Below are 57,671 nucleotides of genomic sequence, written 5' to 3' on the forward strand. Positions count from 1 at the left end.
TTGTATGTGTCAACAAATTAGTTATGTTCATTGGATGGAAGATATCATGAGATGTTGACATTTTCACCCTTAATAGGACTACTATAACTGAATATGTAAACTTTTGTAACGACATTCAACATTTCTGAGTTAAAATCTATTGTTGCTATTAGCTGATTAGTGATAGCTGAATATTTAATCACTAAATTTAAATCCCCGACTTCTTAAAGAAATCGAGGATTTTAAACACAGAATATTTTAACAGGATGATTTATTGTATTTAACCCCAAGAAACGGTTAATGTTCCTGGTTTACTTAAATCACCTGTTAACACCACACCGCGATTATTAGCATGAAGATGACGCAGAATTTTATAAATTGCTTCAACTTGTTCAGCAGCACCAGCTTTATCAGCTATTTCGGTAATAGAAAGGGCTTTCTTTTCTGTTTGCAATACTTTGATTACTTTTTGTTGTAAATCGAGAATTGCAGCGGCAGCTTTTTTACCAGCTTCTACACCAGGTTGGTGATAAGCATTAATATTAACTAAGCTGGCATAAAATCCTACAGCCCGTTCATATAATGCAATTAACGCTCCCACTGTGCGAGCATTAACTTGAGGAATTGTCACTGTAATAGAATCGCGGTTATTCTCATACAATGCTTGACGAGTTCCTAATAAGAAACCTGATAAATAATCACCAGATGTGACACCAGGATCAATTTCAGGAGATGCACCTTGACGATCTTCTAAAACTTCAATTAAAGTTGCAAAGAAATTGGGTACACCTTCCCGCAATTGTTGTACATAGGCGTGTTGGTCTGTTGAACCTTTGTTACCATAAACGGCAATACCTTGATATACAGTTTTACCGTCTAAATCTTGTTCTTTACCCAAAGATTCCATTACCAATTGTTGTAAATAACGGCTAAATAATAACAAGCTGTCTTTGTAAGGTAAGACAACCATATCTTTTTCGCCTTTACCGTTACCGGAGAAATACCAAGATAATGCTAATAATGCTGCTGGGTTATTTTTAATATTAGCAACACGGGTGGCATCATCCATTTCTTTTGCACCATCTAACATGGCACGGATATCAATACCCTGTAATGCTGCGGGTAATAATCCTACGGAAGACATTTCTGAAGTACGCCCACCTACCCAGTCATACATGGGAACAGTTGTTAACCAACCCTCAGATTGAGCCACTTTATCTAAGTTACTATCTGTGCTGGTGATGGCAACTGCATATTTAGCAAAGTCTAAATTTTTGGCAGCGTAGGCTTTTTTCACCTCGATCATGCCGTTGCGGGGTTCGGGTGTACCACCAGATTTAGAAATGACTAATACCAGGGTAGTAGCCAGTTTATCGTCGATAGAGGAGAGAACCCGATCAATACCAGCAGGATCGGTATTGTCGATAAAGTGAATGTTGAGGGGAGGAAAATCGGGTGCAAGTGCTTCAGCGACAAACTGGGGACCTAAAGCCGAACCACCAATACCGATAGAAATAATGTCAGTAAAGCGGCTTTCTTTGGGGGGATGAACTGCCCCGGTTTGTACCTGATCTGCAAAAGCTTCGATTTGTTCTAAAGTTTGAACTATTTCTTGTTTTAGTTCTGGAGAGGGTGCTAAGTCTGGGTTACGCAACCAGTAGTGTCCTACCATGCGGTTTTCATCAGGATTGGCGATCGCTCCCTTCTCCAAAGCGGCCATATCCGCAAAAGCCTTATCAAATTTCGACTGCAACGACTCCACGAAAGCGTTATCAAACCGCATCCGGCTGATATCTAGATACAGTCCTAATCCCTCGTGGTAATATAACCATTCTTGGTATCGTTGCCAAAGTGCCTTAGCATCCATCATGAGGGAATTCTCACATATACTTGATCAAACTCCAGTTTAATCTATGGTTTTGGCGATCCCTGCTCTGTCTTATACAGTTTGTAATGAGGAGGCAGGAGGCAGGGGAAGAAAGCTCACAAGGGTAGGTATTTTACATTGTCGTCAGGGCAAGACTTGGTGGACAAGGTGGACAAGGTGACAAGGGAGGAAAACAGTACAAAGTCTGTACTTTTAGTCACAAAAATAGTCCGTCAAAAAACCATTGTCCGTATAAAATCTTCCTTGTCTACTTTCCCTCCTTGTCTTCCTAGTCCTGCCTCAACAGATAATATTAAAAACCTACCCCTGTGAGGGGGAAGAAAGGGAGGTTAACCCAGTCACCAATCACCAATTTACACATCTGGCATTGGCACAACACGCAAAAACTTGACTATTTCACCTGTAATTTCTATCGTGGTGACTGGGGATTGGGGACTGGGTAAAAATAACTAATGACTAATTATGATTGAATATCTCATTTTTCTGGCTATTTCTACCGCTACTTTTGCTTTGTTCGCATTAGGGCTTAATTTACAGTGGGGTTTTACAGGTTTGATTAATTTTGGTCATATTGCTTTTATGACCTTGGGTGCATATACTACAGTTTTATTAGGTTTAAAAGGTGTACCTATATTATTTTCGGCGATCGCTGGGGCAATTGTCTCCGCTTTGTTAGGTTTGGTTATTGGTTTTGCAACTCTACGCCTCCGGGAAGATTATCTGGGTATTGTTACTATTGGTACTGGGGAATTAATTCGTTTGGTGGTGAATAACCAAGATTTACCAGTAGGTGATGCTTGGATTTCTGGGGCGTTTGGTGTCCAAAGTTATGCGATTCCTCTATCAACCACGCCCAATTTATTTTTCCGATTTTTGATGATTGGTGTACTTTCTTTACTTGCAATTGTTACTTTATTTTCTTTGTGGCGTTGGGTAACAACTGCTCAACAATCTGTCACTGTTTCCATTAAAAAAGAATTTTCTTCCCGTTTGGTAGTGGGTATAATTTTAGGTTTATTGTCAGTCGCTATTTATGTTGCTGGTGTAGTGGGATTGTATAATTACAACCCTAAAGCGGGTTTAATGTTATTGGCTTTGTTAGTATTAGCTTTTGTTTTTTGGCGCTTAGAATTTTTAGTCAAATCTCCTTGGGGTCGAGTTCTCAAAGCTATCCGTGAAGATGAAGAAGTACCCAAAGCATTAGGTAAAAATGTCTTTTCTTATAAGTTACAATCTTTGATGTTAGGCGGTGCGATCGCTGGTATTGCTGGTGCTTTCTTCGCTTGGCAACTGAGCGCCATTTATCCTGATAATTTTCAACCTCAACTCACTTTTGACGCTTGGATTATGATAATTTTAGGCGGTTCTGGTAATAATATCGGTACAATTTTAGGGGCAGTAATTTATTTCGCTTATGATGCCCTCACACGGGAATTTTTACCAAAAATTGTTCCTTTAGATGTAGAACGTATCGGTGCTTTTAGAATTATGTTTATCGGTCTAATTCTCATGGTACTGATGATTTGGCGACCTCAAGGTATTCTAGGTAAAAAAGAGGAACTTACTCTTGGTAAATAATAGGTTATAGGTAACAGGTGAGAGGTGTTTGTCATGGCTTATAGTGATTTCAAATTACAGGAAGTTGTGAATAAATTCAGTTTAAAAATTATTGAAAAGGTAGATTTATTTGCTAACACACCAGAAAAAGAATGTAGTGTAATTTTAGATACAATACTCAAAACTAATGTTCCTTTAGCATTGGCAATTAACACAGAAAAAGCCCGCTCAGAAATGATTATAGCTCCTGTGCTAATTGAAATAAAAAATCAGTTTACAGAAGAAATTAGTTTATTTTCTGGTGTAGATTTTAATGTAGAACCAGAACAAGGTTTAAATGGAGTTTGTGATTTTATAATTAGCAAATCACCAGAACAACTATTTATTAATGCTCCTGTTGTCACTATCGTGGAAGCCAAAAACGAAAACATTAAACTAGGTTTAGGTCAATGTGTCGCAGAAATGATCGCTGCACAATTATTTAATCACAAGGAAGGTAATTATATAGATACAATTTATGGAGTTGTTACCACAGGTAATATGTGGAAATTTCTAAAATTACAAAATCAGGAAATTTACATTGATCTCAGTGAATATTATATTAAAGACATCAAAATTATCTTAGGTATTTTGATCCAAATAATTCATTGTAATCACTAACAAACAATCACTAATAAATCATCATGGTAAATAATATTGAATCTCCCCAACTTCCCCTATTAGCAGCTACCGGACTTTGTAAAAATTTTGGTGGTATTCAAGCGGTTAAAGATGCTAACATCGAAGTTACTCAAGGTAGTATTACTGGTTTAATTGGTCCTAATGGTGCGGGTAAAACGACTTTATTTAATTTACTGTCCAATTTCATCCACCCAGATAAAGGAAGAGTGATTTTTGATGGTGAACCGATTCACAATTTGCAACCATTTCAAATTGCCCAACAAGGTTTAATTCGCACCTTCCAAGTTCCCAAAACTCTATCACGTTTATCAGTTTTAGAAAATATGCTGTTAGCAGCACAAAAACAAATTGGTGAGAATTTTTGGCAAGTGCAATTTCAACCGCACATTGTCGCTAGAGAAGAAAAACAAAATAAAGAAAGGGCAATGTTTTTGTTAGAATCTGTAGGATTAGAAAAAAAAGCAAATGACTATGCTGGTGGTTTGTCAGGTGGACAGCGTAAACTATTAGAAATGGGACGCGCTTTGATGACAAATCCTAAGTTAATATTATTAGATGAACCAGCAGCAGGAGTGAATCCTAGATTAATAGATGATATTTGCGATCGCATCCTCAAATGGAACAGAGAAAACGGTTTAACTTTTTTAATTATTGAACATAATATGGATGTAATTATGTCTTTGTGTGACAAAGTTTGGGTATTAGCAGAAGGACAAAATTTAGCAGTCGGTACTCCTACGGAAATTCAAAAAAATGCCAAAGTTTTAGAAGCGTATTTAGGACAATAAAATCATCAGCATTCAGTTTTCAGCTTTCAACGCTAAAATACAAAGTGGAAATTTCCTCAATTAATGCTGCTAAATCTTTGTTTTTGCTGTTATAAACTGATAGCTGAATGCTTACATCTATTTTTGCCAAAAGCGAAAATTGAAACTGCCAGAAGCGCGACGATAACGACGGGTAGATATTCTTTTTCTGCCTCTGGTACTTTTCTCGTTGGGTTCTGGGATTTCTGCTTCTTCTAAAATTTCATCTGATAATTGAGTTTGAGTTGCTTCTTTACTTCTCCACCAAGCAATAATCCAACCACCACCTACAGCTGCTATTCCTCCAAATAAAATACTTATTGGTGCGGAATAACCAAGAAACACAAAGCTGAACATGAAAAATAACCAGTATTTCAGTGCTGCATCAATGCCATCATTAGAAGCTACATCTGGTATTTGGGGGTTATTTTCGTTGACGTTTGTAAACCACCCTAAAGCAACACCACCCATAATCCCCACAAATAAACTGAGAATTAATGAAGCTCCTGCAAAACTGGAAATAATAGCTAACAGAAAACCAAATACAAGTTGAGAAAAAAAGTTGGGCGAAGAAGACAATATTTCGCTGAGAATATTTTTGTTAGATGCCATATTTTCAGAAATTCAAAATTAGGTAATTGGTAATTGATAATTGGTAATAAAGAATAATCTTGGTTATCCTTGTCAATATAATAACCGTAAATTTAGAAACTTAATTAGAAACTTAACATGAAAAAATGAGGATATGCCTCAACATATCCCCATTATCTTGGGACTTGGATATTAAGAAATGTCTTGTAACTCAGCAGTACGCACAGAAAGCACCTGAAGTTGATTTCCTCTTTGTACTTTCACCTGCACCGCTTCACCTAAACGACTATCTTCTACAACTCTTTGCAATTGTTCAGCAGTGGTAATTGTTTGACTGTCAATTTGTAAAATCACATCACCGCGTCGCATACCCGCAGTAGCAGCAGGGGAATTAGGTACAACTCGGATCACTAAAACACCATTCACTTCTGGTATTTGAATTGCAGAGTTAGGATCAGTGTTATTTTGTCTTGCTAACTGGGGTGTTAATGTCACCATCTGTACCCCTAAATAGGGATGAGCAACTTTACCGTTTTTTTGTAATTGTGCAGCGATCGCCTTAGCTTTATCTATGGGAATAGCAAACCCGATTCCCATTGCATCTGCACGAATAGCGGTATTAATACCAATTACTTCTCCTTCAGCATTTAACAACGGACCTCCAGAGTTACCAGGGTTAATCGCTGCGTCAGTTTGAATGAAATCTAAACGTTTATCACTAATTCCCACCTGGGCGCTAGAACGTTTTAAAGTGCTGACAATACCCAAAGTGACAGTATTATCAAATCCTAACGGATTACCGACAGCGATCGCCCAATCTCCCACCTGTACACTGCTAGAAGATCCCAAAGGTGCGATCGGTAAATCGCTACCAGCATTAATCTTAACTACTGCCAAATCAGTAACTTCATCAATGCCTTTTACCGTACCTTCATAAGTACGGCCATCTTTCAAGCGTACAGTTACTTTATCAGCTTGATCTACAACATGGGCATTAGTCAAAATTATCCCACTTTTATCCAGAATAAAACCAGAACCTAAACCCCTTAACTGTTCAGTCGGTGACATTTGGGGGAACCCATCACCAAAAAACCTTCGTAAAAACGGATCTTCCAAAATGGGATCAACAGGACGAGTAATAGTTTTTTCGGTATCAATCCTTACCACAGCAGAACCCACACGATTTACCGCCGCAGTGACAAAGCTACTGTTACCAATAGCAGCAGATGGTTTTTGAGCAACCACTTGATCCGGTGCTGTTTCTGCGTGGGAAGGTAAAACTGACACACAAGAAACCGTTAACACCACTCCTAAAAAAATCGCTAAAACACGGGTACTGAGTTTACGTATAAACTGAGGTAGTTGAAAAATTTGCATAATCACAACCTAATCTAGAAGCCTAATGTTTGCTATCTATTTACAAATCTAGCTACAATTATTTTTATAGCTGGTTTACAAATCTGTGCTGATTGAAGTTTTTACCCAACTTGTGATCTAACAACTTCTGTCATCAAGTTAATGGAACATACACCAACCAAGCTATTATGGACATTTACCCTGACTCAGTACGGTTTTTCCGCCAATCTCAAATCACTCTAGGCTAGGATCTAATTAATACCAAACCCCACAGGACTCATGACAGCATCAAACCGATTAGCTGAAACATCCTTGCCTTCATCACAGCAAGCAGAACACACACACCACCACAACCACGAGCATACAAATCATAATTCAGAAACAGTCAACTCGGTTCATCCTCATGTTCATAGTGAAGAATCTTTACGGCGAATTGTTAACCGACTATCACGAATAGAAGGACACATTCGCGGTATTAAAACAATGGTGCAGCAAAATAACCCTTGTCCTGATGTATTATTACAAATTGCAGCTGTGAGAGGTGCATTAGATAAAGTAGCGCGGATTGTTTTAGATGAGCATTTAACGGAATGTATTGCTAGAGCTTCAGAAAATGGCAATATTGATGTAGAAATTGAACAACTCAAAGCAGCTTTAGATCGGTTTTTACCATAGAGTTGATTATCTATGGTTTGGTAATTGATAATTGATAATTGATAATTGATAATGGGACTTACGCACTGTACAAATTTACCATGATGTGCATGAACGAAAATCCGTCATTTCAGGCTTTTGGCGATTAACTTCCGATCAATAGCGAACTGCTTGCAGCAGCGCTTCGCTATCGCTCAAAAATCATCAAAAAATCACGTTAAAATGCATGAAACCCATACCTCATATTTGGTTGATCCTGGCGTAAGTCCTAGATAATTGCTTTTTTTCCCTCATTTTCCTGATCTCCCAAGGAGTATATTAGGGTAATTTTTTAAAGTTTCTTAGTTACAGATGCTTCTAAAACTGGTTTTTGTTGATTAGTTTTTTCATTGATGGTAGCTTTTTGATTTTGTCCTGCTAAATTTTCCCGTTGGTTAATTAAATAAATACTGATTAAAGTCAGCATAACTCCTAGCCATTGAATGGGGGTGAGAACTTCTGCAAGAAAAAGATGACCAAATATTAAAGCAAAAACTGGTGTGAGAAAGGTAAGAGAACTTAAACTCGTTAGATTTCCACTTGATGCAAAATAAAAGAATAAACCATAGGCGATCGCACTACCAAAGATAGTTGCATAACCCAAATTTAACCAATCGGATAACACCAGATTTTGCCACTGTTGGTTTTCTACAACCGCAGAAATTCCCCACAGAGGCAACCCCCCCAAAATTATATGCCATCCCGTGGCTGTGACCGGATCAGCATATCTACAAACAAAGCGAATTAATACCGTACCTACAGCCATTGATAAAGCTGCCAGTAACATTAACCATTCACCACTGTTAAATAATTGCTGCCAATTATCAGTAGTAATTTTTACCCCTGAATCGAGAAGGTGAAAAATCCATTCTTCTTGTAGGCCAATTAAACTAATACCAGTAACTCCCAATCCTAACCCTAACCATCCCCAAAGACCAATATGTTCTTGAAATAACCACAGGGACAATAAAGCTACTGCTAAAGGTTGGGAGTCAATCATTACAGAACCTAAACCCGCACTGGTTCTCACTAAACCTTCTGCTAAAAAACCTTGAAACAGGGTAGCATCAACTAAAGCAAAGATGATAATCCATAACCATGCTAACCATCCTTTGGGTTGGGGTCTACCCATGAAAGCAGCAGCGATGAGAATTAATACCCCCGCAGGTAGTAAACGTACTCCTGCCATAAATAATGGTGTGGTATGAGGTATGACTCCTTTCATTGCTACCATTGCTGTACCCCAGAGGAAAAAGGGAGCAATTAATAATAGGGAAGCTAGGGTAGATTTTGATCCTCTCAGTTGCAGTTGCATTAGTTGTATTGGATTTTTGTTAAATTAAGTGTAAATATTACTTTACCTAATTTTACAGAAACATTGGTTTTTCTGTTTATGTAACATTGTTACCGATCTTTTTTGCATTATTACTGTCACCTGTCTCCTCATCTTTTGATCTTCTCTAGCTCCTGACTACTCTGAACAATGGGAATAGTGAAATGAAACTGACTTCCCTGCTCCTTACCTTGGGACTCAGCCCAAATTTTCCCACTCCAACCGTTGACTATTTGCCTACAAATGGCTAAACCCAGTCCCGTACCTCCCGCAGTCCGTCTTAAAGCTCCCTCTTCTTGATAAAAACGATCAAATACTATTTCTAAGCGGTTGGGTTCAATTCCCCTACCAGTATCAGCTACAATCACTTCTACCTCATAATTACTATTTTGATGAGCTTTAATTGTTATTTGTCCTGATGTGGGTGTGAACTTACAAGCATTATCTATAATTTTTGCTAATACTTCCACAAGCCAATCACCATCAGCCCTAACTAAAGGTAAACTTTCGGCAATTTGTGTTTTGATGGTTGGTGGTTTTTCTGCCGTGGAGCGTGTACGTAGGCGACTAAGGGCTAAATCTACACATTCTTGTAAAGTCAAAGATTCGGGATGCCATTCCACACGCCCGCTTTCTAAGTTAGAAAGAGTGAGAAAATCCTGTACCAGTTTCCGCATTCTTTCTGAATCAGAAAGTGCTGTAGTTAGCATTACCTGTTGCAACTCTAAAGGCATATCCGGTTCACTGGCCAGACTTTCTAAACACACTTGAATGGTGGAGAGGGGGGTTCGCAGTTCATGACCGGTGATGGCAATTAAATTACTGCGGGTACGGTCAAGGGCTTCTAATTGTTTGTTTAGTTCTTCTAAATTGGCAAAAGCTTCAGCTTGAATCAATGCTGCACCTACTTGAGTAGCGATCGCCTTAACTAAATCCAATTCTCCAGCTTGCCATTCATGGGCAGGTAAATGACAAAAATGTAACTCTACCATTCCCAGTAGTCGTCCCTGGGAAAATACAGGTTCTATCAACCACGAATGAATAGTAAACCTTTTAACAATTAAAGAAAGTGCGGTAGAACTAGTAACGCGATAATCAGTAAGAGTATCAGTAATACATATACCTTCACCCAGTTGGGTAATTTCGTGAAATAAAGGATTTTGTGCCAAATTCCAGGTTTGTCCCCGTACTGAGACAACATCAGGACTTAAAAACTCATGTTCAATTATTGCTTGGTCATCAGTAGATTGAGCGCGGTAAATCAGACAACGATCAGCTTCTAGATGTTGACCCAACTCTTGAGCAGCTACTTGCAAAACTGCCTGTGGATCAAGCGATCGCCTAATTGCCATACTAATAGAATTGATCAACTTTTCTTTTCTAGCTTGAGCAGCAATAGAACGATAAGCTTTATGCAGCTTATATTGACTAGCTTGCAAATAAGTTACTAATCGCTGTACAAAAGGGTCAGTATCAATACTAAAAGCGGATTCATTAATTGATTTTGGTTGGGACTTGAGTGGTACTGAACCGATACCAAACCTCTGACGTGCCTGGTTAATTTTGCCCGCTAAATCGGGTCTATAAACTTCTATTCTTTGCAATATCAATTCTGCGGCCTTGAGACTAACTCCTCTGTCAGAAGTCCAAATTCCCTCAAATCTCCGCGCTGTGTCTATATCCAGACTAGAGGTCATTTCTGGTAACTGCTGATTTTTAGCAATTGACCTCACACTTTCTCGACATACTAAACAAGTAGCATAATTATCCGCGATTACAACTAAATGCCATTCTTTACTTAAAGCATCATCCGGTTCAAAAGCTACCTTTTCATAGTCATCCGAACTATTAGCAAACTCTGTTTCTGGTGCAGATAATACGTATATTTGGTCACTTCTCTCGGCAAGGCGTTGATAGCGATGAGCTTCTTGACGATAAAATCGCTCTCGCTGAAAACTAGCAATAATAAGCGGTTGATCCAAGGAAGTCGCCAAAACCTGATCTTCCATTGCATGGGAGAGCGCAGTTAGGGAAGCCTTGAAATACAACTGAGTCCGCAAGTAAGGTAGTGACTGTAGCAAATCACTCAGCACAGAAGTCGAAATGCTCATGAATATCTTTAAACGCCCAATCTAGACCTTTAGAAAGCACCTGTCCAGATATTAACCCAAAAACTACCTTGGTAAGTTTGATGACTGTTGACCATTGACAAAACTCAAAATTTTTTTAACTAAACATTAACTAAACATTAACTAAACATATTTATGAGTATTTTCTAGTTCTAGTATCTCTCATTGCTGATCAAAGAATAAAACCCTAGAAAATCCTCAGTTTTCAGCCTTGACTTCAGATGTAAAAGGTATAGATTTATTGGTGACTGGTGATTGGGTTGTTAATCTTCCCTTACCCCCTGCTCCCTTGCCCTGTGCTTCCCTGCCTCTTCCCCAGTCTCGCGTCCAGTATAGGGAAATTTGGCTCATGACACCGGATATGTTGATGACCCCAGAGAAAATCGTCCTCGATGGCAAAATTTTTATTCCTGCTGAACAAGTACCCATTCCAGAATGGCCTTGCGTTGTCAGTGAAAGACCACAACCCACTTTAACGGTTAAAGATGATGATTTATTTTTGGTGACAGATACAATGGGGAACATTTCCGGTTGTTCCCTAGAAGATGGGAATCCCAGTGTGGGTTTATTTTGCGCTGATACCCGATTTTTGAGTCGTTTAGAGTTACAAATTAATAAGCGATCGCCTGTTTTATTAAGCAGCACTGCTGATAAAGGTTTTGCTCTCTCTGTTTTATGCACTAACCCCAAAATTGACAATTACCTAAATGCTGATACTATTGGCATTCGTCGCGAAATTGTCCTTAATGGGGCATTATTTGAAGAAATAGAAGTCGCTAACTACAGCACTTCTAGCATTACTTTTGAAATTAGTCTTAGCTTTGATGCTGACTTTGCAGATTTATTTGAAGTTCGTGGTTTTTATCGAGGAAACCGGGGTAAATTATTACGATTATCAGAACTAAAAAACTGTTCAGAAAACCTCAGCCTTGCCTATCAAGGTTTAGATGGCGCGGTGATGGAATCCCGGATACAATTCCAACATCAACTACCAGATTATTTTCAAGGTTATACCGCAATTTGGCGTTTAGAATTAGCTTCTCACGAAACCAAAAAACTCGGTTATCGGTTGCAGAGTTTAACCAATAATCAACCGATTTCTAATGTGAATGCTGCCACAACTTTGGCACAAGCAAAAGCTTCTGAATTAATGGAGGAGCAAAACTGGGTACAACAAATTACGCGCATTCACTCAGATAAAAGTCTTTTTAATAGAGTGATTGAAAGAGCAGAACAAGATTTGTATTTACTGCGCCAATCTTTTGGCAAATATAAAACTGTTTCCGCCGGTGTTCCTTGGTTTTCCACTTTGTTTGGACGGGATTCTATTATTACCGCTTCCCAAACTTTGATGTTAAATCCCCAAATTGCTAAAGAAACTTTAATGATCTTGGCAGAATATCAAGGTAAAAAAGAAGATATTTGGCGAGAAGAAGAACCAGGAAAAATTTTACATGAGTTACGGTTTGGAGAACTAGCAAGGTGTCAAGAAATTCCCCATACACCTTATTACGGAACAGTAGATGCAACGCCTTTATGGTTGATCTTGTATGCTGATTACTATGCTTGGACTCATGATCAAGAAACCCTAGAAACATTGTGGAGAAATGCTTTATCCGCCATGGATTGGATTGATAGAAATATTCAAGAAACAGGCTATCTTAGCTACAATCGTAAATCAAAAGGTGGTTTAGTTAACCAAGGTTGGAAAGACTCTGGTGATTGTATTGTTAATAGAAAAGGTGAGTTAGCTAAAGGGGCAATTTCTTTATGTGAAGTGCAAGCTTATGTCTATGCTGCAAAAATCAAATTAGCAGAAATAGCGAAGATGAACAAGCGGCTAGATTTAGCTGAAACTTGGTTAGAAGAAGCTAAAAATCTCAGAGTTAGATTTAACAAAGATTTTTGGATAGAAGATCAAGATTTTTGTGCTTTAGCTTTAGATGGGGAAAGAAATCAAGTAGATAGTATTAGTTCTAATCCTGGACATTGTTTATCTTTGGGAATTTTTACCCCCGAAAAAGCCTACAGTGTAGCAGAAAGATTGCGAGCGCCAGATATGTTTAATGGTTGGGGAATTAGAACTTTAAGTAGTTTGTCACCTGCTTATAATCCAATGGGTTATCACATTGGTTCAGTGTGGCCACATGATAATTCTTTAATTGCGATGGGACTGCGTTCTTTGGGTTTAATTGATCAAGCTTTGGAATTATTTCAAGGTTTGTTTAATATGACTTTTCAGCAATCTTATCAACGTCCACCAGAATTATTTTGTGGTTATGAAATGAATGGAGATAATGCACCTGTGCAATATCCCGTTGCTTGTAGTCCCCAAGCTTGGGCTACAGGTAGTATATTTCAATTATTGCAAATGATAGTGAATTTAGTACCAGACGCACAGAATAATTGTTTACGAATTATTGACCCTGCTTTGCCAGAATCAATTAATCGTTTATCGTTGCATAATTTGCGTGTTGGTGCGACGATTCTTGACTTAGAATTTGAGCGGGTGGGGAGTACAACTTCCTGTAGAGTTGCGAATAAAAGGGGGAATTTAAGAGTTGTAATTGAAGCTTAGATTAGTGCACAGATCCCGGACTTCTTCAAGAAGTCCGGGATCTGGATATAATCATATTGTCCAAGTTGTGCATTGGTATTGGTGATACCAAATTTGAGCAATTAATGACTCTATTCTCAATAGACAATGGATTTTACCTGGGTAAAGCGCAAAGATTGTAAAGTTTTATTGCAGGATTCAAAACTTGTGGGGTAAAGCACATTGCTAAACCCCTACAGATTCCCAAATTATAAAAATAATTAGGGCTTGCTGAATAAACTCAAAACCTTGATAAATCAAGGGTTTCAGGTGGAAAATCAGGAAATCAGTGCAGGATTTTTTAGGGGTATACTCCTAAAAGCGTGCATTTTCCGGGTGAAATTTCAAAGAATTGGTTACTAACAGATCACCCAAACTCTTGCCTATTCCCTATTCCCTATTCCCTGCCTTAACGAAGAGACTTTTTCAGCAAACCCTAATTATTGAATTACAGCAGATTGCAGATAAGTGAGGTACAGAATCTAAATTGAAACCTATACACCAAGCCAGTTTTACTCCTGACCCCTGACTCCTGACTCCTGCTGTAATTAAGCATCTTCTGAACGTTCAATTTTTTGACCAGGAGAAGATTCATATAAAGCATCCAACTGTTGACGCGCATCATCCACATTAATAGAACGCATTACCAAAAGCGGTTCTTTAATTAAATTACCGGAATTATCTAATAATTCTGGATGAGGTACAGATTGTCTTTTTGCTCCATAATAACCAAAGCTACCTTTATTCCCCGCAGAGGATGTATTTGGATAAGGTCGCTCCCGATCAAAACTGAACATGACTAGGTTACGAATTAAATTACTGACAGCAATAAACGCTAAAACGGTAAAAGCTAAAACGTAGAGCAGGTGTAACATAAAATTATCCTCCAGGGGCAACAAATTTTACAAAATCTAAAGTTTTATATCGTAGTCCTCAACTTTTCTTTACTTGCAATTTACAGGGAAAACAAAAGTTAAGTTATTTATTTGTGTTGTGATATTTTGTAATCTTATTCAGATTAACGTAACATGGTATACATTATTTTTTTATGAAAATAATGTTAAGGTTTTTGTCCTAATGTTGAGATTTATGACCATAAAGATCACTCATGCTGTGATTGACGGTAACGCATACCAACTTTCCAACATTCGCCTAATAATTGATGCCAAGGCATTAATGTAGCCATATCCAGTCCCACTTTTTTACCAGTTACAGCAAATAGCATTTTAGAAGTGTTTAATTCTGCTTGTGCTTGCGTAACTCGGTTGAGTAAATCAGACTGTTCCTGTTCACTCATAAATGAGATTTTCTCATTTTCTAATAATTGACGTGATCGCGCAAACCAATATTCAAAATCCTCTAACAGCGGCTCCAAGACTGACTTTAGCAACTCAGCACTTGGTGAATTTGAGTCACCCATATATAAGAAGCATATTTCCTAATGTCTTATTAATATTAACGCTATTTACGAAACTTAACAATCGCCTCATAACTTACCTGCCAAAACAACCAAAATTTGTAATTTGTTATACAATACACAATTGTATAATTTTGGCAAGAGGTTTGTACAGTTCCTTACGACTATGTTTTGATCTGTCTAAAGGAATATCTATTGTGAACATTTTAGAGATAAGAATTACAAAAAACTGTTAGGGAGCAATGCAATTTTGTGGGATGACCCAACAAAATTGCATTACTCCCAGATCAAAATGAGTGACTGGCCTGTACAGATGATTGATCTTACCAATGATGGTAACTATGATGTGGTTTTGACTATTTCTGGTTCAGCTATTGCTTCTTTGACTCCAGATGGAAATGAAAATTTAGTAAATGAATAAGAGCAGAAACTTCCCCGAACCATGATTTTTTCCGTCCGAACCATGATTTTTTCTGCTAATTGTCAGGTTATCTATACTGATTTTACTGATAAATCACCACAAAATCTGACAGCGATCGCTCAACTCCACAGTGACCAATCTCTAGCTTTGCTAGTGGAAACTGCTGATATATATAGCTTTAGGCGCTGGTCGAAAATTAATCAGCGCCTGGAATGATGACCTCGCTGGTTAATTTATTATTCGTGGCTAGAAGTTTCTAGTCTTTGGCTTTTGAGATTCTGTAACTGTTGCAGCAGGGAATCTACTTCTGCTTGCAGGTCAATAAATTTTTCTTGTTGTTCGTCTTGGTAGTAAGCCTTGGTGAGCTTCTTTACCAATTCACTATGAGATTCGCAGCTGGCAACACTGGATGATAAAGTTGACATAGTTATGTTCTTTCCGAAACTAAACTCACACCATTAGAGATATTATAATAAAGCTATCTTAACCTTTCTTAAAATCAAGTATACTTTTAATTACATACTCTAATAGGTTTCCTGCTAAATCATAAGTGACTGCGATAATAGTGAGTGTGTTCCTCGGTGGTGATTGGTGACTGGTGATTGGTGACTAGGAAAAATCTTTCCTCCCCTGCTCCCTGCCTGATCTGTTGCTAGATATCGCCATTTGCATGGTAAAGTGATTGACACTATCAAAAAAAATCTATTTTTCTCATCTCCTAATCCCTAGTTAAGAAGTTTAGAATCCTGTGACTTTGAGCTTGTCTGTTGCTAAATCTCATCGCCAACCTTGGCCGGGGCTAATAGAAGCCTACCGTGAATACTTGCCTGTGAGCGAAAGTACCCCTGTGGTGACTTTGTTGGAGGGTAATACTCCTTTGATTCCTGTACCAGCGATCGCTGAACGTATTGGTAAGCAGGTGCAAGTATTTGTTAAATATGATGGTCTGAACCCTACTGGCAGTTTTAAAGACCGGGGTATGACTATGGCTATTACCAAGGCTAAGGAAGCTGGTGCTAAGGCGGTGATTTGTGCTAGTACAGGCAATACTTCCGCTGCTGCTGCTGCCTATGCTAAACGCGGAGGAATGCGCCCCTTTGTATTGATTCCTGATGGTTATGTGGCTTTGGGTAAGCTGGCTCAAGCTTTGTTATATGGGGCAGAAGTTTTAGCTATTAAAGGTAATTTTGACCGGGCTTTAGAAATTGTCCGGGAAATGGCGGATCATTATCCGATTACTTTGGTAAATTCTGTCAATCCTTACCGCTTGGAAGGTCAGAAAACAGGGGCTTTTGAAGTGGTGGATGCGTTGGGTAATGCTCCTGACTGGTTGTGTATTCCGGTGGGAAATGCGGGAAATATCACAGCATATTGGATGGGTTTTTGTCAATACCATCAAGCGGGAAAATGCGATCGCTTGCCAAAAATGATGGGTTTTCAAGCTGCTGGGGCTGCACCGTTGGTAAATGGTCAACCAGTGCTACATCCTGAAACTATAGCGACGGCGATTAGAATTGGTAATCCTGCGAGTTGGGATAAGGCGATCGCTGCCCAAACTGCCAGTATGGGTAGTTTTAACTCTGTCACAGATGAGGAAATTTTGGACGCTTATCGGTTGTTAGCGTCTTCTGAAGGTATTTTCTGTGAACCTGCCAGTGCTGCTTCTGTAGCTGGGTTATTAAAAGTGAAAGATCAAGTTCCTGCTGGTGCGACGATAGTTTGCATTTTAACTGGTAATGGTTTGAAAGATCCAGATACAGCCATTAAACACAGTCATGCTCAGTTTAAACAAGGTATTCCCGCAGATTTGCAAGCGGTAGCTGAGGCTATGGGTTTTTAAATAATGCTGGTGACTGGGGACTGGTGATTGGGAAAATACAAATAATTACCCCCCTGCTTCCCCTGCTTCCTCTGATTTTAATTACTATCTATGAAACGAGAATATCACTGACCTTAATCTTAATTTCTGGCAATACTTCACTTTTAATTAATTCATCACCTGTATAAATAAATTCTTCATACAATCCTTCTACTAAAGATAAAACCGTAATTTTGTTTTGTACAGGATCAACAATCCAATATTCAGAAATTCCCCTAGCTGCATACTCAGAACGCTTGAAGCGATAGTCTTTAACTTCATTTTCAGTACCAGGTGATACCACTTCTATAGCTATTAATGGTGGTGGCATTTCATGGGTAATAGTTCCTCTTTTTGTCGCTTCTAAAGCGGCGCGACATTCTTCACCCAAGATTAGTAAATCAGGGATTCTTACCTTAGCTCTACGTCCACTTACTTCAATCATAATTTCTTTATATTTTAATAAATGAAGAGGGACTATTTTAGACAATTCCAACAATAATCGCATTGATATATCAGAATTAAAAATTGATTCTGGTGGCATTAAAACTAATTCTCCATCTACTAATTCATAGCGATTTCCAGTGCCATCATCATAGGCATAGTAATCTTCAAAGGAAAAATAATTGATTGGTGCTTGAGGAGTTTGAACCATAAATATAATTCCATAATTCCATTCGCTTAGTACATATTAACCCAAGTTGATAACTAGGTACTTACGTTATCTCCCACCTCCCCTGCTTCCTCTGTCTCCCCTGTTGCCTTTGTGGCCGCTCTCAACTGTGTCAAACTATCAATAGCATCACCTAAAGCTGTAGTGAGATTTTTACGGGTTTGCTCGTGGTTTTCCTGTTCTGTTTTGAATGCTTGAATCAGGTGATCGCGTTCTTGAGTCACAGCGATCAATTTAGCTTTTAATTCCTCTATAGATGTGTCTTCAGTTAGTTCTGACTCAATAGCCGTTGTGGTAGTTTCTGTAATTGTATCAGTGTTAATACCTTGAAGTTTCCAAAGTTCAGCTTTTAAAGATGCAATTTCTTGTTGATACAACTTGGCATCGGTGCGACGTTGTTCTGATTCAGTGTTATAGATTTGTCGCCATTTTTGTGAACTTTCCCAAGCTTCATCACGTTTTTGTTGCAGTTGAGCCATCTGCTGTTTGAGGCTTTGAATTTCGGATAACCATTTTTGTGTTAAATCTTGAGTCATATCATGTCCGGTTGCACAATTATCATATCTGTTGAGGCTGGTAATTGGTAATTGGTAATTGGGAAAAGGCAATTTCTCATGAAACAGCTATATCGTAAGTGATTGGGCGGACATTATATCATAGTAGCTTTTATGTATAAATTTTGATATAAAATCTGTTCCCTGTTCCCTGCTATATATTGACAGTAAAACTGGACTCTCATCAAAATTTAAATATGTTCAGAGACAAATTTACAGACAACCTGGGAATTAGTCAAGCCCGCAAAGAACAAGTATTGCTACCTTGGGATTAGTGTTGAACAGTCCAGCAGTAATTATTGGGGCAATGTTAATTTCTCCATTGATGGGGAGTATTCTAGTTAACCAGGAAGTTACCGAAGCACAAGATATAATTCAGAAGCGATCGCAAGCTATTACAGAATACCTACAATTAAAATGGCAAGTCAGTGATGCTCGGATCAGCACCCAAATAGGAACAGAAGTTTCCCCACAAGATACGCGCCCTTTTTGGAAAGCTAAACTCATTTCTTTAGGATTAAAAATTGGTACTATCTGACTTTTAATGCTGGCTTCTTTTCTGGTATTTATTAGTGATTTACTTTTGGGTATGCTGGTGCGTGGTAATCCTTATTTGGGATTCTTATTACCTCTTTGGAAATTGTTACTTTGGCCTTTAGCTTTAATGATTGTTGCTGCTACATTTAGCTTAGTCTATCGTTATGGACCAAGTGTGTGGAAACGAGGTACACCATTAATGCCAGGAGCAGTTTTAGCAGCTATCTTTTGGGCGCTGGTTTCGGCATTATTTCGCCTTTATGTTACCAACTTTGGAAATTATAATAAAGTTTATGGTACGGTGGGAACTTTTATAGTATTAATGTTATGGTTATGGATGAGTGCCTTTGTTCTCCTTGTTGGCAACCAATTAAATGTAATTGTTGGTGACTCTATGACAGTGAAAACAGGAAACTAGGAAGGTAAATAACCCAATTACCAATTACCAATTACCAATTACCAATTACCAATTATATAAAATGTCTAACTCTCACAATAAAATTTACATTGAATCTGATGGTTATGCAACAACATTAAAACGTTTACAACAAATTAGTAAACTGTTAGATAATGCTATTACCATTCCGGGAACTCCAGTAGGTATTGGTTTAGATCCAATTTTGGGATTAATACCTGTTGGTGGTGATGTTTTGGGATTGATATTTTCTCTTTATATTATCATTGAATCGGCAAAGTTAGGTATATCAAAAGCAACTTTAGGCAGAATGATTGTAAATATTATCATTGATGCTTTAGTCGGTGCTATTCCGATGTTGGGAGATTTATTTGATTTTGCTTGGAGAGCAAATAATTACAACCTGATTTTATTGGAAGATTACTTAAAATCTCCTGGTGAAAAAAAGAAGGCCGATCAAGGTTTTATTATTGCTCTTTTTGCAGTGTTGGTTGTACTTGGTATTGTTTTAATTGCATTACCTGTTATTTTTATAGGAATGCTATGTAAAGCTTTAAATGGCGGGTAAATTAATCATTAACTAAGCTCTTATGCGTTTAATTTGTATAAGTGGAACAGGCATCTTGCCTGTTAAACAAGAGTTCAGAATATTAGGATTATACAATTTAGTTGTGTAACAGCTTAACTCAAAATATCCTATTCCCTATTCCCTATTCCCTAACTAATAATATGAAAAACTGGTGGCAATTTCATTTTCCTCAAGGTCAACAAAATATAATTATTACTGATGCGTATGGCTATCCTGTAAAAATTGCTTATGGCGAAAAAGGTACAGGTAAACCATTAATTTTATTACATGGTTTGGGCAGTTGGAGTTATAATTGGCGATATAGTATTGAACCATTATCTAAATATTTTCGGGTAATTTGTTTTGATGCTAAAGGTTATGGTTTTTCCGAAAAACCTATTTACCGTAGAGAAAAGAGTGGTCATCAAATAATTGAATTAGAACGGATTATTCAATCTTTATGTGATGAACCTCCCGTCATTGTCGCTGAGTCTTTAGGTGCGTTAGTTTCTTTAGCATTAGCGGCTAAAAATCCTCAATTAATTGGGAGTTTAGTGGTTATGAATGCGCCCATTTTTACCGAAACCTTACCTCATTGGGCAATGGGTTTATTAGCACAAACACCATTAGAAATTATCCACACAATTGATTTTTTACGTCTTGCTTTTGTGTTTGCACCTCTAGTTAGGGAAGTCATGGGTATGGAAAGACGAAAAGTGTTATTTAATCCTGCTATTCTCACGGAGGAAGATGTTTATTGGATCACTTATCCTTTTATTGAAATTCCAGGAACTTTAGTGAAAGTTGCGGAAGAATTACAAATAGCAGCTAGAGAAATTGAGAATTTACAAGCTAAAAAACCAAATATGTTAACTGAAATTCAAAATAGTCTCACTGCTATTGAATGTCCAACTTTAATTTTATGGGGTGATCAAGATAGTTGGTTTCCTGTGAGTCACGGTGAAAAATTACATCATTATATTCCTCATTCACAGTTAAAAATTATAGAAAATTGTTATCATGACGCATCCACAGGTGCTAATGATGTAGTGAATAGAGAAATTATGAAATTTTTGCAGGATACGAATTTCTGTTAAACTGTAATTTAAGCCATTGTCAATCATCAATTATCAATTAATAATTGATAAAAGAAGAGTGGGAGAAGGCATACCAATCGCCTTTTTTCTCCCACTCTACATTTGCTGCTGGGGCGTTCAGGAATATGTGTTAATAGACGCTATCCGTTATTTAGGGGGCTATGTATTTCAACGATAGTGTCTAGATGATGTGGGTATTCCTGTTGCAGCAAATGTTAAACCTGATTTCTTTTTGATTTCTTTGATTTTTTATTATTTTTTGCTGAACTAATAGCCCAACAAAATATTAGTAGACTGCTTTTTTTGTTCATAATTCAAACTTGTGAAACAGCCTTTTTAAGCAGAAGCTATTTTATGTAGTAACCCCAGATAACAACATTATTGAAGTCGTTTATCTTTTAATAATTTAACTGGGTTGTTTAGTGATTGGTTGCCAAGTTGGCACTTTTTGTTATTTGTTTTTAGCCATTAGTCATTAGTCATTGGTTTATTAACCATCACATCGCCCCATAACCCTATACCCTTTCTTAAATACGTTGTGGAAGTTTAAGTATGCGATAAATAACCCAACAACCAGATGCACAACTGAGGGCGATCGCCAACATTAACCATAAAGGTGTAGGATTATTGATATTAGAAGATAGTACGTTTTCTTTTTTACTGACTACTTCTATGGGTTTTTCTGGTTCTATTTTGGGAACGTAGCCAATATAAATTAGCTGGAAATAGCCAAATATTCCCACTCCCAGGGGAATAACTAACAACCCCACAAACCATAACCAAGGATACTTTAGGCACCGTTTCTTAATTAGAGATGTATTTTTTAATTCTTCTGAAGTGCTGTTTACAGTTGTGGTTAGTTCTGGTTTTGCATTGTGACTGTTCATGATTCATTTCCACTTGCATCCTCTAGTAGTTTATTATACTATAAGATACAAGCCCTATTTAACAGTAGGATAAAGGGAGTTGAAAGTAGTTTTTTTGGCAAAATAGCGGTTTTTTACCAAAAATTTCCAAAAAAAATTGGATATTATGCTACTTTTTCCCCATTATTTGCAAATTACTTTACTGAATCTTCTAATTTAGAATTGGTATGTCTTTCAATGGCAAGTTGAATTAATTGATCTACTAATTCTGTAAAAGAAATACCAGTATTTGCCCAAAGTTGCGGATACATACTTGTAGATGTAAACCCTGGTAAGGTGTTAATTTCGTTAATCAAAATTTCTCCAGTAGCTTCTACATAGAAAAAGTCTACTCGCGCTAAACCTGCACCATCAACTGCTGCAAAGGCTTGTAATGCCATTTCTTGAATTTGTTGAGTTACTGTTTCTGGTAAAGGTGCAGGTATTAATAAGTCTGCTTTACCCTCAGTATACTTGGTTTCATAATCGTAAAAATCGCTATCAAAGGTAATTTCACCAATAACGGAGGCTTTGGGGTTGTCGTTGCCTAAAACCGCACATTCTACTTCTCTGGCAACTACTCCGGCTTCAACTATGATGCGTCTATCATAAGTTGCAGCGTTATCTAAAGCTGTTTCTAATTCTTGACGCGATCGCACTTTGGCTATTCCTACGGATGAACCCAGGTTAGCAGGTTTGACAAAACAAGGATAGCCTAATGTTGCTTCTATTTCATCACACAATTTAGGAAATATACAAGGGTTTGACCAAATTTGCGCTCTTGTTATTGCTTTATACTTTACTTGTGGTAAACCTGCTTGGGCAAAAGCGGTTTTCATAGCAATTTTATCCATCCCGGCGGCTGAACCTAACACCCCAGAACCAACAAAGGGAACTTGCATTAATGTTAGTAAACCTTGAATTGTTCCATCTTCGCCATTGGGTCCGTGGAGTATGGGAAACCACAAATCAATTTCTGCTGTTTCTGCGGGAAATTGCCATAAATTAGGGTTTATAGCGGGATTTTCTGTGGCTAAACCAGATTTTAAAACTTGTTGTGCAGTTTCTCCCCCTTGCCAAACACCATTTTTTTGGATGTAAAAAGGCACAATTTCATATTTCTGACTATTTGCTTCTGCACTCAAAGCATTTGCGATCGCCCTTGCAGAAATTATTGATACTTCATGTTCTCCAGAACGTCCACCAAACAGCAACCCCACCCGCAGTTTAGACATCTTCCTTACCTCGACACTATCTAAAGGTGATAGCGTACCACAAGGAATGTTATTAGGAGTTAGGAGATCAAGGAGTCAGGAGAAAGATAAATATTTCCTGTTTCTTGTTTTCACAGTCACCAGTCCCCAGTCACCAGTCCCCAGTCCCCAGTCACCAGTCACCAGTCACCAGTCACCAGTCCCCAGTCCCCAGTCACCAGTCACCAGTCCCCTGTACTTCAATTTTTCTTTGCTAATGTCAAACCATCAGCTATGGGAACTAAACTCAAGGTAATTCTTGAGTCTTGATATAATTTTTGATTAAAGGCGCGAATTTTTTTAGTTTGATTATCTTGTATTTCTGGATCTGCTACTTTCCCAGACCATAAAACATTATCAATGGCAATTAGTCCACCGGGTCGAATTAATTGCAGCGATCGCTCATAATAATTTTCATAGTTTCCTTTATCAGCGTCAATAAAGGCAAAATCAAAACTTTCTGCTTCTCCTGCTGCTAACAAGTTATCCAAAGTTTCTAAAGCTGGGGCAATATGCAAGTCAACTTTATCTGCTATTCCTGCTTTTTCCCAATATCGTCTAGCTATGCTGGTATATTCTTCACTGACATCACAGGCAATAATTTTACCATCTGCTGGTAAAGCCAACGCCACTACTAAGGAACTATAACCTGTAAATACTCCTATATCTAATGTTTTTTTTGCTCCTATCAATTTAACCAACAATGCCATAAATTGTCCCTGTTCTGGGGAAATTTGCATTATGGACATTGGTAGCTGGGCGGTTTCTTGACGTAGTTGGGTTAAAATTTCTGGTTCACGTACAGAAACAGAAAGTAAATAATCATACAGGTTCTGTTCTAAGCCTATAGTTTGTTTTGCCATGACTGTGATGCTAAATTTATTGAACTAATATATCTGTATCTCAGTATTTTTTATTAGACATCTCCAGAAAAGAAATTATGGAACCTATTTATGGGGGCAGGGCGAAGCATTTGGGATATCTAGATGTCTGATTTTTCCGTTAAATTATCGTCCAAATGCTTCGCCCCTACAACTTATGACAAATTAATACATTCTATTGTGGAGATTTCTATTTAACTAGGACTTACGCACTGTACAAATTCACCATGATGTGCATGAACGAAAATCCGTCGTTTCAGGCTTTTGTCGATTAACTTCCGATCAATAGCGAACTGCTTGCAGCAGCGCTTCGCTATCGCTCAAAAATCATTAAAAAATCACGTTAAAAAGCCTGAAATCCGTACCTCATATTTGGTTGATCCTGGCGTAAGTCCTATTAACTTAACATATTTTTTCCTTATGACAATTATAAATGCGAATTTTACAGTTTTTGAATCAGGATAAGAGCATGATTATGTTGAGAGATGTTGCGAGAAAAGAGAAAGCTGGAATTTTTTAACTAATTTGCCACTAGAATGAATAAACATAAGTAAAAATGTTCTCCAGAAACATTATTAAGTAACCAGCTTGTATTCAAGGGGGTAAGATGAGTCGTCCAATCATTCTTGGTATTGTTGGTGATAGCGCAGCAGGAAAGACTACGCTAACTAGGGGTATTGCTCAGGTACTTGGACCGGAGAATGTTACACTCATCTGTACCGATGATTACCACCGTTATGATCGTCAACAACGGGCGGAAATTGGTATTACAGCCTTGCATCCTGACTGTAATTACTTAGATATTATGCAGCAGCATTTATCGCTGCTACGGACTGGTCAAACAATTCTAAAGCCTGTTTATAGCCACAAAACGGGTCAATTTGAGCCTCCACAGTACATTAAACCGAATAAGTTTGTCATTATTGAAGGTCTACTTGGTTACTCTACCCGTGCTGCTCGTGATGCTTATGATGTTAAGGTTTATCTTGCTCCTCCTGAATCACTACGGGCAAAATGGAAGGTTAAACGGGATACAGAAAAACGCGGTTATAGTGAAGAACAAGTATTAGCAGAGTTAGAAAAACGAGAACCTGACTCAGAAGCGTTTATTCGTCCCCAACGTCAATGGTCTGATATTGTGGTGAGTTTCTATCCTACCAATGAAAATGAGGATGAAAGCAATGGACATCTAAATGTACGTTTGGTACTGCGTCCAACTATTCCCCATCCTGATTTTAGTCAGATTATTCACCCAGATGATGATGATTCTGAATCAGCGGTGCGTTTGGGACTAGGTAGGGATATGGGTAAACCGGTGGATGTGTTGGAAGTTGATGGACACGCTACCTTGGAACAGGTGAATAAGATAGAGCATATCATGTGTAATGATCTGCCTTATTTAAAGAATATTTGCGATCGCGAAATCAATCCTGAACTTGGTAAAATCGCTGGTACAACAGGGGAAACATTGCAAAGTTACCCCCTAGCTTTGACACAGTTGATTATTACCTATCATATGCTCAAAGCAACGCAGATTCATCAGTAAATAGGACTGCTGATTGGTGACTGGTGGTTAGCAGACTAGGCAGACATGATAAGTATTAAACTTAATCATAAAATTCGTAACTACCACCTGCCAATTTACAAATATTGATATCATATTTTTCCACTACATCACCATCAGCAAATTTGGCTTGAAAGTCATAGATACAAGTTGTGCGCTCATCATTGAAATTAATTTCTATCGCCTTTCCAGAGCGTAAAACATCATCACCTAAAATATCGTTTTCCCAATTTTTAACCCCACTAGGAGAAGCGTAAAATTCTGTCATATTTGCCCTTGTTTTATTTTCTAACAGAATGGTAATGTCTTCAGCCAAAACTTTTGATGTATTTGCTAATACACTGGGAATAACCAAAGCGGTTACGGCAACACTGGTCAAAAAGGTTTTCAGTTGCATGGTGACAACTCTTTAATTTAAAAAAAAAGGATACTTTAAAAGTATGTGTTAAAAAATAGCTACTTGTCAAATAAGGATACCTTATATCCAGCAAGTCCTACTTACCAAAATTCCCGGCTATTTAGTCATAAACCACCCCAAAAACCCCAAAACCAACAACAAAGGCATCAACCAATCACCCCAACGCACATATAAAGTCTGACTTTGCCGAGGATAAATAGTTTCAGCGTGGGTTTCATAAATATTATACCCTGATTTCCACAAAGTTCTCCCATGAGGATCGACAAAAGCAGAATAACCGGTATTTGTTGCCCTCACAGCCCATCGATCAGTTTCAATTGCTCGCATGATATCCTGGGCATGATGTTGATCTGCCATTGCTGCCGTATAATGGGCATCATTAGAAGAACTCAAAATAAATTCCCCACCATTAACAGCCTGATATCTAAAGATTTCCGAAAAAGCAGACTCATAACAAATACCCACAATAACCCGCCCCAAAGGAGTATCAAAAACTTGATTTTTTGCCCCATGTACTTGATGTTCATCCAAAGGAGATAACCGTTGAACTAACGCCCCAATAACTTCTTCAAAAGGAACAAATTCCCCCAAAGGTACAAGCTTTGACTTATCATATCTACTAGTAACTTCCCCTTTACCATTTACCCCAAATAAACTATTAGTATAACTTCTCCCCCTTTGCCCAAAACCACCTATCCAAACTACAACCCCTTTATCCTTCACCGCATCTAACAAAGCAGTATTTTGAAAATTACGTTCATATAAAGGTAAAGCACCTTCAGGAGTTAATACCCCATCAACACCTTGATTTACTAATGTTAAATATCCATTAGTATAGTTTGTAATTGCTCGTCTAAATCCTTGAGGAAGCAACTTAATTTCATTAGGAATATTACCTTGAACAATACCTATTTTCAAACCTGAATTTTCACGATTATTCAAAGGTTGGGAATAAACAACAAAGCCTAAAACATGGGAGATAATTAACAGTAAAACAGCACAAACCAAATAACCATTAAAAAACCCCTTCCTTAAACTCCTTTTCTCCTCTGCGTCTCTGCGTCTCTGCGTGCAAAAATAAATCCAAGACTCCGCAACCAACCCATTAACCGCCACAATAACCGCCGTTACCGTATTCGGTCCAGAAAATTGCCCCAAATGCAAAATTACCAAATTATGCGGTGACTGAGTGTAAGATAAAGAACTCCACCACAAAGATCCAGAACTCCACAAACTTTCCAAACCACACCATAAAGCTGTACCAATTAACACCCTTAACCAAGGCTGTTGCTTATCTAGGTTAACCATCAAAAACGCCCACAGAGAGACTAACAAACCTCCCCACAGGCTAATAAATGACCAGCAAAAGATGGTAATAAATAAACTTGGCCACCAGGGTACACCTAACCATTTCATGGGGTGAATACCTGTGATCCATGATAGGGCTATTCCATGATAGGCGATCGCCCAAATAAAGGCAGGGGGCAGGGTGCGGGGGACAGGGGAATTTTTTTCTGTTGTATATTTAACAACTATCACCCAAAGGGGTGCAAGGGCAACCCAAGCCAAAAACCAAGCACAGACAGGGGCGACTGTCACCCCCATCAATGCCCCACTAGTTAAAGCTACCAGGTAAGGAAGCAAGTATTTTAACTTGTCCCTTGTTCTTTTACTCAGAATCTTCACCATCTCCAGCATCGGGGGGAACTACTGCTACTCCGGTAATGGCATCATCTTCATCGAGTTTCTGTACTCTTACTCCCGTTGCTGTCCGTGATTGTACAGAAATAGCGTTAACAGATTGGCGAATAATAATACCTCTGTTTGTCGCCATCATGATCTCTTCGTCAGGGTTGACTATTCGCAGGGTTGCTAGTTGATCCTTGGTTTTGCGGTTTTTGAATTTGGTAGCGGTGATACCTTGTCCAGCGCGGTTTTGTAGTCTAAATTGTCCTACGGGTACACGCTTTCCATAGCCTCCCATCGTGATGATTAATACCCATGGTCCTGTGCTGTTTGGTGTTTCGGTGGTTTCTTCGCTATTTTCTGCGGTTTCTTCAATTTCGATGGTTTCTTCTTCTAGTTCCGCTTCTGTTTCTGTGTTTAAGGTGTCGAGAATGGCCGCAGGAAGAATATCCATTCCTACCAGTTCATCACCGGGTTTGAGTTTCATTGATTTTACCCCACGAGTTGCCCTTCCTAAAGGACGCAGTTGATCATGGGTACAACGGAAGTGTATGGCCATACCATGACGTGAACCGATGATGATACTATCTTCTACTTTGGCACGTCTCACCCAACGCAAATGATCGCCTTCTTCTAAGGATATGGCTATTAACCCGTTAGCGCGAATGTTGCTAAATGCTTCTAATGCGGTTTTTTTGATGTTACCGCCTTTGGTGAGCATGACTAAATATTCTTCGCTGCTAAATTCGTCTACAGGTACAATGGAAGTGATTTTTTCTTCTTTGGGTATGGGTAACATCTGGACAATGGGTGTACCTCGACTGGTGCGTGAACCTTCTGGTATTTGATATGCTTTGAGGCTGTAAACTACGCCGCGATCGCTAAAAAATAAGACGCTATCATGATCACAGCAGGTTAAAAAATGCTCGATGGTATCATCTTCTTTGACTTTAGCACCGGCTTTTCCTCTGGTAGCCCGGTTTTGAGCTTCAAAGGTATTCACGGGCATCCGTTTGATGTAACCTTGTTGTGTCACCAAAATTAAAACTTTTTCGTTAGCGATCAAGTCTATATCATCTATTTCCCCTTCGGCGTGGGTAATAGCTGTGCGTCGCGGTGTGGCAAACTGGGTTTTAATTTGGGTAACTTCGGTTTCGATAATTTCCAGTACCCTTTCCCGTCTATCCAGAATATCCCGCAAGTCTGCAATTTGTACTTGCAATTCTTCATGTTCTAAGCGAATTTTATCCGCTTCTAAGGCTGTTAACCGCCGCAATTGCATTTGCAAAATGGCATCAGCTTGCACTTCGGAAAGTCCATAATTGCTAATTAATTCACCTTTGGCTGAGGGTGCGTCGGGGGCGTTTCTAATCAGGTTGATAATTGCATCTAAATGAGAGAGGGCAATTAATAAACCTTGTAATAGATGATCTCTTTCCTCTGCTTTTCTCAGTTGGTAACGAGTACGTCTGTTAATGGTTTCAATGCGAAAATCTAAAAAGACGCTGAGGAAGTTTTTCAGGGTGAGTATTTGTGGTTCCCCGTTCACCAAAGCCAACATATTCGCGCCAAAGTTGGACTGAAGTGGGGTTTGTTTATAAAGGTTATTTAAAACAACACGGGGATAGGCATCACGTTTTAATTCTATGACGATTCGCATCCCGTCGCGATCGCTCTCATCTCGGATATCTGCAATGCCATCAATTTTCTTATCATTCACCAACTCGGCAATTTTTTCAATTAATGCCGCTTTGTTGGTTTGGTAAGGTAACTCGGTAACAATTATTGCTTCTCTAGCTGGGCGGTTGCGTTGTTCAACGGTTTCAATAGTTGCCACACCCCGCATGGTAATTGAACCCCGTCCGCTGGTGTAAGCTTCTTTAATGGCTGATGTTCCTAGAATTTGCGCCCCTGTGGGGAAGTCAGGACCGTGAACATACTGCATTAATTGAGTATCGGTTATTTCTGGGTTGTGAATTAATGCCACTAACCCATCAATTAATTCTCCCAAATTATGCGGAGGAATGTTAGTAGCCATGCCTACCGCAATTCCCGAAGAACCATTAAGTAATAGTTGGGGAATACGGGAAGGTAATACTGTGGGTTCTTGTTGAGAACCATCAAAGTTATCAATAAAGTCTACAGTTTCAGCTTCAATATCTTGCAATAAGGAATGACTGGTTAATGCTTGTAGACGACATTCTGTATAACGCATCGCCGCCGGTGGGTCATTATCAATAGAACCAAAATTACCATGACCATTAATTAAAGGCGATCGCATGGAAAAGTCCTGCGCCATCCGTACCAAAGCATCATATACCGCCGTGTCACCGTGGGGGTGATATTTACCCAAAACTTCCCCCACCACACGGGCGCATTTTCTAAACGGGCGATCGTGCAACAGCCCTAACTCGTGCATAGCATAGAGGATGCGACGATGCACAGGTTTTAGACCATCCCTAGCATCTGGTAGCGCCCGACCGACAATTACGCTCATAGCGTATTCCAGATAAGATTGTGACATCTCTTGTCGTAAATCCGTCGGGATAATCCTCTCCTGTGAGGTTGTCATAACCTGCAAAACTCCAAAAAACGTAGATTTTAGCCTTTGTACTTGACAAAATACAAAATTATGTCAAATTAATCTTGAAAAATTGTCATATTTTCCTACAATTCTAACATATATTGACCCCGTTTGTGGTAAAGACAGTCAAACAAAAAGATCATATCAGAGAAAAGTAAGAATTTAGGAGTCAAGAGTCAGAATAATTATCAAATCATAAATTCACAAATTCAAGATTTTATTAAAAAAATGCAGCTAATAATTGAGGATTCAGAATTAAAAATTCAAGATTGAGGATTGAGGAATAAAATCAGTTTGATGTTTGATAGTCTACGCCACGGTGACAGGTGACAGTTTCAAGAATTGGATAGGAACGATTTTTTCTTTAATTAGGAATTACAGCTATTTTTAGGTAAATAAACCACATTTTGATTTAGGTTTCGCGTCAACAATATAGGGGCGAAGCATTCGGATGATAGTCTTAGGTAAAAACCGATAATTAATTGTCCGAATGCTTCGCCCTTACTGTCGTCTAAAGACATGAAAACTGCTGTAAGTGCAGGTTTTTTCACTTGCCACCTCATAAAAGCTGGCACTTTTTGCAAGCACTTCGGCTTACTTCGACTGCGCCCTTCGACACCGCCCTTCGACACCGCCCTTCGACACCGCCCTTCGACACCGCCCTTCGACACCGCCCTTCGACACCGCTCAGGACAGGCTCAGGACAGGCTCAGGACAGGCTCAGGACAGGCTCAGTACAAGTCGCTCAGTACAAGTCGCTCAGTACAAGTCAAAATAGCTAAAACCCTTTACCTGTAAATTTTTCGGATTTATATGGCTAACGCCACGCTACGCTATCAGCAAACCCTACTTACTTTAAAAGTTTCCAAGAATGAACAGGGAAGAAATTGAAGCTATGTTTGAATTAAGTGATTTAAAACAAACACGATTTGATCAAGAAGCGTTAGAAGAAGGTAGAGAAGAAGGCAGAGAAGAAGGAGAACTTAAAGCTAAATTAGAAACAATTCCTCGCTTGTTAACATTAGATTGAAGTACAGAAAAAATCATAACTGGTTACAGCAAGGAACAGTCAGGCTAGAATTACATTCAGTATTTTGCTATTCCCGCCCATGCTACCAGTCATCTATTCTGACGAATTTCTCGAACACCAAACCGGACGCTACCACCCAGAAAAACCAGAACGTTTAAGTGCTGTTGTCACGGCTCTAAAAACTGCTGACTTTGCCCAAAAAATCCACTGGTTAACCCCCACACCAGTTAAACAGGAGTTAATGTCTTGGATAGAAACCGCCCACACTGCAACATACATTGAAAAACTGAAACATATTGCAACTACTGGTGGTGGTTATTTAGATGGAGATACCCCAGTTTCCCCCCGCAGTTATGATGTAGCTTTATTAGCTGTAAGTGCTTGGTTAGATGGGGTGAATGAGGTTTTAAGTAGAGAAAATCCCGCCTTTGTGTTAGCACGTCCCCCTGGACACCATGCCGAAAGTGATACAGGAATGGGGTTTTGCTTATTTTCTAATGCAGCGATCGCCGCTTTATATGCCTTACAACAACCAGGTATCAACCGTGTCGCCATCTTAGACTGGGATGTACATCACGGAAATGGTACTCAAGCCATAGTAGAAAGTTACCCAGAAATTGTTTATTGTTCTTTACATCAATACCCAGCTTACCCTGGTACGGGAAGAGCTTCCGAACAAGGCTTTTACAAAAATGTTTTAAATTTACCTCTACCCCCTGGCAGTGATATCAGCGTCTATCAACCTTTGTGGCAATACAAAATACTACCGTTTTTAAACAACTTTCAACCAGATTTATTAATTGTTAGTGCTGGTTATGATGCTCTAGAAGCCGATCCTTTAGCAAGTATCTTTTTGCAACCCGAAGATTTTGGTTTATTTACTCAATATTGTTTAGGCGTAACTAGAAAAGTCTTATTTGGTTTAGAAGGAGGTTATGAATTACTATCATTATCAAAATCAGTAATTTCTACACTTCAGGCTTGTTTGTAAGTAGGTAAACAGAAAAAAGCGCACTATGTAACGAAAAGTAAAATATCCAAAAACCTATTCCCTATTCCCTGTTCCCTATTCCCTTGTCATATAGGTTTTTACTAAATCTGGGTTAATTTCCTCAAATCTTTAGCTAGAAAATTTTGTCATGGGGTTTTGAAATAGCTAAAGTTTTGTTAAGATGGTATTGCTAGGAATTAATCACCGAAATTGACTTATCAGGGTGTGAAGAAAGAAATTACACTAAATAACACTAGTAGCCGCTTAAAGTTCAGAAGGTGAACACATGACCACCTACATTTTTTTTGACGAAGCCCTCCGAATGCTGACCAGTGCCTATCTGATCTCAGCAGTCCTGTTAATTGCAGCTTCTGGTATAGGTTTAGCAGTTATTGAAACAATTGAAAAAACAGGAGAACACTAAATTCACACCTTTGGGTGTCTTTCACCAAAGCAAAAGTTTTAATTTTTAATTCGGGTTTAATTCGGGGTTGCTGAAAAAGTCCTTTCGTTAGAGCTAGGAGTCAGGAGTCAGAAGTGGTAGGGGCGAAGCATTAGAGCGACTAATTATCAATTTTTGTCCAAGCCTATTTTCCGAATGCTGATGCTTCCAGCACGCTTCGCGAACGCCCGTACAGGAGTCAGGAGGAGAGTTAAAAACTTTTTTTCATCTCTGGCTACCTACAAAATTGCAAGGTTTCGCAGTGAGCATCAGCCATACGGTTTTTCAGACTCAAGACGCTATAACCTTGCACCTACTGTCTTTCTTATGAGCCTCTAACCTTTGATTTATAAAGATTGAAAACGTACATCCTCCCGAATAGCATCAAAATCTGAGTCAGTTTTTACCCATTCTTTAACTGTCTCAGGACGCAAATTAATTGCTGTTTGCAGATTTGCAATTGCTTGATTAATATTACCTTGTAGAGCATAACTACAAGCTTTGTTGTACCAAGCTTCATGTTTATCAGGTTTAAATTACAGTGCTTTGTCGTAGGATGCGATCGCCTCTTCATACCTACCTAAATTATCTAGGGAAATACCCCGGTTGTTCCAAGCATTATGTTTATCAGGTTTAAATTCCAGTGCTTTGTCGTAGGATGCGATCGCCTCTTCATACCTACCTAAATTATCTAGGGAAATACCCCGGTTGTTCCAAGCATATTGATCATCAGGTTTAAATTCCAGTGCTTTGTCGTAGGATGCGATCGCCTCTTCATAACTTCCTAAATTATGTAGGGAAATACCCCGGTTGTTCCAAGCATTATGTTTATCAGGTTTAAATTCCAGTGCTTTGTCGTAGGATGCGATCGCCTCTTCATACCTACCTAAATTATCTAGGGAATTACCCCGGTTGTTCCAAGCTTCATGATCATCAGGTTTAAATTCCAGTGCTTTGTCGAAAGAAGAAATTGCAGCTTGATAATCTTGTTTAATATTTTGTAAATAACCTAATTCAAAAAACAATTTAGCTTTTTGTTCATTATCTATTTCATCATGTTCAATAATTTCGATAATTTCTAGAATTTTCTGATTGGTTTCTTCAGGAGTTAAATTGACATACTTTTCATAACTGCCTTCCTGAATAATGCGATTTGATTCTTGTTCTAGGGTTGTGGAGTCTAGGGGAAAATTAAATAAACCAGAACGCCAATCAAAAAAATCAGGGGCGCGGTGAATAAAATATTTAATTGCGAACTGTGGTAATAAGAATACAAAACAAATTTTAAATTGATCTCTAAATCTTTCTCGCTGCTGGTTAATGTTAATTAAAATTGGTGGTACACCTTCCCAGCTATAATGATGGGTTTTTCGACTACTCCAACCTGCTAAAGTTTTGGCTTCTTCATATTTATACAATGCAGATTCTAAACCTGTAATGAATAAAATATTGATATAGTTTTTATTAGGTAATTGATCAACTTCTATATATAAATTAGTAACATTTTTATTTAATTTGAGAATTTCTATACTTTTATCACTAATATCTTCTTTAACTTTACTAATTAATTGTTCACCACTAGCAGGAGAACAGCGGACAAATAATAAAGCAAAACCTTCTGTAAACCGCAGTGTCCGCAGAAAGGCTTGATATTCTTCGTCTTGTTCTATGGGTAAATCATTATCCCATTCACTTAGTTTTAGAGGCATAGTTTTAGAGGCATAGTTTTAGAGGCATAGTTTTAGATAAATAAGAATCATAAATATAGGTTGGGTTGAGTAAACCCAACATTTCCAAAACTGCTGTTATTCTGTTGGGTTTCACTTTGTTCTACCCAACCTACAATTTTTTATTCAGGATATAACAGGATATAATTGATTATAGGCATCTTGAAATTCTTTGATCCCTTTAATCAGAGGATGAATATCATACCAAAATTTAGTTTCTCCATCAGGTTCTTGATAACGATATTCTAAAATACAACGATTAAACAATAAACCCCGATATAGTTTATCATTAACTATCTCCTTTGTATGATGAACCTTTGCCAGTGCTTCCCATTCATTAAAGTAAATGGTATTTTTATAGGTATTTCTTAACTCGCTAATTGACCGTTGTAAAGCCTTTTTAGAAATCTGTAAAGTATTGGTGTATTTGAGAGCTTCCTTCATTAATAATAATAAATTTCGCACATGACCACCACTCATTAAACATAAATTTTCTAAAGATTCCCTGTTGTCAAATAAATGCTCAATAGATTTACTAGGGTCTATGGTAGTGAGTCGTTTTTGGAGAACTTCAATAACTTTATTAATTCCTGGTGGATAGGGTTCATTTTTAGGAGTTTGTACCATAATCATTGGTAATACTTGGGGAGTACCATATATATCTACTAATGAAGATGATCTGTCAGAATAAATTAAAGAAATTGGTACTGTATAAACTAAATGACAATCTAAAGCTTTCAGTTGTTCATTGCGATCTATAAAAATTTGATCATGGTTGCTGCGGTCTTGTCCTTGGATAACAGGAACAATTCTATCTAAATTATCAGCAATTAAAACTAATTTGTCATATCCTGAAGGTAGATTTTTTTTGACATCTTGAATAAATTCATTTAATGCCTGAGTTAAAGTAGTCGTATGGGGATTAATTAAATCGCGAATTTTGCGGCGTTCATTGGGTTCACTGCGGATTTTTGTAGTGATTTTGGCAAGTTGTGAAACCTGTGCTTCAATTGATAATTCATCTAGGAAAATTTCTGTTTGTAAGAAATCTTTTAAATCCTCAAATCGTCCTTTTAACCAATTTAATATAGCTGGTGAATTAGTTTGATCTTTAAATGCTGCTAAAATATTGCGAGTGCAAGCTAAAAGAATATCTGTATATTGAACATCCTCTGGATCAATATCTTTTTCATCTGCCGGAAAATAGACGACAAAAAACCCTTCTTCATCTAAAAATTGTTGTAGTCTTAATAATTCTGTAGATTTTCCTGCACCACGATGACCTGCATACAGTTGACAGGTATTTCTATCAGAATATAAAATTTCCTTTCCTAATGCTTCCAATATATCCCCATCTCCCCGCACTTCCTGACAGTCAACATAAGCAGGATCTCCCGCAGGTAAAGGTTGAAAGGGATCAAAAGCGTTATATAGCTGTTTAAGAAAGTTAAAATCTGATGTCATTTTAGTAGAAAATCTCAACAATTGGCGGTATTTTAACACGAAAATACTGAGATTCATATTTTGAATTACAGCTATTTTCAGGTAAATAAACCACATTTTGATTTAGGGTTTGCTGAATAAACCTAAAACCTTGATATATCAAAGGTTAGAGGCTGATAAACACAGAAATTAGTGCAAGGGTTTTGAAGGGTATACCGGAAAAAGTGTGCATTTTTGGGGATTTCAAGAGATGGCAAAGAAATTTTCAAATCTCCTCCTGACTCCTGTACGGGCGTTCGCGAAGCGTGCTGGAAGCATCAGCATTCGGAAAATAGGCTTGGACAAAAATTGATAATTAGTCGCCCTAATGCTTCGCCCCTACCACTTCTGACTCCTGACTCCTATGCCCTCACGGAAAGACTTTCTCAGCAACCCCTATTTAGGTTTCGCCTCAACAATGTAGGGAGTGTCAATTCTGTCCTCAAAGATTGTAGGATTTGGTAATTAACTTTTATTAATGATCAGTATGTCTGTTTCGGCTACTTTATCCCAATTGGTTGAAGTTCTATCAGCCCATCCTGTAAATTTATCTGCATCTGCATTAGCTGAAGTAAGCAAGGGTATCCAAACAGACACCAGGATTTTACAACCGGGTGAAGTGTTTTTAGCTTTACGTGGTGAAAAATTCGATGGACACAAGTTTGTACAAATGGCGATCGCCAAGGGTGCAATTGCCGCCATTGTAGAGTATACTGATGAAAACCCTGACATACCTGTATTACAAGTTCCCAACACCCTGAAGGCATATCAGCAAATTGCTAGATGGTGGCGGGATTCTTTTACTATTCCTGTCATTGGGGTAACAGGTTCAGTAGGTAAAACCACAACCAAGGAACTGATCGCCGCAGTTTTAGGAACTAGAGGACAAGTACACAAAACCTATGGAAATTTCAACAATGAAATAGGTGTTCCTAAAACGCTGTTAGAAATGGGTGCAGAACATGATTTTGCAGTCATAGAAATGGCCATGCGAGGAAGGGGACAAATTGCGGAATTAACACAAATAGCTAGTCCAAATATCGGTGTTATTACTAATGTGGGAACAGCACATATTGAGCTACTAGGTTCAGAACAAGCGATCGCAGAAGCCAAATGTGAGTTATTAGCAGAAATGTCTGATGCTAGTGTAGCAATTCTCAATTATGATAGTCCCCTATTAATGGAGATAGCAAAGAAATTTTGGCAGGGAAAAGTGATTAGTTATGGTTTTTCCGGTGGAGATATTCAAGGGAAATTAGTTGACAATGAAACTATAGAAGTAGCAGGAATGGATTTACCATTACCCTTACCAGGTCGTCATAATGCCACTAATTTTTTAGCAGCATTAGCAGTAGCTAAGGTATTAGAAATTGATTGGCAAACCCTAAAAAAAGGGGTAATTGTGAATATGCCAGGAGGGCGATCGCAAAGGTTTACATTACCTAATGATATTGTAATTTTAGATGAAACTTATAACGCCGCCCCAGAAGCGATGTTAGCAGCTTTGCAGTTATTAGCAGATACACCAGGAAAGCGGAAAATTGCCGTATTAGGAGCAATGAAGGAGTTAGGAGACAGATCCCCACAATTACATCAACAAGTTGGGGAAATGGTGCAGAAATTGAATTTAGATGGGTTATTGATTTTAGTTAATAGCCAAGATGCAGAAATTATTGCTGATAGTGCAAAAGGAATTCCTTGTGAATGTTTTGCTACTCATAGTGATTTAGTAACCAGATTAAATACTTATGTAAAGGAGGGCGATCGCTTATTATTTAAAGCTGCCCATTCCGTAGGATTAGATCAGGTTGTTAATCAGTTTCGATTGTCAATTGATAATTGATAATTTGCAATGAGTCAGGAGTCAGGAGTCAGGAGTCAGGAGTCAGAAGGAAGAATTAGAAGCATCTGACAATTACTTCTCCTGACCTGAAAGTGAGAAGATTGGGAAATAGGAAATTGTTTCTTTTTTTCTTTTTTTCTCATAGAAAGGAGAGATTGTAAACCTGGAAGTAAACAGTGAATTAAACAATTGTCGTAAGGATTCAGGATACAGAATACAGAATTAATAAGAGTTTTCGATTGATTCTTGATAATTAATGAAAAAACTTTCTCCTGTAAATTCTGGCTACAAACAAATATTGTTCCTCCTGACTCCTGACTCCTGACTCCTGACTCCTGACTCCTGACTCCTGACTCCTGACTCCTGACTCCTGCTGTAAAGTATAAATTATTAATTATGTATTATAAATCCTGAATTATCAATTATGGCTGTTGCGACACTCCATGTAAATCCCGTCATAGGTAACGATGCTAATACAGGTTCTCGGTTAAGTCCGTTAAAAAGTATCACCCGTGCCTTAAAAGCCACCAGAACCCCAGGAATTATTCAGTTAGCACCAGGAACGTATAGCACTTCTAACGGAGAGGTGTTTCCGCTGATTATTCCTGGGGAAATGCTCATAGTAGGTAACGAATCTAACAAAGGTCAGGGAATTATTATTTCTGGCAGTGGCCAGTATCAAAGTCCTACCTTTGGTTGGCAAGATATCACATTGCTGTTGTTAGGTAATGCCAGTTTGTTAGGGGTAACAGTGATCAATCCTGTTTCTAAGGGTACTGGGATTTGGATTGAATCAACAGCACCGACTTTAGCTAATAATACATTCAGTAAATGTGGACGGGAAGGGATATTTGCAACTGGTAAGGCTAAACCCGCCATTTTAGATAATGTATTTATTCAAAATGCTGCCAGTGGTTTAATGATGGCACGTTATAGCAAAGGGGAAGTGTTGCGGAATGTATTTGAAAATAACCCTGTAGGGATAGCTATTAGCGATTTTGCCGCCCCTCTAGTGGCCAATAACAAACTTGCCAATAACTCGATAGGTATAGCCCTTTCTCGTGATGCTAGTCCGGTATTACGACGAAATTTGATTTGCCAAAATACCCAAGGTGGTTTATTGGTAAATGGTAATGCTGTTCCTGAGTTGGGTAAACCCGAAGATCCGGCTGATAATATTTTTCGTGATCACAAAAATTTTGATATTCAAAATATATCATCTCAAAAAGTGATTTCTGTAGGCAATCAGTTAAATCCTGCCCAAGTTCAGGGAGTAGTAAAATTTCTCGCTGCTACAGCCGATACTCCTAGTCAAGTTATTAGTACCAGTTTTTCAGACTTAGATGGACATTGGGCAGCGGCGTTTGTAGAAGCTTTGGTGAATAAAGGTTTTATTAGTGGTTTCCCTGATGGCACATTTCGACCTGCTACACCTATTACCCGCGCTCAATATGCTGCCTTAATTACTAAGACTTTTCAACTACCTGCTAGTAATAACCTGAATAGATTTAAAGATGTCAGAACTGATTTTTGGGCAGCTTCAGCTATTGCTAGTGCGGCTGATGCCGGTTTTTTGAGTGGCTTTCCCGATGGTACTTTTAGACCAGGACAAAATTTAACCAAAGTACAGGCGATAGTATCAATTGTTAATGGTTTAAAATTTACAGGCAGTAATCCTAACGGGTTAAATGTGTATAGCGATCGCGCCCAAATTCCTAGTTATGCTACAAATGCAGTCACAGTTGCTACTCAAAAACTGCTAATAGTCAATTATCCCCAAATAGAACTATTAGAACCACTCAGAGAAATTACTCGTGCAGAGGTAGCAGCATTAATTTATCAAGCTTTAGTTTCCAGAGGTGAGGCACAAGTTATTTCTTCTCCCTACATTGTCAAACCAGATACAGAAATTCCCTCATTTTCTGATTTGGTAGGACATTGGGCAGAAGCATATATTCGGGCGTTGGTGAGTATGAATTTAACTCAAGGTTTTGCTGATGGTAGTTATCAACCAGATAAAGCCATGACTCGCGCCCAATATGCGGCTTTAATAGCCGCTGCTTTTAACCCTACACCCAAACGTCAAGGAATAGAATTTATAGATGTTCCCGCTGATTTTTGGGCAGCTAAAGCCATTCACATAGCTGCTAGAGGTGGTTTTGTCGGTGGGTTTAGCGATCGCACTTTTCGCCCAGATCAAAATGTGCAAAGAATACAGGTGTTAGTTTCCCTAGTCAACGGACTCGGACTACCACCAGCTAACAATGCTAATAACAATTTATTAACTGCCTACACTGATATAAAATCAGTACCTGAATATGCCAGAACCGCGATCGCAACCGCCAACCAACACAAAATTATTGTTAATTATCCAGATCCCAAACTTCTTGCACCTACCAGACAAGCCACACGGGCTGAAGTTGCAGCTATGATTTATCAGGCATTAGTGGCAATTAAACGGGTTAAAGGTATTTAGTTATTAGTAACAGGGAATAGGAACAGGATAAAATTCCTCAACTCTTGCTGTCTTGCTTGTTGCCTTGTTATAAAGAAAAGTTTTAACACTCACCAACTTAGTGTAATGCCTAGCTTAAAAATTTCTCAGACTGGATTGCAAATTACTAAACAAGCTCGTAAAGAAAAAGGTTGGACAATTGATAATCCGCTTTGGTTAGAACAAACCAGTCAAATTATTGAACCTAATTGTAACTGGGAAAATGCCGAAGTATTTGCAGCAGGGGTATCTTTAGCGACATGGAAACGCTTCCTTAAAGGTGATGCCATTGATGCCTCAGTATTTAAAGCATTTTGTCAGGTTTTGGGTTTAAATTGGCAAGACTTAGTGGAACGTCCTCTCAATTCTTCCATAGCTAATACAACCCAAATCCCCTATATTCCCTTATTCTTTGGCAGACGTTACGAACTAGCGACACTTAGCCAAGCAATAGAACAAAGAACACCCCTGATTGTCATCACAGGAATAGGAGGTATTGGGAAAACAGCTTTAGCTGTAAAATTAGCAGAAAATAGGCGATCGCATTTTCAAAAAACTCTGTGGTTTTCCTTTCACCACAACCCACCAGCAACAGATAAACCACCAGATTTAGCACCGCAAACCCTACTAATTTTTGATGGTTGGGATGCAATTTTAGGGGGTAACCGCGGGGGACAATATCGTGCAGGATATGAACTATATGCAGACTTTCTCCGCAGTGTTGTCCAAACGTCTCATGATAGTTGTGTGATGATCACTAGCCGCGAACAACCAGAGGGACTAAATCTTTTAAGTGCTGCGGGTGCGGTGATTTTTCCCCTGAGTGGACTTATGGAAGGTGCAATTGAACTTTTGCAGCATCATCAACTTACCTTTGATGCTCAACAGTGGATTACTCTAGTTAATCAATATGGTGGTAATCCCTTATTTCTGAATATGGCCGCCAATTTCATCCATGAATTATTTGCTGGAGATGTGGGAGAGTTTCTTGCTTCTGGAACATTAGTCTCTGGTGAATTTGCTCCCCTGGTAACACGATGGCTAGAACAAATTTCTCCTTTAGAAAAAATGATTATGGAGTTTTTAGCCACTAAATTACAAGGATTCACTCGTCAAGAAATACTCTTAAACCTCAAAAATAATGCTGCTAATGGCGATATTTTAGCAGCACTCTTATCTTTAAAACGACGAGCGTTGATAGAAACAATCAAAAATGAAGCAATGGAAAGATTTTATCTACAACCCGTGATTCTTAAATGCGTACAGCGATTATTTAATTGTTAATCAAACGACAACTCAATAATTGAGATTTTGGATAAGTTTTCTGTAGCTGAGATTGTCGTTTTAAATTTGGGCGACCGTAGGTGGATAACTGGCTAATTACTGATGGTTGCGGTGGAAGTGAGAATTTTTCTTGGCTCAAATCATCAAATAAAATTACTGTATGTAATTGGGAAGTTTGATATTTTTGAGCGTAGGTTTGTGCTACTTTCTGCCATTGTTCAGGAGGACAGTAACTTTTATCAATAAGTAAAATTGCACGTGGAGAAATTTGTGCGATCGCCACTCCCGCAATCAAAAATAATCCCCAACCCCATCCTAAAATTTTGAACAAAGAACGATTCATACATTTACAAATTATTCACAAGTTGGTGTAATTCTTCTCTGAAGAAATCAGATCCCCGACTTCTGTCCATTAGTCATAATTTATTGGACTTATCAAAAGAAGAAGTCGGGGATCGACCTTATTGATTAAACTACCTGAATCCTTACAAGTTGGTTTGCAACAGTTCGGTGAATAGTGTTTGTAGTTTTTGCGGATCGCTGGATTTCACAGTAGTTTCTCGCAACTTCGCAATTTCTTGTAATTCATTTTGATTAACTTCTCCATAACCGATGGGATAGAAACGCACACCACTATATTTGAGAACATTGGCGATTTCGTTAAACCGTAATCCTGTATTCACTTCACCATCACTCAGCAGTAGCAAATAAAATCTTCCATTAGGATCAGTTTTTTGACGTTCCATTAGTTCTGATAAACCGACTATCATCCCGTCATACATAGCGGTTCCTCCATCAGCGATGAGGGAATCAGCGGCCGCTAACAAACGTTTGTGTTGTTGTGTATTAAAAGGAGCAAGGGGAAGTATTTGTTGAGGGCGATCGCTAAATGCAACTAGTCCCACATAGTTACCAGGATTAATTGACTGTGCAGCAATTCGCAGACTGTTTTTGACAGCTTGTAGGCGATCGCCTTCCATTGAACCACTGGTATCAATAACCATCATCAAGTTAACTGTCCGTCCGCCGTCTTTACGCTGTTTCCAATAAGACTGCGCCGCTTTCAGAACTGCACCATTAGGAATGGGTGGTAAAACCCGACTTTTGAACTGTTCATCCGCATTAAAGCCTTGTGCTTTGGCTAACTGCTGCATTTCTGGAGATAAAGCAAATTCACTAAATCGCCGTAAACCTTCATTTTGGGACGCAGTATTCCAATTAAACCCCACCAAAGGATTATCATTAGCTACTCCAAAGGGGATAAACACCACATCTTCAAATCCTGGCAGTTTCTTCAAAGTTTGGTAACTTTGATATTGTAGAGGAAACGCTTGTAGTTTTTGGTTGTCGCGGATAAAAATATCTTTCAATTCAAGAGTTGTCAGCGTTGTAATTAACACCTGATTTTGAAATTTATCAAATACCGAATTTACCTGTGGTGATTGTAATTCAGAGGTAGTGAGAGGTTTACCATCTTGATCATGTCCTGCACTCCGCCAAAATAAAGTGTACAGTAAATTTAAAGATGTACTGCTACTGTAAGGATTGGGATAGCCAACAGTGATTTTACCCGATAAAATGGCATCTAGTAGTTTTTCAAAGGTGACATCACCGTTTTTTGCTAGTTCTTGATTAGCTTTCCCATCCACCACAAAACCAACAAAGTCAGATACTAATTTGGGAGTAATAATTGAAGTTGTGACTCCTTCAGATGCCAAAAGTTTTAACAATAGCTGATTAGAAGGAGAAAACCCAGCCGGACTTGCTTTTTTAGCCGCTAAAATTCTTGTGGCAGTACCAGAGGGAATATTGCGAATTCCTACCTGAAGAATTTGCCCAGAACTATTAGTAATTTTTTTGGCATTAAAGGCTTCTGCAACATCCACCAGCCAACGTTCATCTTGCTTTTGGGCATTGGATTTTTCCGCCGAACCAAAAATTTCAACATAAGCAATATTACTATCAGTTGATGGCTTGGCACCATAGAGAGGAAAATCTTCCAGATTTGGTAAAGGTTCTGCTAATTTTTTAATACTGTAACTTTGGGCAACTGCATCAGAAATTGTAGCTTTTTCGATGCTAATTTGAGGTAATAAAGATTCTTGTACAACCCGGTAAGCACTGTCAAAAGAATCTACTTCAGGGGTGGTAAAGAACAATATTGATGCGCTAATTACAGACATCCACAAAAACAAGACAAAGATGTGTTTTCGGAGTTTTCTAACAATTTTCATAGCTATTTTTAGATGATAGAATTTTAACACGCAAAGATGAGAATATGTTTAGTGGAGGGCGGTTTTATTTGCTGTAATTATCAATTGCAAAGTTTTGGGAAGATTGATATTAGGATGAGTATGATTGAGGTGGGAGAGTAGGATTTGATCCTGTAATTGTTGTAATTCGTCGTGTGTTTGTTGGAGGCGATCGCAACTAACTTGTAACTGTTCCTTTGCTAAGGGACGATAGGTGGAAGATTGCACTTGATTAACTGTTACTAAAGCGAAAACTACCTGCTGCGTCAGAGAGATTACGGTATACAAAGCCTCTAATAATTCGGGAATTAAACTAGGTTCTATTTGAGCAATTTGAGTAGCGAATTGTTGAGTTGCTTCTGCCCATTGATAAGCTTGTCGCCAAGTTGTTTGAGAACTTTTATCTATCTGGGTTTCAAGTTTTTTCAAATGCGCCAGAAAAGTCTCGCGTTCTAATAGATTGTGTGTTGATTTTGGCAAAGATTGGTTCACATTCCAACACCAAAACGCTATCATTCCTAATGCGATCGCACCACCAACACCAATCACTAACCGAGTCGTTCCCAATATCACCACAAAGCCAACGTATCCGATAATTGCCCCAGCTACAAGCCAGTAAGTTTGCTGGTAGCGCGTCACATTCAATAAATATCCAGAAATAATGCGATTCATCTTACCCCTGCATTTAAAAACTCTCATTCTCTCTGCGTCTTTGGGACTCTGCGTGAGATAAATCATCTCCCAAATACGGAACATATTCAGAATTATTTACCAATTTCAATTTGCTGTTTTTGACCATCCAACAAACAACTAATAATTGATTAGCCATTAATAAGCGCCAAGGATGACATAATTTCGCTACGGTACGTAAGCTTTTTGGTACTTTTGCGTAATTCCATTTAAAATATCTGTATTATTTGCTTAATTATTTGCTTAATTATTTGGTTATCGTCCTGAGTTTATGGCTTATTGCATCAATCCCGATTGTTCACGGCGCAAAAATCCTGATAATTGTGCGGTATGTCAAAACTGTCAAACGCCGCTGATACTACAAAATCGCTATTTAATTAAACATCCCCTGGAAGCTGAACAAGATAACTATACAAGGTATACAGAAGTATTTGAAATTCAAGATTTAGTTAACCCAGAAAAGCCGAAAGTTCTTAAATCTCTCAAAGAAGTCTCACCAGAACTAGAGCGACTCTTTGAGCAAGAAGCATCAATTCTGATCAGTTTACGACATCCTGGTTTACCTGTTGGTGAAGTGATATTTCCGCTTGTTTTAAATACAAATCGCCAATTACGCTGTTTTGTCATGGAGAAAATACCAGGACAAGATTTACAAATTTGGCTATCTAAAAATAAATATTTAACATCTTATAAAATAGCATTAAATTGGCTGAACCAAATAACGGAGATTTTGCAATTTGTTCATGAGCAGAAGTTATTCCATCGCGATATTAAACCTGCAAATATTATGCTTCGTCCTGATGGCAAATTAGTGTTAATTGATTTTGGGACTGCACGGAAATTAACCCAAACTATTGTTAACGGTAAGCGTCTTACAGTTATTCATTCCATTGGTTACACTGCTCCCGAACAACGTGACGGTCACGCTGTTTTACAATCAGATTTTTATGCCTTGGGTCGGACTTTGATTTATTTACTAACAGGTATTGACCCCGCAGGCGATAACTATGAAGATTTACTTAATTGGTCTAAATATATCAAAGATCCAAAAACTCCGAAAAAATTAATTACCCTAATTCAAACGATGACCGTTGCTGACTGTAAGCAACGCCCAAAAAACACGCAAGTTATTCTTGAGCAAATCGCGCAGATTGAAAAACATCCCCACCTGCAATGGCAAAAATTATTATTAACAACAACTTGTGGTGTTTTGCTGCTAATTGGTGGTAAACAAATATATCAAGAAATTGCCATCCCTCGCACTTGTGACCAAACACTAGACGATCATCTCAGTTGCGGCGAAGAAAGTCTGATTCCTAGTAGTTTTTGGGGAAATGGTCAGCCTCCACCAGCCAAACAATTAGCTATTGAAAAATATCGCCAGCAAAATTTTGCGAAGGCTGTGAATTTATTTGAAGCCGCTTTCAATCAAGAAGCAGATGCAGAAACTTTAATCTACCTCAATAATGCCAAAATTCAAATCCAATTCCCAGCCAATAAGATTTATACAATTGCCGTTGCAGTTTCCCTAGAACGTTCTACTGCTATGGGTCTACAAATACTCAGGGGTGCGGCTCAAGCTCAAACTGAGGCACTAGAAAAAGGTCAGCCTCTGCGAATTATCATTGCTGATGATAGTAATCGTCCAAATGCTCAAGGTACAATCGTCAATACTGCCCTCAAAGTTGCCGAGCGTTTGGTAAAGTATCGTGATTTACTAGCTGTTGTTGGTCACTATACCAGCGACACCACTAACCTAACCTTGCCTATTTATAGCCGAGAAAAATTAGTGTTAGTTTCTCCTACTGCAACCTCCCATAATCTCAAAGGGCCCTTTTTTTTCCGGACGGTCTCTGGTACTGCCGTTGCCGGACCAAGAATGGCAACTTATGTATTTTCCGAACTAAAACAACGCAAAGCAGCAGTTTTTTATAGTGAAGGTAGTGAGTATGCTGAATCTCTAGCCAATCAGTTCCGAGCATCAGCAAGGTCGTTATCTGGTCATGTGATTGACCACCAACCAGCTTTTAATCTCGCCAGCAATAAATTTAATGCCAAGACAGCATTAAATCAAGCGCAAAGCCAAGGAGCAACGGCAATTGTCCTGATTCCTGATGCTGGTGTGGGATTGCGTGATAGCATTCAAGAAGCCTTAGAGGTCATTCAATCAAACGTCAACCAATCTTGGATAATTGCAGGTAATAGTCTCTACAATCCTGATTTATTAACATCAGATCAGATTACATCTTCACCAGGAATTAAACGCACAGTTTGGGCAATACCTTGGCATCCCATGAACGAAATTAACTCCGCGTTTGCAGAGCAAGCTCAAACTTTGTGGAAAATCAATAATTTCCCCACCAACACAGAGATTACTTGGCGCAGTGTCAATAGCTATGATGCTGTGTTGGTATTAAGTAAAGCTTTAGAGCAAAACCCTACACGGAAGGGTATTCAGCAAGTGTTGTCTAGCTCCAACTTTTCCGTTGCAGGTGCGACTGGAGTGGTGCGTTTTGTTGGCAGCGAACCCAACAATGGGAAAATCACAATGGTGAAACTACAACCTAATTGTCATTCCAGTGGTTTTGTATTTATACCCACTGGAATTAAGCAAAGACACTCTTGCTCCCTTTAATTATTTTTCCCTATTCCCTATTCCCAGCATTTAATGGTAATTTTGTCCAGAGGTTAAGTTCTACTATATCATTTTGCATAATAGCGATTGACAAGTAGAATAAAAGACACTAACTAACAAATTTGCGGCTTGTGGAAAAAATTCATGTAGCTAAAAAGACGTTAGGCTAGATGCGATGGGTGAAATATTTATACCTATTGCCTGGAAATAACAACCCATGCTAACAACAACACCAAACACCAGCGGCGAATTAGCCACCAACTTATTAGTCCATTATAGTTTTGACCTGAATGGGTATGATGCCAGTGAGTTAATTAACCATTGGCGAAAAGACTACCCGCTTAATTGGCTACATTTAGCAGTTATTGAAGCTCTGTATCAAGGACGCTATAAAGCGATATCAGTACAACAAATATTAACTTTTTGGCAAAGGCGTGGGCAGGTGTCTCATCATTTCAACATGGAATTTGAACGGATGATTTGTAGCAAATTTCCAGAAAGTCTCACCAAAACATCTGCACCCATTTTACCAGCCATACCACAAGCAACGCCAATGCACCCAGCCAAGACAACTCAAAAATTACCTGCTCAGCCTAGTAATTATTACATGGAGAGTCACACTGCATCAGAATATGTAGCAGATCAAGAACAACAAGTTAGAGCGTTAACAACCCCCTCGTTTAAAGTTGCTATGGATACCAGCAAGAGACAGTTAGCCGCATCTGTGAGTCAAAAGCTCATGACTCAGGGAAGTTTATCAACACCTAAGGAACTACCCCAATTAATGCCAGCAAATGCCAATAATCCCCCAATTGGACAATTTACTCCTCAAAGGAGCGATCGCTCTGATTCCTTTACATCTAAACTCAAAGCTATGACTAGCGAACAGCCAGAATTTGCTATTTAGGGGACTGGTGATTGGTGACTGGTGATTGGTGATTGGTGACTGGGGAAGATTAATAACCCAATGCCCAATGCCCCATGCCCAATTAATTAAAATGCTGGATAATTCCTCTCAAACCCATGCTACTCAAGGTTTGAACCATTTGATTAGCACTATCTTGACTGCTAAAAACGCCCACTTGCATGACTCTGCGACCTTGTAAGACTCTAGAAAAAGCATCAGGAACTATTGAACGCACTAATTCCTGTTGTGAGTCACTGATAATTGGCACTAAAACCCGATAACGTACACCCGGACGAGTATTTGTATAGCTTCTGGGTGCTGTGGCTATTCTAGAATTACTAATAGTTTTTGGGTTATCGGGTTGTTGATTTCTCATAAGTTGAGGTGCAATAAACTCAATAACCCCTGGTTCAACCTGCACATAATTTAATTCCGATGTGTTTTGGGAATCATTTCTGGGCAAAGAACCCTGTCCATTAACATTGGTAGTTGGTAGCTGTGGTAATTGACTATTTGGGCGTGTATTTCCCCTACTCGATAAAATCACGCCAGATGGGTTAAATTTTTGGGGAATGTTGGCAGCAGCAAAAACTATTTCTGGTTCTGTAGCTATTTCCTCCACAGGTACAGAAGTAAGTGGAGAATTTCTGACGATTGGTGCTGTTGTGCCGCTAGTATCTACATTGCCGCTAATGCGATTTTTATTGAGGTTATTGCCAGCAGCATAAACTACTTGTTTAGCAGCTTTGGCGTTAATATCATAACGACGATTATTTCTAAATTCATTACCACCCGGTTCTCTGCTATTACCTAAATCTGGTGTAGCTTGGGCAATGACTACTAAACCATCTTCTTGACTGCCTTGAATGAGATTATTCCGCAAAACTGGGCTAGTATTGGCTTGAACTACAATCCCTGATCTATTGTCTAAAATCTGATTACCAACCACTACGGGAGCCGCATTTTGGGCAATGTTAATCCCAAAACCGGTACTTTGAAAGAGATTTTCCCTAATTTCAGGACGGGCATCACCAGAAATTGTAATTCCATTAGCACCATTACCCTGAAAATAATTTTTGCGAATGCTGGGAGTAGCATTACCAGTGATGGAAATTCCATCTTGGGTATTGCTGGTAAAGGTGTTTTCCTCAACTACCGTATTAGCAAATTCAATCCATAAACCATAACCACGGCTGTTAGAGTTGGTGACAGTAACACCGCTTAAACTGGCTTGATTTGCACCTACAATGGCTACGTTTTGACGGCCAAAGCTGCGACTGAGATAGTCACCACCACCAACAATATTTACTCCTTTGCCTTTTTTACCAATATTTCCCTGAATAGCTACACCTGGTTTGATGATTAAGGGAAATACTTCTCCTGTGTTGGCGCTGTATGTACCAGTAGCCAGCATAATCACAGTATTTGATTGTGCTAGTTGCAAAGCTTGAGTAATTGTCCCAAAAGGAGCGTTTCGACTACCATTCCCATTTTGGTCATTGCCGATACTGGGGTTGACAAACAGCAGGTTAACTTGAGAAATTGTACTCTCATCGTTAAATTTCTGTTCTGATCTGATGGTAATCTGAGCAATGGCGCTGCTAAAATTTGTGTCTAAAAGTGCTATACTTCCTATTCCTAAAGCAACGCTCACACTTAATATTGAGGTGGGCAGAACTGAAGGTTTAAGTAGGTAGGAGCAAATCCGCTTTTGTAAAGGGATATTTGGTAGACGCTTATGAAACTCTTGAAGGGGAGGCATAAACTTTATATAACTCCTGAAAAACACACAAATGATTTTTATCCGCTCAACCAGTCTTGTCCATAATATTCTTATTTTTCACCCAGTGCCTGTTTTTGATCCGGGTAAATTTAGTCAATTTTTCACAAAAAACCGCAAAGATGCAGATATTATTTAAGAGGCTGGATGTTTCTGTGAGACTACAAGCAAGGTTATTTTAATGGTCGAAGCCCACAGCCAAACACAACAAATACAACAAGTGGTTTATCGCATTTTAGACGCAAATTTGGATCGCGCCCGCGAAGGGTTGCGAATTATTGAGGAATGGTGTCGTTTTGGTTTAAATGATGCCCAGTTAGCTGAAGACTGTAAGCACCTCCGTCAAGAGGTCTCTAAGTGGCATACTGCACAAATCAGGGCAGCACGAGATACGCCAGGTGATATTGGTACTGATTTAACCCATCCCCAAGAAGAACAACGAAGTTCAATTACATCTTTGTTACAAGCTAATTTTTGCCGTATCCAAGAAGCTTTGCGGGTTTTGGAAGAATATGGCAAGCTTCATGATGCCGAAATGGGGAAAACTTTTAAGCAAATGCGCTATCAGGTTTACACCCTGGAAAGCACTTTGATGGGTTATCAACGTCATCAGTTACTTTGGCGATCGCGTCTGTATCTGGTAACATCCCCGGTAGATAATTTGTTGGAAACTGTGGAAGCCTGTCTCAAAGGCGGGTTAACTTTGCTACAGTATCGAGAAAAATCTGCTGATGATGTGATTCGTTTAGATAGAGCTAGAAAACTACGGCAGCTATGTCACGATTATGGCGCTTTGTTTATCATTAATGACCGTATAGATTTGGCTTTGGCTGTAGATGCAGATGGGGTACATTTGGGACAACAAGATCTACCTATTGCTGTAGCCCGTCAGTTGTTGGGTCCCCAGCGGTTGATCGGTCGCTCTACCACAAATCAAAAAGAAATGCAAGGGGCAATTGCTGAAGGTGCGGATTATATTGGTGTGGGTCCTGTATATGAAACACCGACTAAAGCAGGTAAAGCCGCAGCAGGTTTAGATTATGTGAGGTATGCGGCTAAAAATTGTCAAATTCCTTGGTTTGCTATTGGGGGTATAGATGCCAGTAATATTAATGATGTCATGGATGCGGGAGCGCAACGGGTAGCTGTGGTGCGATCGCTCATGCAAGCTGAACAACCTACTTTAGTCACACAATATTTTATTTCTCAGCTTTATAGGAAGTAGGGGACTGGGGACTGGGGACTGGTGACTGGGAAGATGAATAACGTAATTACCAATTACGAATTATGTCTAATCAAATTAGTTTACAAGTGAACGGGGAAACACGCAGTTGTTTATCCCCAACGCTTTTACCAGAATTACTTCAGCAGTTGGGTTTTAATCCCCGCTTGGTAGCGGTGGAGTATAATGGTGAAATTTTACACCGTCAGTTTTGGACAGAAACTCAAATTAAAGATGGCGATCGCCTAGAAGTTGTTACCATCGTCGGTGGAGGATAGAAGAGGTTACAGGTGACAGGTGACAGGTGACAGCAAAGAGGCAGGGGAGATGGGGAGATGGAGAGGAAAAGATTTTTCCCAGTCACCAGTCACCAGTCACCAGTCACCAGTCACCAATTACCAATTACCAATTACCAATTACCTAATTTAATAGACAAGAATAACGAGATTCAGGATTATATAACCAGCGGTGATAGGTTTTGCGTTTGGCTAATTCTTGTCCTTGACGACCGAGTTTTTCCCGCAGTTGTTGGTCTTGACATAATCTTTTGAAAGCTTGTAAAACTTCATAACCAGAATTGGGATCTACCAACAGGCCATTTTCTTCATGGTGGACTGCATCCAAAATACTCCCTAAGCGAGAGGCGATTACAGGTTTACCAAAGTATCCTGCTTCTAAATGGACTATTTCAAAATTATCAAAATTATCAAAATTATCTATGTTTCTGGCTTTGTCTTCCTGTAAATTTAGCATGGCGAAAATGTCACAGGCTGCATAATAACTGGCTAATTCCCGTTCTGGTACATTCCCAGCAAAATGCACTCTTTTATTCACCCGCAAACGCTGACATTGGGATTTTAGTTGTTGTTCACAAAGTCCTATTCCGCAAATTATGTAATGAACATCTACGCCAATAGTTAATAGTAAAGGAATGTTATCTATTACTTTGTCAAAGTTTTTATTTTTAATTAATTTACCGACAGAAAGAATGACAATTGCTGTTTCAGAAATGTTGTAAGTTTGACGTAAGCGGATACGTAAATCATCCAGATGACTGAGATTGCTAGGAGTACCAAACTTTTCTAGTCTTACTATTGGGTTAATGACATGAGTAGGAGTATCTAAGCGAAAAATATTTCTTAAAGTTTCTCTAATATAAGAATTGTTACAAACAATTCCTTCGGCTCTTTTGAGGGTAATTTTCAATAAAAATCGCCATAAAGGATGACGGGAAATATCAACCAAATCATTACCGTGGAGGTAGATAAAAAAGCGAATCGGTAAGATATAACTGAGTAATAACAAAGCTGGAAAATCGTAGCCGTGACACCATTCGATGTAACGGTAATGATAGCGAAAATATAATCTTATGGCTAGTAATAATGAGCAAACAAAGTTAAAAAAATTGAATAATGGCTTGATTATAATGCTCAAAAAATTACCACCAAATAAACTCAGCCAAAGACTCAAGTTAGTCCAACGATAAACAGGAAACTGTTGTGATGTATCAAATATTTTATCTCCACAGCAACCAGCAGCCAGTACAATTACTCTGTCTGGATCTTGTAAACAACGATTATAAATATATTCTCCAATGACAGCTTCTTGGGGATGAAAGATGCGGGAGATAACTAAAATATCTGGACAAGCAGTTTTCTCCCTAATTTGTGTTCCTAGTTGTGAAATATGTTCCATAATTCAGGTTGATAAATAAGCTGCAAATTTTTAAACTACAGTAGGGAACTTTTAACAGGGAACAGGGTTAAAAGCATCTAATTAATAATGTATTTAAACTTTAAGAAGTATGAAAATAGTCTCATCAATCTGTAAAGTAAACTTGATCGTGTTTAGAGATTGATTGGGAGCATTCCAAATGTGTAAATTTATTTTTATCTAGGGAAATAAAATGCTCCAAGACTTGATATGATTGAACTGCAAAGGAGACAAAGGTAAGAGATTGTGAGAGATTGTGAGAGATTGTGAGAGATTTTTTAGTGTTGCTGCGTTCATTTGGTCAAAACTGGGATGCTCCTGATTGATTTTGCAAATTGTAGCTACAAAACTTGGTTCAATATATTCATGCCATAATTTTTAATCAATATTGATTATCCCCATTTGCTCAAAAATTGGTATCAAACATTTGTTTCTTGTCTACCAATTTCTTACCAAAGGAGGATTTTTAACATGATTATTTTGACTTGATGAAATAAAGCTAGAGTTTCTCGTTGATATGCTCCAGTAATTGTATAGCGCCTGCTGGAAAAATTAAATCTAGCTGATACTTAGTAGATTAGCTTGAATTTTGCCAAAATTCATGCCAAAATGCCAAAAAGTCATGAATAAATGATACTTTGAATTATGCTTTTTCTATCAAAATGATGATTTAAATCCCATAATATTTTGTAATTCCTCATAGTTAATACTATTATTTATTGTGTTGGATAGATTACAAGTATGAAAACGAAAACTATCAATAAATAGGTTGTCATTTTCTTTGATTAATACTGGTGTAATTTTACCAAGCTTTCTCAAGGTAATAGCTGATTACTGATAGCTAATTACTGATAACTGATTACTTAAACCTCCTTACCAATATGTGCTGAACATAGGTTATTGATCCGGAAAAAATTTATTCACTATCAAAAATAATTTAACCGAGAGGTTGTTATACCTAAGTTAAAATTATTGCTGTTAAGTATGTCATGCTCCAGAGAAGGTAATAATTAATTGATTCCAAAGTTTTGCACTGGTACAGATATTTTGCGGTACGGTTATCAACCAAGGAATCTTCGCTGTCTTCCCTGCCAAGTAGTGTGCATTCACGGTAGATTAAAGATATGGCTGACAATCCCTGCGGCAGATTGTGGTGATTATGTTCTACCTTGTCTGAATCCTAGCAATAGGAGAAAAATCTTAAAAATATTGTTTTTTGGTAGCTTGCTTTATGCAAAAAAAATTACAACGAATCCTCAAACCCCTGTTAAAAATTTCTTTTGTCCTGGGTCTGGTTTTAGCTTTAGCATTGGGTAATGCTGATGGTGCTTTAGCTGCACGCAGTGGTGGACGTATTGGCGGCGGTTCGTTTAGAATGCCATCAAGCAGGACTTACACACCTCGTACATACTCACCTCCTGGGGGTGGGGGATATTATCCTGGTGGTGGTTTTGGTTTTCCTTTTCTGATACCTTTTTGGGGTATTGGTGGTGGTTTTGGTGGACTGTTCACAATTTTGATTTTCTTTGCGATCGCTAACTTTTTAGTCCAAACTTTCCGTCGTGTCACCAGTGGAGATACTGAAGAAGTAACTTATAGCAGTAACCCCAATGTTTCTATCACTCGGTTACAAGTTGGTTTATTAGCACAAGCTAGAGGTTTACAAAGCGAACTTAACCAAATAGCTGAAAAAGCTGATACCAACACTCCAGAAGGAAGAGCAGAAATTTTACAAGAAGCAAGTTTAGCTTTGCTGCGTCATCCTGAATATTGGGTTTATGCTGGTGGTGGTACACAACAAGCTAAGTTAAACGCGGCTGAATCTCAATTTAACCGTTTATCCTTGGCTGAACGTAGCAAATTTAGCGAAGAAACTCTTTCTAATGTCAACAATCAGTTAAAATCTGTTTTGGCTAAAGAATTACCCGGTAATGTGGATAGCCCTACCCGTTTAATTAGTGAAGGTCCAGGAGAGTATATTATTGTCACCTTATTAGCTGCAACCTTGGGTAAATGGGACATTCCCCAAATTAATAGCGCCGACGACTTACGTCAAGCTTTACGACAAGTTGGTAGTCTTCCCGGTGAGCAAGTTTTAGCTATTGAAGTGTTGTGGACTCCCCAAGCAGAAGGTGATACTTTGACTTCTGATGATTTGTTTGCTGAATATCCTGATTTAAAGCTGGTTTAGTCAACCTATACTCACAAAGTAAAATGTAGGGGTTTAGCAATGCTAAACCCCTATCTCATTATTGTTGACATTTAAACTTCAGCGGAAAACACCACCCGAAAACCCGACATTCTTAAACCACTTTCCGCTTCATTCCAACTGCGACTAGCACTGCGACAAAGTTCCGCGCTAAAATTCCAAGCACCACCGCGCAAAACCCGACGATGGATATCACCACCAATATCCCAGACACTACCATTTACAGGTGCGCCATGATAATTATTATGCCAAGGATCTGCACACCATTCCCAAACTAACCCGTGCATATCATACAACCCAAAGGCATTTGCTATATCCAAACTGCCTACATCTGTTATTTTGTTGTAGAAATTACTTTTGGGTTCAATTGCATAAATTTCACTACCGTTACAATTAATTAAATCAGAAGTTACTGTTTCCCCAAAATGAAAAGATGTGGTAGTTCCTGCACGACAAGCATACTCCCATTCTGCTTCACTCGGTAAACGATAATTTCTTCCTGTTTTCAGCGACAACCGCAAACAAAATTCTATTGCTTCATACCAAGAAACGTTTTCTATCGGTAAATTTGCACCTTTAAATTTTGCTGGGTTGGGATTTAAATCTTGAGTAACTGTGGGTAATGCTGCTACCGCTTTCCATTGTGCTTGAGTAATGGGATATTTCCCTATATAAAAAGGTTCTATTTTCACTCGATGTTGGGGATGTTCATCCGCATTACCTTCAAATTCTGGTGAACCCATTAAAAAACTACCACTAGGAATTGATACCATTTCTAAGGTGACGTTTCTATTCAATTCTTCTGCGAAAAATTGTGACTTTCCTCTGTCTCGGTAAAGTTCTCTCCCTCCTGTATCTACAGTAATAATCTCAAAATCAAATGTTTCTAAATCTGGAACAGGAACAATAATTTTTTGTTGTTTTGTAGGTGTTTCGATAATAGGGGCAAATTTTAACTCTATCGGTGTTGATGATTCGATGTTTAAATAATTTGGGAAATTATTTGGGAAATCATGTTTTAAATCATGTAACACTTCTATTGCTGACTGATATCTATCACTAGGAAAATGTTGTAGCAAATGATCTAAAATGTATGTTAATTCTTCACTAATAGTAATCCCTTTTTCTTGTAAACGTTGTTTCCATAACCATTTTGCATTCATCGGATCATACAGAGGATCTTTCAATCCATAGGTATGTTGCATGGGTAAATCTTGAGTTAATAATCTCACACAAGTTACACCCAAAGCATATAAGTCACTTCCATGACAAGCAAAACCTGCCATTTGTTCTGTGGGTGCATATCCTAATGTATAAATAGCTGTTGCTTGTCTAGCTATACTTGTTTGGGTGACTTGTTTTGCACCACCAAAGTCAATTAATACAGGTTTTTGGTCTGCATTTCTTCTAATAATATTCTCTGGTTTAATATCCCGATGGATAACGTTTTTTTTGTGAATAAAATCAATAACTGGTAATAAGTCTATTAGCAGTTGACGCACTTCTTTCTCAGTATACGTCTTTTCTTTGACTTCTTCTAGGAGTGTTTTCCCAATAATAAATTCCTGCACTAAATACAAACTTGAACCTTGTTCAAAGTAAGCTAATAAACGGGGAATTTGCGGATGGTTTTCTCCTAGTTCATACAACCGAAAAGCCTCTTCTTTGAAAAATTCTGCGGCTTTTGCTCGTTGTCCTGTTCCCTGCACTTGGGGGAAAAATTGCTTAATAACGCAAGGTGCGTCTAGTCTGTCTACATCTTCTGCTGCGTAAGTTTTGCTAAACCCACCTTCACCTAATAACCGCAAAACACGGTAACGGTTTCTGAGGATTTCACCAAATTTATCATGTCCACAAACGATGCAAAACTTACTGTAGTTGGGGTTGAAGGGGTTGGAACAATTGGGATTTTGGCAAATTTGCATGGCTGAGGGGAAGATAGCATTTTTTCCAAATTCAGCCCCAATATTTAATTAGTTATTAGTTATCACTTATTCATTTATCAGCAGTAATCAAAAAGGGTTATATATGGGCGCACAGATTTCAATTATAAGATAAAGATTAGAATAATTTTGATAATTTGTCAATGGTTTTTTAATTGTTTTTTGGTAGCTTTATATCATATTTTTGTCCTGTAAATAGTTATATAATGTCTGGTTGAACACTTATCATATCTGTGGAGGCTGGTAATTGGTAATTGTTAATTGGTAATTGGTAATGGAACACCTACATGGTAAGTGATTGGGCAGACATAATATTATTTACTATGCTAATTTACTATGCTGATTTTATATTTATAAACCAATAACCTGTGTAGAGAGGCTGTATACAACATCTGTGAATACCACATCTCTACCTTTACCTTTGCCATTTTCCCGTAGGTTGGGTTGAACGAAGTGAAACCCAACTTACAGCGATTTTCAGGTAAATGAACCACATTTTTTAATCTCACGCAAAGACGCAAAGGCGCAAAGGAAGAAAGGAAGATAACAAGAAGGATGTGGTACAAATACATGAAAACTGCTGTAAA

The 57,671-nt window shown here is 38.5% G+C and carries 48 protein-coding genes and 2 pseudogenes; 25 read left to right on the top strand and 25 right to left on the bottom strand.

Going from position 1 to position 57,671, the window contains the following annotated elements:
- Nucleotides 1–259: 259 nt before the first annotated feature.
- Complete coding sequence (locus H5968_RS08515) at nucleotides 260–1,846, bottom strand: glucose-6-phosphate isomerase (RefSeq protein ID WP_096571240.1); 1,587 nt, start codon at nucleotides 1,844–1,846, stop codon at nucleotides 260–262.
- Nucleotides 1,847–2,329: 483 nt separating this feature from the next.
- On the opposite strand from H5968_RS08515, the gene H5968_RS08520 reads away from it, so the two are divergent.
- The 3 genes from H5968_RS08520 to H5968_RS08530 are packed head-to-tail and all read left to right on the top strand — an operon-like array spanning nucleotide 2,330 to nucleotide 4,893.
- Entirely contained in the window at nucleotides 2,330–3,445 is a 1,116-nt protein-coding gene (locus H5968_RS08520; RefSeq protein WP_187039605.1) for a branched-chain amino acid ABC transporter permease, read from the top strand.
- A 33-nt stretch (nucleotides 3,446–3,478) separates the two neighbouring features.
- Nucleotides 3,479–4,084, top strand: coding sequence for a hypothetical protein (locus H5968_RS08525; RefSeq protein ID WP_096571236.1), 606 nt, complete (start codon nucleotides 3,479–3,481; stop codon nucleotides 4,082–4,084).
- A gap of 23 nt (nucleotides 4,085–4,107) precedes the next feature.
- Nucleotides 4,108–4,893, top strand: a complete 786-nt coding sequence (locus H5968_RS08530; protein ID WP_096571234.1) for an ABC transporter ATP-binding protein — start codon at nucleotides 4,108–4,110, stop codon at nucleotides 4,891–4,893.
- 117 nt (nucleotides 4,894–5,010) lie between these two features.
- Here the strand turns inward: H5968_RS08530 and H5968_RS08535 are convergent, their stop codons facing one another.
- Both H5968_RS08535 and H5968_RS08540 read right to left on the bottom strand, forming a co-directional pair.
- Entirely contained in the window at nucleotides 5,011–5,523 is a 513-nt protein-coding gene (locus H5968_RS08535) for a hypothetical protein (RefSeq protein WP_096571232.1), read from the bottom strand.
- Between the two features lie 171 nt (nucleotides 5,524–5,694).
- On the bottom strand, nucleotides 5,695–6,879 hold the full coding sequence (locus H5968_RS08540; protein ID WP_187039606.1) for an HhoA/HhoB/HtrA family serine endopeptidase: 1,185 nt from the start codon (nucleotides 6,877–6,879) through the stop codon (nucleotides 5,695–5,697).
- A 258-nt stretch (nucleotides 6,880–7,137) separates the two neighbouring features.
- Between H5968_RS08540 and H5968_RS08545 the strand changes: the two genes are divergently transcribed.
- Complete coding sequence (locus tag H5968_RS08545; protein ID WP_187039607.1) at nucleotides 7,138–7,533, top strand: metal-sensing transcriptional repressor; 396 nt, start codon at nucleotides 7,138–7,140, stop codon at nucleotides 7,531–7,533.
- A gap of 310 nt (nucleotides 7,534–7,843) precedes the next feature.
- Here H5968_RS08545 and H5968_RS08550 read toward each other — a convergent pair whose 3' ends face one another.
- Nucleotides 7,844–8,866, bottom strand: a complete 1,023-nt coding sequence (locus H5968_RS08550; RefSeq protein ID WP_187039608.1) for a DMT family transporter — start codon at nucleotides 8,864–8,866, stop codon at nucleotides 7,844–7,846.
- Between the two features lie 128 nt (nucleotides 8,867–8,994).
- Nucleotides 8,995–10,995: a DICT sensory domain-containing protein gene (locus H5968_RS08555; protein WP_187039609.1), complete on the bottom strand. Its 2,001-nt coding sequence runs from the start codon at nucleotides 10,993–10,995 to the stop codon at nucleotides 8,995–8,997.
- A gap of 367 nt (nucleotides 10,996–11,362) precedes the next feature.
- Between H5968_RS08555 and H5968_RS08560 the strand changes: the two genes are divergently transcribed.
- The gene (locus H5968_RS08560; RefSeq protein WP_187039647.1) at nucleotides 11,363–13,591 is read left to right on the top strand and encodes an amylo-alpha-1,6-glucosidase; all 2,229 of its coding nucleotides are present in this window, start codon (nucleotides 11,363–11,365) and stop codon (nucleotides 13,589–13,591) included.
- A gap of 566 nt (nucleotides 13,592–14,157) precedes the next feature.
- On the opposite strand, the gene H5968_RS08565 is transcribed toward H5968_RS08560, so the two are convergent.
- The gene (locus H5968_RS08565) at nucleotides 14,158–14,484 is read right to left on the bottom strand and encodes a DUF2973 domain-containing protein (protein ID WP_187039610.1); all 327 of its coding nucleotides are present in this window, start codon (nucleotides 14,482–14,484) and stop codon (nucleotides 14,158–14,160) included.
- A gap of 227 nt (nucleotides 14,485–14,711) precedes the next feature.
- Entirely contained in the window at nucleotides 14,712–15,029 is a 318-nt protein-coding gene (locus H5968_RS08570; RefSeq protein ID WP_096571220.1) for a DUF2605 domain-containing protein, read from the bottom strand.
- Nucleotides 15,030–15,318: 289 nt separating this feature from the next.
- Between H5968_RS08570 and H5968_RS25600 the strand changes: the two genes are divergently transcribed.
- Complete coding sequence (locus tag H5968_RS25600; RefSeq protein WP_255427083.1) at nucleotides 15,319–15,447, top strand: hypothetical protein; 129 nt, start codon at nucleotides 15,319–15,321, stop codon at nucleotides 15,445–15,447.
- 21 nt (nucleotides 15,448–15,468) lie between these two features.
- Nucleotides 15,469–15,663, top strand: coding sequence for a hypothetical protein (locus H5968_RS08575; RefSeq protein ID WP_187039611.1), 195 nt, complete (start codon nucleotides 15,469–15,471; stop codon nucleotides 15,661–15,663).
- Between the two features lie 20 nt (nucleotides 15,664–15,683).
- On the opposite strand, the gene H5968_RS08580 is transcribed toward H5968_RS08575, so the two are convergent.
- Nucleotides 15,684–15,872 carry a hypothetical protein gene (locus H5968_RS08580; RefSeq protein WP_096571218.1) on the bottom strand — a complete coding sequence of 63 codons (189 nt, stop codon included), beginning with the start codon at nucleotides 15,870–15,872 and terminating at the stop codon, nucleotides 15,684–15,686.
- Between the two features lie 323 nt (nucleotides 15,873–16,195).
- Here H5968_RS08580 and thrC point away from each other — a divergent pair, with 323 nt between their 5' ends.
- Entirely contained in the window at nucleotides 16,196–17,287 is a 1,092-nt protein-coding gene (gene thrC / locus H5968_RS08585; RefSeq protein ID WP_187039612.1) for a threonine synthase, read from the top strand.
- Between the two features lie 88 nt (nucleotides 17,288–17,375).
- On the opposite strand, the gene H5968_RS08590 is transcribed toward thrC, so the two are convergent.
- Entirely contained in the window at nucleotides 17,376–17,960 is a 585-nt protein-coding gene (locus H5968_RS08590) for a Uma2 family endonuclease (protein WP_187039613.1), read from the bottom strand.
- Nucleotides 17,961–18,013: 53 nt separating this feature from the next.
- The gene (locus H5968_RS08595) at nucleotides 18,014–18,514 is read right to left on the bottom strand and encodes a hypothetical protein (RefSeq protein WP_187039648.1); all 501 of its coding nucleotides are present in this window, start codon (nucleotides 18,512–18,514) and stop codon (nucleotides 18,014–18,016) included.
- A gap of 487 nt (nucleotides 18,515–19,001) precedes the next feature.
- Here H5968_RS08595 and H5968_RS08600 point away from each other — a divergent pair.
- The 3 genes and pseudogenes from H5968_RS08600 to H5968_RS08610 form a co-directional block, all read left to right on the top strand.
- Nucleotides 19,002–19,487, top strand: a pseudogene (locus tag H5968_RS08600) (YihY/virulence factor BrkB family protein); the annotation flags it as partial.
- A gap of 61 nt (nucleotides 19,488–19,548) precedes the next feature.
- Complete coding sequence (locus tag H5968_RS08605; RefSeq protein ID WP_187039614.1) at nucleotides 19,549–20,052, top strand: DUF4112 domain-containing protein; 504 nt, start codon at nucleotides 19,549–19,551, stop codon at nucleotides 20,050–20,052.
- Between the two features lie 161 nt (nucleotides 20,053–20,213).
- Nucleotides 20,214–21,149 carry an alpha/beta fold hydrolase gene (locus H5968_RS08610; RefSeq protein WP_187039615.1) on the top strand — a complete coding sequence of 312 codons (936 nt, stop codon included), beginning with the start codon at nucleotides 20,214–20,216 and terminating at the stop codon, nucleotides 21,147–21,149.
- A 527-nt stretch (nucleotides 21,150–21,676) separates the two neighbouring features.
- On the opposite strand, the gene H5968_RS08615 is transcribed toward H5968_RS08610, so the two are convergent.
- Both H5968_RS08615 and H5968_RS08620 read right to left on the bottom strand, forming a co-directional pair.
- On the bottom strand, nucleotides 21,677–22,036 hold the full coding sequence (locus H5968_RS08615; protein ID WP_187039616.1) for a hypothetical protein: 360 nt from the start codon (nucleotides 22,034–22,036) through the stop codon (nucleotides 21,677–21,679).
- Between the two features lie 173 nt (nucleotides 22,037–22,209).
- Nucleotides 22,210–23,289, bottom strand: a complete 1,080-nt coding sequence (locus tag H5968_RS08620; protein ID WP_187039617.1) for a D-alanine--D-alanine ligase family protein — start codon at nucleotides 23,287–23,289, stop codon at nucleotides 22,210–22,212.
- Between the two features lie 104 nt (nucleotides 23,290–23,393).
- Between H5968_RS08620 and H5968_RS25605 the strand changes: the two genes are divergently transcribed.
- On the top strand, nucleotides 23,394–23,525 hold the full coding sequence (locus H5968_RS25605; RefSeq protein ID WP_255427084.1) for a hypothetical protein: 132 nt from the start codon (nucleotides 23,394–23,396) through the stop codon (nucleotides 23,523–23,525).
- Here H5968_RS25605 and H5968_RS08625 read toward each other — a convergent pair.
- Nucleotides 23,508–24,170, bottom strand: coding sequence for a class I SAM-dependent methyltransferase (locus tag H5968_RS08625; protein ID WP_096571203.1), 663 nt, complete (start codon nucleotides 24,168–24,170; stop codon nucleotides 23,508–23,510). The two genes, H5968_RS25605 and H5968_RS08625, sit on opposite strands and share 18 nt — an antisense overlap.
- Nucleotides 24,171–24,795: 625 nt before the next feature.
- Here H5968_RS08625 and H5968_RS08630 point away from each other — a divergent pair.
- Nucleotides 24,796–25,734 (top strand): phosphoribulokinase, encoded by a 939-nt coding sequence (locus H5968_RS08630; RefSeq protein ID WP_187039618.1) that lies wholly within the window; start codon nucleotides 24,796–24,798, stop codon nucleotides 25,732–25,734.
- Nucleotides 25,735–25,795: 61 nt separating this feature from the next.
- Here the strand turns inward: H5968_RS08630 and H5968_RS08635 are convergent, their stop codons facing one another.
- The 3 genes from H5968_RS08635 to gyrA form a co-directional block, all read right to left on the bottom strand.
- Nucleotides 25,796–26,149, bottom strand: coding sequence for a hypothetical protein (locus H5968_RS08635; RefSeq protein WP_187039619.1), 354 nt, complete (start codon nucleotides 26,147–26,149; stop codon nucleotides 25,796–25,798).
- 117 nt (nucleotides 26,150–26,266) lie between these two features.
- Entirely contained in the window at nucleotides 26,267–27,859 is a 1,593-nt protein-coding gene (gene lnt, locus H5968_RS08640) for an apolipoprotein N-acyltransferase (protein WP_255427085.1), read from the bottom strand.
- Complete coding sequence (gyrA, locus tag H5968_RS08645; protein ID WP_187039620.1) at nucleotides 27,840–30,428, bottom strand: DNA topoisomerase (ATP-hydrolyzing) subunit A; 2,589 nt, start codon at nucleotides 30,426–30,428, stop codon at nucleotides 27,840–27,842. The genes lnt and gyrA overlap by 20 nt, the downstream gene beginning before the upstream one ends.
- Nucleotides 30,429–31,311: 883 nt before the next feature.
- On the opposite strand from gyrA, the gene H5968_RS08650 reads away from it, so the two are divergent.
- From H5968_RS08650 to H5968_RS08660, 3 genes are all read left to right on the top strand, one after another.
- The gene (locus H5968_RS08650; RefSeq protein ID WP_222620614.1) at nucleotides 31,312–31,470 is read left to right on the top strand and encodes a hypothetical protein; all 159 of its coding nucleotides are present in this window, start codon (nucleotides 31,312–31,314) and stop codon (nucleotides 31,468–31,470) included.
- 79 nt (nucleotides 31,471–31,549) lie between these two features.
- Complete coding sequence (locus H5968_RS08655) at nucleotides 31,550–32,461, top strand: histone deacetylase (RefSeq protein WP_187039621.1); 912 nt, start codon at nucleotides 31,550–31,552, stop codon at nucleotides 32,459–32,461.
- A gap of 286 nt (nucleotides 32,462–32,747) precedes the next feature.
- Entirely contained in the window at nucleotides 32,748–32,885 is a 138-nt protein-coding gene (locus H5968_RS08660; protein WP_187039622.1) for a hypothetical protein, read from the top strand.
- A 365-nt stretch (nucleotides 32,886–33,250) separates the two neighbouring features.
- Here H5968_RS08660 and H5968_RS25610 read toward each other — a convergent pair.
- The 3 genes and pseudogenes from H5968_RS25610 to H5968_RS08670 form a co-directional block, all read right to left on the bottom strand.
- Nucleotides 33,251–33,409, bottom strand: a pseudogene (locus H5968_RS25610) (tetratricopeptide repeat protein); the annotation flags it as partial.
- A gap of 30 nt (nucleotides 33,410–33,439) precedes the next feature.
- Nucleotides 33,440–34,612, bottom strand: coding sequence for a tetratricopeptide repeat protein (locus tag H5968_RS08665; protein ID WP_255427086.1), 1,173 nt, complete (start codon nucleotides 34,610–34,612; stop codon nucleotides 33,440–33,442).
- Between the two features lie 144 nt (nucleotides 34,613–34,756).
- Nucleotides 34,757–36,094: an ATP-binding protein gene (locus H5968_RS08670; protein WP_187039623.1), complete on the bottom strand. Its 1,338-nt coding sequence runs from the start codon at nucleotides 36,092–36,094 to the stop codon at nucleotides 34,757–34,759.
- A gap of 213 nt (nucleotides 36,095–36,307) precedes the next feature.
- Between H5968_RS08670 and H5968_RS08675 the strand changes: the two genes are divergently transcribed.
- From H5968_RS08675 to H5968_RS08690, 4 genes are all read left to right on the top strand, one after another.
- Nucleotides 36,308–36,577, top strand: a complete 270-nt coding sequence (locus H5968_RS08675) for a hypothetical protein (protein WP_187039624.1) — start codon at nucleotides 36,308–36,310, stop codon at nucleotides 36,575–36,577.
- A 22-nt stretch (nucleotides 36,578–36,599) separates the two neighbouring features.
- On the top strand, nucleotides 36,600–37,955 hold the full coding sequence (gene murF / locus H5968_RS08680; RefSeq protein WP_187039625.1) for a UDP-N-acetylmuramoyl-tripeptide--D-alanyl-D-alanine ligase: 1,356 nt from the start codon (nucleotides 36,600–36,602) through the stop codon (nucleotides 37,953–37,955).
- A 424-nt stretch (nucleotides 37,956–38,379) separates the two neighbouring features.
- Nucleotides 38,380–40,431 (top strand): S-layer homology domain-containing protein, encoded by a 2,052-nt coding sequence (locus tag H5968_RS08685; RefSeq protein ID WP_187039626.1) that lies wholly within the window; start codon nucleotides 38,380–38,382, stop codon nucleotides 40,429–40,431.
- A gap of 105 nt (nucleotides 40,432–40,536) precedes the next feature.
- Nucleotides 40,537–41,733, top strand: a complete 1,197-nt coding sequence (locus H5968_RS08690) for an ATP-binding protein (protein ID WP_187039627.1) — start codon at nucleotides 40,537–40,539, stop codon at nucleotides 41,731–41,733.
- Here H5968_RS08690 and H5968_RS08695 read toward each other — a convergent pair.
- The 3 genes from H5968_RS08695 to H5968_RS08705 all read right to left on the bottom strand — a co-directional run bounded on the left by H5968_RS08695 (nucleotide 41,723) and on the right by H5968_RS08705 (nucleotide 44,657).
- Nucleotides 41,723–42,076 (bottom strand): hypothetical protein, encoded by a 354-nt coding sequence (locus tag H5968_RS08695; RefSeq protein WP_187039628.1) that lies wholly within the window; start codon nucleotides 42,074–42,076, stop codon nucleotides 41,723–41,725. The genes H5968_RS08690 and H5968_RS08695 overlap by 11 nt on opposite strands.
- Nucleotides 42,077–42,218: 142 nt before the next feature.
- Nucleotides 42,219–43,967 (bottom strand): VWA domain-containing protein, encoded by a 1,749-nt coding sequence (locus H5968_RS08700; protein WP_222620615.1) that lies wholly within the window; start codon nucleotides 43,965–43,967, stop codon nucleotides 42,219–42,221.
- A gap of 48 nt (nucleotides 43,968–44,015) precedes the next feature.
- On the bottom strand, nucleotides 44,016–44,657 hold the full coding sequence (locus H5968_RS08705; protein WP_187039629.1) for a hypothetical protein: 642 nt from the start codon (nucleotides 44,655–44,657) through the stop codon (nucleotides 44,016–44,018).
- A 289-nt stretch (nucleotides 44,658–44,946) separates the two neighbouring features.
- Between H5968_RS08705 and H5968_RS08710 the strand changes: the two genes are divergently transcribed.
- Nucleotides 44,947–47,310: a bifunctional serine/threonine-protein kinase/ABC transporter substrate-binding protein gene (locus H5968_RS08710; protein ID WP_187039630.1), complete on the top strand. Its 2,364-nt coding sequence runs from the start codon at nucleotides 44,947–44,949 to the stop codon at nucleotides 47,308–47,310.
- 217 nt (nucleotides 47,311–47,527) lie between these two features.
- A complete protein-coding gene (locus H5968_RS08715; RefSeq protein WP_187039631.1) occupies nucleotides 47,528–48,217 on the top strand; it encodes a hypothetical protein in 690 nt (229 codons plus the stop codon).
- 82 nt (nucleotides 48,218–48,299) lie between these two features.
- Here the strand turns inward: H5968_RS08715 and H5968_RS08720 are convergent, their stop codons facing one another.
- Complete coding sequence (locus H5968_RS08720) at nucleotides 48,300–49,979, bottom strand: DUF1565 domain-containing protein (protein WP_187039632.1); 1,680 nt, start codon at nucleotides 49,977–49,979, stop codon at nucleotides 48,300–48,302.
- A 199-nt stretch (nucleotides 49,980–50,178) separates the two neighbouring features.
- On the opposite strand from H5968_RS08720, the gene H5968_RS08725 reads away from it, so the two are divergent.
- Both H5968_RS08725 and thiS read left to right on the top strand, forming a co-directional pair.
- Nucleotides 50,179–51,222 (top strand): thiamine phosphate synthase, encoded by a 1,044-nt coding sequence (locus tag H5968_RS08725; RefSeq protein WP_187039633.1) that lies wholly within the window; start codon nucleotides 50,179–50,181, stop codon nucleotides 51,220–51,222.
- Between the two features lie 62 nt (nucleotides 51,223–51,284).
- Nucleotides 51,285–51,497 (top strand): sulfur carrier protein ThiS, encoded by a 213-nt coding sequence (gene thiS, locus H5968_RS08730; RefSeq protein ID WP_096571076.1) that lies wholly within the window; start codon nucleotides 51,285–51,287, stop codon nucleotides 51,495–51,497.
- A 142-nt stretch (nucleotides 51,498–51,639) separates the two neighbouring features.
- On the opposite strand, the gene H5968_RS08735 is transcribed toward thiS, so the two are convergent.
- Nucleotides 51,640–52,914: a glycosyltransferase family 4 protein gene (locus H5968_RS08735; RefSeq protein WP_187039634.1), complete on the bottom strand. Its 1,275-nt coding sequence runs from the start codon at nucleotides 52,912–52,914 to the stop codon at nucleotides 51,640–51,642.
- A gap of 1,249 nt (nucleotides 52,915–54,163) precedes the next feature.
- Here H5968_RS08735 and H5968_RS08740 point away from each other — a divergent pair.
- A complete protein-coding gene (locus H5968_RS08740; protein ID WP_187039635.1) occupies nucleotides 54,164–55,123 on the top strand; it encodes a DUF1517 domain-containing protein in 960 nt (319 codons plus the stop codon).
- Nucleotides 55,124–55,194: 71 nt separating this feature from the next.
- On the opposite strand, the gene H5968_RS08745 is transcribed toward H5968_RS08740, so the two are convergent.
- Nucleotides 55,195–57,066: a bifunctional serine/threonine-protein kinase/formylglycine-generating enzyme family protein gene (locus tag H5968_RS08745; RefSeq protein WP_187039636.1), complete on the bottom strand. Its 1,872-nt coding sequence runs from the start codon at nucleotides 57,064–57,066 to the stop codon at nucleotides 55,195–55,197.
- Between the last annotated feature and the right edge of the window lie 605 nt (nucleotides 57,067–57,671).

It is taken from the genome of Sphaerospermopsis sp. LEGE 00249 (genome assembly GCF_014299995.1).
GTDB lineage: Bacteria > Cyanobacteriota > Cyanobacteriia > Cyanobacteriales > Nostocaceae > Sphaerospermopsis > Sphaerospermopsis kisseleviana.

What these genes read in the sequence shown, in the direction of transcription:
- H5968_RS08515 (WP_096571240.1), bottom strand. Translation starts at nt 1,846, where the DNA reads ATGGATGCTAAGGCACTTTGGCAACGATACCAAGAATGGTTATATTAC.
- H5968_RS08520 (WP_187039605.1), top strand. Translation starts at nt 2,330, where the DNA reads ATGATTGAATATCTCATTTTTCTGGCTATTTCTACCGCTACTTTTGCT.
- H5968_RS08525 (WP_096571236.1), top strand. Translation starts at nt 3,479, where the DNA reads ATGGCTTATAGTGATTTCAAATTACAGGAAGTTGTGAATAAATTCAGT.
- H5968_RS08530 (WP_096571234.1), top strand. Translation starts at nt 4,108, where the DNA reads ATGGTAAATAATATTGAATCTCCCCAACTTCCCCTATTAGCAGCTACC.
- H5968_RS08535 (WP_096571232.1), bottom strand. Translation starts at nt 5,523, where the DNA reads ATGGCATCTAACAAAAATATTCTCAGCGAAATATTGTCTTCTTCGCCC.
- H5968_RS08540 (WP_187039606.1), bottom strand. Translation starts at nt 6,879, where the DNA reads ATGCAAATTTTTCAACTACCTCAGTTTATACGTAAACTCAGTACCCGT.
- H5968_RS08545 (WP_187039607.1), top strand. Translation starts at nt 7,138, where the DNA reads ATGACAGCATCAAACCGATTAGCTGAAACATCCTTGCCTTCATCACAG.
- H5968_RS08550 (WP_187039608.1), bottom strand. Translation starts at nt 8,866, where the DNA reads ATGCAACTGCAACTGAGAGGATCAAAATCTACCCTAGCTTCCCTATTA.
- H5968_RS08555 (WP_187039609.1), bottom strand. Translation starts at nt 10,995, where the DNA reads ATGAGCATTTCGACTTCTGTGCTGAGTGATTTGCTACAGTCACTACCT.
- H5968_RS08560 (WP_187039647.1), top strand. Translation starts at nt 11,363, where the DNA reads ATGACACCGGATATGTTGATGACCCCAGAGAAAATCGTCCTCGATGGC.
- H5968_RS08565 (WP_187039610.1), bottom strand. Translation starts at nt 14,484, where the DNA reads ATGTTACACCTGCTCTACGTTTTAGCTTTTACCGTTTTAGCGTTTATT.
- H5968_RS08570 (WP_096571220.1), bottom strand. Translation starts at nt 15,029, where the DNA reads ATGGGTGACTCAAATTCACCAAGTGCTGAGTTGCTAAAGTCAGTCTTG.
- H5968_RS25600 (WP_255427083.1), top strand. Translation starts at nt 15,319, where the DNA reads ATGAGTGACTGGCCTGTACAGATGATTGATCTTACCAATGATGGTAAC.
- H5968_RS08575 (WP_187039611.1), top strand. Translation starts at nt 15,469, where the DNA reads ATGATTTTTTCCGTCCGAACCATGATTTTTTCTGCTAATTGTCAGGTT.
- H5968_RS08580 (WP_096571218.1), bottom strand. Translation starts at nt 15,872, where the DNA reads ATGTCAACTTTATCATCCAGTGTTGCCAGCTGCGAATCTCATAGTGAA.
- H5968_RS08590 (WP_187039613.1), bottom strand. Translation starts at nt 17,960, where the DNA reads ATGGTTCAAACTCCTCAAGCACCAATCAATTATTTTTCCTTTGAAGAT.
- H5968_RS08595 (WP_187039648.1), bottom strand. Translation starts at nt 18,514, where the DNA reads ATGACTCAAGATTTAACACAAAAATGGTTATCCGAAATTCAAAGCCTC.
- H5968_RS08605 (WP_187039614.1), top strand. Translation starts at nt 19,549, where the DNA reads ATGTCTAACTCTCACAATAAAATTTACATTGAATCTGATGGTTATGCA.
- H5968_RS08610 (WP_187039615.1), top strand. Translation starts at nt 20,214, where the DNA reads ATGAAAAACTGGTGGCAATTTCATTTTCCTCAAGGTCAACAAAATATA.
- H5968_RS08615 (WP_187039616.1), bottom strand. Translation starts at nt 22,036, where the DNA reads ATGAACAGTCACAATGCAAAACCAGAACTAACCACAACTGTAAACAGC.
- H5968_RS08620 (WP_187039617.1), bottom strand. Translation starts at nt 23,289, where the DNA reads ATGTCTAAACTGCGGGTGGGGTTGCTGTTTGGTGGACGTTCTGGAGAA.
- H5968_RS08625 (WP_096571203.1), bottom strand. Translation starts at nt 24,170, where the DNA reads ATGGCAAAACAAACTATAGGCTTAGAACAGAACCTGTATGATTATTTA.
- H5968_RS08630 (WP_187039618.1), top strand. Translation starts at nt 24,796, where the DNA reads ATGAGTCGTCCAATCATTCTTGGTATTGTTGGTGATAGCGCAGCAGGA.
- H5968_RS08635 (WP_187039619.1), bottom strand. Translation starts at nt 26,149, where the DNA reads ATGCAACTGAAAACCTTTTTGACCAGTGTTGCCGTAACCGCTTTGGTT.
- lnt (WP_255427085.1), bottom strand. Translation starts at nt 27,859, where the DNA reads ATGGTGAAGATTCTGAGTAAAAGAACAAGGGACAAGTTAAAATACTTG.
- gyrA (WP_187039620.1), bottom strand. Translation starts at nt 30,428, where the DNA reads ATGACAACCTCACAGGAGAGGATTATCCCGACGGATTTACGACAAGAG.
- H5968_RS08650 (WP_222620614.1), top strand. Translation starts at nt 31,312, where the DNA reads ATGAACAGGGAAGAAATTGAAGCTATGTTTGAATTAAGTGATTTAAAA.
- H5968_RS08655 (WP_187039621.1), top strand. Translation starts at nt 31,550, where the DNA reads ATGCTACCAGTCATCTATTCTGACGAATTTCTCGAACACCAAACCGGA.
- H5968_RS08660 (WP_187039622.1), top strand. Translation starts at nt 32,748, where the DNA reads ATGACCACCTACATTTTTTTTGACGAAGCCCTCCGAATGCTGACCAGT.
- H5968_RS08665 (WP_255427086.1), bottom strand. Translation starts at nt 34,612, where the DNA reads ATGCCTCTAAAACTAAGTGAATGGGATAATGATTTACCCATAGAACAA.
- H5968_RS08670 (WP_187039623.1), bottom strand. Translation starts at nt 36,094, where the DNA reads ATGACATCAGATTTTAACTTTCTTAAACAGCTATATAACGCTTTTGAT.
- murF (WP_187039625.1), top strand. Translation starts at nt 36,600, where the DNA reads ATGTCTGTTTCGGCTACTTTATCCCAATTGGTTGAAGTTCTATCAGCC.
- H5968_RS08685 (WP_187039626.1), top strand. Translation starts at nt 38,380, where the DNA reads ATGGCTGTTGCGACACTCCATGTAAATCCCGTCATAGGTAACGATGCT.
- H5968_RS08690 (WP_187039627.1), top strand. Translation starts at nt 40,537, where the DNA reads ATGCCTAGCTTAAAAATTTCTCAGACTGGATTGCAAATTACTAAACAA.
- H5968_RS08695 (WP_187039628.1), bottom strand. Translation starts at nt 42,076, where the DNA reads ATGAATCGTTCTTTGTTCAAAATTTTAGGATGGGGTTGGGGATTATTT.
- H5968_RS08700 (WP_222620615.1), bottom strand. Translation starts at nt 43,967, where the DNA reads ATGAAAATTGTTAGAAAACTCCGAAAACACATCTTTGTCTTGTTTTTG.
- H5968_RS08705 (WP_187039629.1), bottom strand. Translation starts at nt 44,657, where the DNA reads ATGAATCGCATTATTTCTGGATATTTATTGAATGTGACGCGCTACCAG.
- H5968_RS08710 (WP_187039630.1), top strand. Translation starts at nt 44,947, where the DNA reads ATGGCTTATTGCATCAATCCCGATTGTTCACGGCGCAAAAATCCTGAT.
- H5968_RS08715 (WP_187039631.1), top strand. Translation starts at nt 47,528, where the DNA reads ATGCTAACAACAACACCAAACACCAGCGGCGAATTAGCCACCAACTTA.
- H5968_RS08720 (WP_187039632.1), bottom strand. Translation starts at nt 49,979, where the DNA reads ATGCCTCCCCTTCAAGAGTTTCATAAGCGTCTACCAAATATCCCTTTA.
- H5968_RS08725 (WP_187039633.1), top strand. Translation starts at nt 50,179, where the DNA reads ATGGTCGAAGCCCACAGCCAAACACAACAAATACAACAAGTGGTTTAT.
- thiS (WP_096571076.1), top strand. Translation starts at nt 51,285, where the DNA reads ATGTCTAATCAAATTAGTTTACAAGTGAACGGGGAAACACGCAGTTGT.
- H5968_RS08735 (WP_187039634.1), bottom strand. Translation starts at nt 52,914, where the DNA reads ATGGAACATATTTCACAACTAGGAACACAAATTAGGGAGAAAACTGCT.
- H5968_RS08740 (WP_187039635.1), top strand. Translation starts at nt 54,164, where the DNA reads ATGCAAAAAAAATTACAACGAATCCTCAAACCCCTGTTAAAAATTTCT.
- H5968_RS08745 (WP_187039636.1), bottom strand. Translation starts at nt 57,066, where the DNA reads ATGCAAATTTGCCAAAATCCCAATTGTTCCAACCCCTTCAACCCCAAC.